Origin of the sequence: Polaribacter cellanae, assembly GCF_017569185.1 — a bacterium.
Classification (GTDB): Bacteria; Bacteroidota; Bacteroidia; order Flavobacteriales; family Flavobacteriaceae; genus Polaribacter; species Polaribacter cellanae.
This window is the reverse complement of sequence record NZ_CP071869.1, coordinates 3,421,517-3,479,187: the sequence shown is the minus strand read 5'-3', so window position 1 is coordinate 3,479,187 and position 57,671 is coordinate 3,421,517. Positions and strand designations below refer to the sequence as shown.

The following is a 57,671-nucleotide window of genomic DNA, read 5'->3' as shown; positions in this document are numbered from 1 at the left end:
TGATAAAGCTACTTTTACAAATAATTCTTCATTACTCTTAGTATCAAAAAATAATTGTGTAGCTGTTTTTATGCCTTCTGAAGTGTTCTTTTCTACAAGGTTACCATCAGCATATATTTGATGTTTTGTTATTGGTTTCGAGAATTTAGCTACAAAAAATACTTTTTGGTTTCTTGCCCAACCTTTACTAAAACGAGTTCCACTTATGGTATATTTATCTTCAATATGTACAGATGTTTTTAAAGGAGTATCCCAATTTATTGCAAAACCTAAATCAATAACTACAGATTGCTTATCATCTTTTTGAAAAGTATATTTATGATATGCTGTTCTTTTTGTGGTTGTTAATTCAACATTTACATTGTGATCTTCTAAGAAAACCTGATAATAACCTGGTTTTGCTGTTTCGTTATTGTGACTATAAGAAGATTTATAAGCAATACTATCTCTCGATTTTGGGTTGATAGATAAATCGACCTTTTTATTAATTGGCATAAAAAGAATATCTACCAAATCTCCAATTCCTGTTCCACTTAAAGCTAAATGACTAAAACCAACTGCTACAGAATCTGAATAATGATACCCAGAACACCAATCCCATTTAGAAATTCCATTTACAGGAGTCACTTGCAACATTCCAAAAGGAACGGTTGCTCCAGGATATGTATGTCCATGACCTCCTGTTCCAATAAAAGGATCTACAAACTCTGTTAACGATTGTATTTCTGGTTCTTTGCTATTTTTATCACAGGAAACAACTGTTAGCAGGGTTAATAAAATGTAAAATATCTTTATATTGGGGTTTTTAAAAAATATCATTTATTTCTGTTTTTAGTGAAGTAAATTAAAAAAAGAACAGCTGTATAAAGAATAATATTAGACAGATAGCTTACGAATGTCGACAGACATCAAAAAGTACAATTATGAAACCTAGAAAATTATTTAACATAACACTAAGACATCATATAATCTTTTGGTTAATTTATTTTCTATTTAATACTTTTCGCTGGAGTAGATATTTTAACGATTTTATGTATTCTTTTAAAACCAATCTTATTGGTTTTCCAATACATATTTTCTTAACCTATCTTAATATTTATTATTTAATGCCAAAATTTGTTTTTAAACGTAAATATAAGACCTATATACTCTTAGTTATAGCTTCGTTATTAACAATGGTTTTTTTGAAGTTTAACCTAACTTATTACCTTGTTAGCAATGATGTTTGGCCAGAAGGACCAAAACAAATTCATGAATTTACAATGGATTACGCTATAGATATGATGATTGGAGAATTGTACGTTGTAACCTTTGTAACTGCCATAAAGATTACAATGGATTGGATTAAAGAGCACAAAAGGTTAATAGATTTAGAAAAAGTGCAATTAGAAACTGAATTGTTATTTTTAAGATCTCAGGTTTCTCCTCATTTCTTTTTTAATACCTTAAATAACATTTATTCTTTAGCTATTGAAAAATCGGAAAAGACGCCGAAAATAATCTTAAAACTGTCAGAATTAATGCGATATATTCTTTATGAAACTGGTAACAAAAGACAAAGTCTAGAAAAAGAAATTCTATGCATTCAAAATTATATCGAATTAGAAAGAATGAGACATGGAGAATTACTGGAAGTAAATATGGATATGGCTGGAAATATCATAGGAAAAAAAATAGCTCCTATATTATTGTTATCTTTCGTAGAAAATGCTTTTAAACACGGAATAGACAAAAATATTAATAAAGTGAAGTTAGATATTAGTTTTAAAGTTAAAGAAAACTTCCTTTATTTTAAAATAACAAACCCTACTCCTGCAGTTTCAATTTATAAAAAGAATAAAATTATACCTAATTTTGGGGGAATTGGATTAACGAACGTTAAAAAAAGATTAGAACTTGGGTATCGTAAAGAAGACTACGATTTATCTATTGAAACCATAAATAATTTATTTATTGTAAATTTAAAAATAAAAGTATAAAAATGGAGATAAGAAGTTTGATTATTGATGATGAACCATTAGCTATTAATTTGATTAATAACTACTTAGATAAAATTGAAGATATTAAGGTCGTTTCTACTTTCGGAAACGCCATTGACGCATTAAATTTTCTAAAAAAAGAAAAAGTTGATTTAATTTTCTTAGACATAAATATGCCTCTTTTAGATGGTTTAAGCTTTATTAAAAGCCTAGAAAACAAACCTCTAATTATTATAACAAGCGCCCACAAAGAATACGCTGTGGAAACCTATGAGTTGGAAGTGTTAGATTATTTAATTAAACCGATTCCTTTTCCGAGATTTATTTTAGCTATTAATAAGGTGCATAAAATCTTTAATACCAATAAATTACCTCAAAAAAAAACAAACTCTAGACCTTTTATCTTTATTAAAATAGAAAAAAAGAAAAATATTAAAATTTATTTAGATGAAATTTTAGTGATTGAAAGTCTAAGAGATTATTTAAAAATTAGTACCTCTACAGAGCGATACATAATCCATCAAACACACAATAGTTTTACAGAAATGTTACCTTCGGAAAGTTTTATACGAATCCATAGATCTTATACAGTTGCACTCGATAAAATAGAAGTTTTAGAAGGAAATAGTGTGGAAGTTGGAGGAATGAGATATGTAATTGGTCGAAGTTATATTGATGATGTTAAAGCTAGAATATTAAATTCTTCGATTAACTAATTTTGAGAAACTTTTCTATAAGTTTTTAAACCTGAAAAGCTTTAAGTAAAACCGATTATCCTTCAATACTACATAAAGTAACTTCCTTAATTTTAATACTCTTAAAGCAGGTTTTAATTAAAAAACAAAGAGGCTATCTCAAAAGTAAGTTTAGCTGTCATCCTATGTTTGTTAATTATTAATATTTGTTTTAAAAAAGATCATTTTGAGCGAAGTCGAAAAACATAAAATACTAAAAATCAAAAAATAAGATTTCTCCATTACAGTTGAAATGATGACAAATTCTTATACTTTTAAGATGGTTTCTTCATTTTATTTCAATAAGCTTTTTACTTAATCATCCAAAAATAACATTAAAATATCAAATAATGTTATAAAAAAAATAGAGCCCTCTATCAAATAATCAAATAATTGACAAGAGCCCTATTAAAATTTGTTTTAGATAAAATTTATCTATTTATTTCTGAATCCATGTTTTAACTTTCTCTGAATCTGTTCCGCCTGTTGCAGCAGTCCAGTTTACACGATTCGTTTCTCTTTCTGAAGGTGGGTACACCAATCTATTAAAGTCTGTTACTAAACTAGTTGCTGGTAATTGAACTCCAGGTGTTGCATCTCCAGTTCTTCTTTTAAGCGTCCAAGCCTCTATTGGTTGATGAATTAAAGCAATCCAACTTTGTTTATAAATCTGAGTTAATGCATCTGAAGCATTTGAGCTGTAAGCTACTTCTGGGTTTGTTAACATTGCTGTTAATTCTGCAGATGTTGGTGCAGCAGCAGCAGGCTTATTTACATCCCAAATTGAATTAAAAGCGTGGTTATACCAAAAGTTAACAGATGCTGTAATACCTTCTTCATAAAAAGTTTTCGCTTTTGCTTGATCTGCCGCAATTCCTGCTAAACCTCTATTATAAATCTCTGCCTTTAAAAAGCTTACTTGAGACCCTGTAATTAAAAATTGTGGTATAGAATGATCTTGCACATAATACACGTTAAAAGTTGCAAAATTCGATCTATTTTTAGTCCAATCTTTTTTCACTCTTGCTTCTATATGTGGATCTCCAGTTACTGTTGGTGTACTCGCATCAGAAATTTGAGGATAAGGAATCCACTTATCGTCTTCATTAGGTTCGAACAAAATGCTTGTTCTTAAATCGTAAATTCCAGAACCATCTACAGCTGTTGTACTAGACATTTCATTAAACATCGTAGAACCCATTCTTAAATAAGAGTTTCCTCTAAAATACCATTCTCTATTATTTTGAAGTCCAGCTATTTTTCCCGGATCTAAAGAAACGTATTCTTCTGAAGTTAATAATGGAGCCTCTAAAGATGCAGTAATAATTGGAGCAGCAAAAGCTTCGTCCTTTTCTATCATAATCATTGCCGCATTTAAACGAACAGAGTTGGCGAATTTTTTCCACATATTAACATCATTCCCTAAAAGTGTTTCTGAACTTCCTAAAGAAAACTGAGAGGTGCTTGTAGACAAATCTCCAATTGCAGCAGTTAAGTTGCTAATCGCTGCTTTCATAATAGACTGTTGATCTTCGTAAACTGGTCTAAAACTATCTGTTGTTAAAAAACCTTTCCCAGCTTCTGAATATGGCATATTTCCATAAAGTAAAGTGTTAGACAAAGTTTTATACGCTATTATAATTTTTGCCATCGCTTCTACATTTTTATAGTTTTCAGGTACTTCTTCTTTAGCTATTAACCCTAACAAATCGTTATAATTCGCCAAAGTTGCATAGTAGTTTCTCCAAGCTGGAGTAACTGCATCATCTAAACGAAATCCTGTAGCACCATACATAGCTGCCTGTTGGTTCCACTGATATAACCAAGCCATAGGTACTTTATATCTTGTATCTTCAAATTTAAGTGATGCTACCATTCCATTAAACAATCCTGGAATGTTTGCTTTGTAAAGCTTTGCTTCATAGCCATCGTTAATATCTCCAAAATCATTATCACATGAATTAAAAGAAAGAAAGCCCATAAAAAGAAGCATTAAATACAACCCCTTGTTTCTATTTTTTTTATATATACTTTTCATATTGTCTTATTTTATTTGATTAAAGTCCTACTTTTAAATTAAATCCTACTGTTCGTATGCTAGGAAAAGCCGACCATTGTAATCCTTGACCATTACCAGTTCCGTTAATTGCTTCTGGATTTAATCTTTGTGGCAAAGTTGTATAAATGTAAAATAAATTTCTACCTATTAACGATACAGACAAGTCTTCTATAAAGTTAAATTTTTGCAGGAGATTTTTAGGCATACTATAGGTAAGAGATAATTCTCTTAATTTTACCCAAGAATTTTCGAAAACAGATAAACTTCTTGGTCTGTTTAAGTTAGACCAACCTGCGTAAGTAACTCCATAGAAATTGGTTGGAGTAATAACTCTATCATTTACTTTATTATCATCAACATTAAATCCATCCATTATCATACCAACGTTTGCAGTTGTTCCATCAGGAAAAGTATATGGTAAACCAGCTCCATCTCTTCTAGCTGCTGCTGTTTCTGGAGACAAACCACTTCCCATTGCTACTGCATGGTCTACAGAATAAATATCTCCACCTAATTTAAAGTCCATTAAAGCAGATAAACTAAAGTTTTTGTATCTAAAAACGTTACGTAAACCTCCTGTTAATTTTGGCGCTGCATTTCCTATTTTTTGCACATCACTAGAAACTTTATACTGAGTACCTACAACTTCCCCACTTCCGTCTTTATTATAAATATTCATAACTTGCCTTCTACCTTGGTCGTCAAGTTCGAAATCTGTTCCATAAATCGCTCCATAGTTCTCGCCTGGAGAAGCTTTCATAAAAGCACCTTTACTACCAAATACACTCGCAATTTCTTGCTCTTCTATACCATCCGCTAAAGAAACTACTTTATTCGTATTTTTAGCACCATTGAATGTAGCATTCCAAGAGAAATTATCGTTATTAATAATTTTCGCATTAATAATAAATTCGATACCTCTATTTGTTAATTCTCCAGAGTTAAAAGTCACTTTCGATGCTCCAGAAGCTAATGATACAGCAGATGTCATAATTTGGTTATCTGACTTGATATCATAATACGTAAAATCTACATTTAAATTATTATTAAAGAAACCTAAAGACAATCCTATCTCCTTAGACTCTGAAGTTTGGAACGTTAAGTCTGATGGAGGTATATTACTAGGTCTCGTTATTGTAGTTGAATTACCAAAAGTACTTGTATTATACGTATTATCTAATTGGTAAGGCTCCGCTGCATTTGCACTTCTACCCCAAGCAACTCTTAAAGAACCATAATTTAAAGTTTCTTTTATGCTTCCTAAATCAAATGCATCTGTAAATACCAAAGAAGAACTTACAGAAGGATAAAATGTAGAATTATTATTCTTAGGCAATGTAGATGTATAATCTTTTCTTCCAGTTGCTTCTAAGAATAAATAGTTTTTGTAAGATAAATTTAAAAGACCAATGTACGCGAAAGATTGTACAACGTATCTTGTTTCTCTTGCTCCTGTTTTAAAATCATCTGCATTACTTCTATCTGGAGTAAAGTCGTCAATTCTAGGAACAAAATTATATAAAGAGTACACATTAGGTACTTTAAAAGTACTTCCATTTCTTCCTTCTACACCAGAATTGTTTATCGAATAGTTATTTAAACCTAAAGTAATACTTGCATTAAAACCTTCTGTTAATAAGTTTTCCTTGTGGAAAGTAGCCATAATATCTGTATTGAATGTTTTAGATTTACTAACAGTTTTATTGAAACCACCTTCGCTAATACCATCAGGTTTAATTGTGTTTTTAGTTTCTTCGAATCTTGTTCCTATTAAATCTACAGAAGTTCTAACAAAAGCATTAAACCATGGAGTAATCTCCGCATTTAGCTTAATTGTAGATAAGAATTCGTCTCTCCATAAGCGATCGTTATTTTCATAAAAATCCCAAAATAAATTTTTACTATACTCTGCATGTGGATAGGCCCCTCCAAAATCAACTCTAAAACCATCATATAAATCTTTGCCGAAATATAAATCTTTTTCTAAACCTCTATACTCCCTAGACATTCCATAGATATTAAACTTAGTCCAAGAATTATTGTTTCCAATTTCTGGAGTATTTAATCTAAAATTTTGGTTATATCCTGCATTAATATCTGCACTTAAAACTTTAGAAATATTTACATGAGAACCTAAAGAAAAGCTAGTGCTTTTAGAGTTTGTATTTTCGATAATTGCATCTGCCTCTCTATGAGTAAAACCAACACGAATGCTTCCTAAATCGTTTGCTGAAGAAAATGATAGACTATGTGTTTTTTCAATACCTTGTTTAAACATATATTTTCTATTGTTTGGTTGTGGAGAGTAAGTTCTTGTTTTACCATCCCACCAAAGTGCTTGTGTTCCATCTAATTTTGGGCCCCAAGAGGCACCTCCACCAAACCAACTATAAATGTCCCAAGTATTGTACCCTCCAGGTATCGCTCCATGAGAAGAATCTATACCTGTAGCTCCTGGATATGGGTTTCCACTCCAAGATTGTGGATAAAGTATAGAAGGAAAACTTTGTCCTGAAGCCGTTTTTGGCAACTTAGGGTTTGCAGTAAATAAAGATGCTCTAAAACCTCCACCATATTCATTTTGTACATCTGTATATCTATAGGTGTCTGAAAAATTGGTAGACACATTGTAACGAACACCAATACCTGGTCTCTCTCCTCCTTTTTTCGAAGTAATTAAAATAACACCATTTGCACCTCTTGCACCATATAATGCAGCTGCATTTGGTCCTTTTAACACTGTAATATCTTCTACAGTAGACATGTCTAAGTAACTTAAATAGTTACCCCAATCTTTGTAAGTTTCTTGTTTTTCTCCAACATTACCTTGCTCCAATTCGCTATTATCTACAATAGCTCCATCTACAACAATTAAAGGTGTATTTCTACCAAATAAACTATTATTACCTCTAATAACAACTCTAGAAGAAGCATTTCCAATACCATTAGAAGTCGTAATGTTTAAACCAGCTACTTTACCTTGTAAACCTTGAGCAATATCTACAGGATCTGCTAACGTTACCTCAGTTGCTTTAACTGTTTGGGCTGCATAACCAACAGATCTTTGCTGCCTTTTAATACCTAAAGCTGTTACCACAATCTCATTTAAACTATCTGCTGCTTCAGACAAAGCCACATTTAATACGTTAGATCCTTTGTAAGTAACTTCTTTTGTTTTGTAACCAACATAAGAAACAACAAAGGTTGCAGATGTTCCTGAGAAAGTAATACTATACTTTCCATCGAAATCGGACGACACTCCATTGCTTGTACCTTTAATTAAAATGCTTGCTCCTGGAAGTACCTCTCCACTTGAAGCTTCTGTAATTGTTCCTGTTACTGTTGTTTGCGCTTTTACATTCTGAAAAGCGAACAAACAAAACATAAACAATAGTTTTAAAAAGTTTTGATTCATAAAATTTGATTTTTGAGTTAAAAAATAATTTTAAGTTAATTATGTGTTAAATTAACTAATCCTTTATGTTACAATTATTATAATTTCGACCAGTAACAAACCTGAGGACATGTGCGTTAAAAAATTATAAATATTTAAGGAAGTCCATAAATAAATGTCAAATTATATGAATGTTATATTGCCAATACCTCAATAAACAAAATTTAGTATTACAAAATCTACTTTAGCTATTGTAAATGACTTATAAAAATACTGCTCTTAAAAATATTTATAAGCCTAGATCTAATTTGAAAGTTTTCTATTCTTTTAATTATATGTTTTATATTGCAGTAAATAAATATTCATTGAAAAAAATTATTGTTTCTGTAACAAACGACCTCACAACAGACCAAAGAGTAGAAAAAGTATGTAATTCGTTGCATACAGACGGATATGACGTGTATTTAGTGGGGAGATTGCTAAAAAATTCAGAAGATATCAACAGAGATTATACTACCAAAAGATTCAAGTTATTTTTTAATTCTGGAGTTCTTTTTTATGCTGAATATAATATTCGATTGTTCTTTTTTTTACTATTTAAAAAAAAAGACATTTTACTTTCTAACGATGTAGATACCTTATTGCCCAATTATTTTATTAGTAAAATTCAACATAAAAAATTGGTTTTTGATAGTCACGAACTTTTCTCTGAAATTCCTGAGCTGGTAAACCGCCCAAAAGTTAAAAAAATATGGACTTCCATTGAAAATTGGATAATTCCAAAACTTAAAAATAATTACACGGTTTGCAATAGTATTGCCAATTATTATCAAAATAAATACAACGTTCAGTTTAAAACTATTTTAAATGTTCCGAATAAAAAAAATATAGAAAATGGCATTTTTCCGTTTGAAACTTATCAAAAAAAAATAATTATATACCAAGGTGCTGTAAATATGGGGCGTGGTTTGGAATTGATGATAGAAACCATGCAACACTTAGAAAATCATCTTCTTATAATTATTGGAAATGGCGATATTTATAAAGATTTAAAAGAAAAAACTTCAACATTAAAATTGAATGAAAAGGTATTTTTCTTAGGCAGAAAAAAACCTGAAGATCTAAAAAAACTAACTCCTTTGGCAGATATAGGCTTTAGCTTAGAAGAAGATTTAGGGTTGAATTATCGATTTGCTTTGCCTAACAAAATTTTCGATTATATACAAGCAGAAATTCCAATAATTGTCTCTAATTTCCCAGAAATGAAACAGATCGTAATCGACCATAAAATTGGAGAAATTATTGAACATCGAGATCCAAAATTTTTGGCACATCAAATTAAAAAACTTTTAGAAAAAGACTTTTCAAATGAACTAAAAGAAGCTAAAAAAATATTGATTTGGAAACATCAAGAAAAAAAATTATTAGCCATCTTTAAAAATGCAAAATAGTTACTTTTTATATTGATGTGGGTTTTCTCGAACGCCTTTTTTAAACAATTTTCGAACGGCACTTCTTAATTTATTATCTATTTGTAATATAAAATCCTTCGCTTTTTCTTCGGGTCTTGCTCGAAACGTAGTAATATGAAAATTGTCTGAAGCCAAGAAAGGTTTTTCCGAAAAATAATAATTAGAAACACAACATCGCATATCGTTCGCCAAAACTTTATTTACAGAATGCCAAGATTTTTGGTGTGTAGCCATAACCACCAACCTATTAAATTTACTGGTTATCGTTATTTGTTTCTCATTTAATCCTTTTGGCCAAAGTTCTAAATTCCCTCCATTTTCTAACTCCCAATTTGGTGTTACATAATACAATAGGTTTAAAACGCGCCAACGATTTCGGTCTTTATCATGAGAATTGTCTAAATGCGGATTCAAAAAATTGTCTTTTTGCATTAGCGACAATCCTCCTGCATATAAATTAGAATCTGGAAATACTTTTTCGATGCCACATATTTCGGAAACCAAACTTACAATTCTTTCGTCTTGGAAAGCAAAAATGGTTTCTTCCAACAAAATATTGTATTTGTTCATTTGAAAAGCTGTGAATTTGTATTCTCGAAGACTTTTTCTTTGCACAGCATCTGCTGTACTTGGGAAGTTTTTATGAATTTCTAAGGCTAATTCTTTGGGTAATAAATTGTCTAAATAAAAATAACCAATCTCATTTTTATGAGCATTAAACTGTTTTTTTAATTCTTTTTGATTGCTTTTTAAATTTTTAAAAATTAAGTCTGCTATTTCTCCTCTATTTTGTTTCATTTTCTTTTTCCTTTAAATAACACAAGTAACTTAATTTAAATAAATCGTAATAAAATAAAGAGGATGTTTTTATTGCTTTTCGAATAAAGAAATCCTTCATCTTAACCATATTTCTTTGCAACCCAAAACTATTTATTTTATGAAAGTAAGATAACAATTTTACATCATTTTTTTTCAATAATTTTTGCTTTTTTAAAAACAATAAATTATTTAAACCCTGTTTTGTTTTGTTGATAAACAAAGTATTATCTTCTATTTGCAAATGGTAAACAGGGTTATTTATATGAAATACTTTATGGTTTAGTTCTTTCATTTTATTCCCAAAAACTAAATCTTCATAACCATAACCAGTTAATTTTTCGTTAAACTGAATTTCATTAAAAACACTTTTCTTAAATACTATATTCGAAGTAAAAAAATATCGATAGGGATTCTTATTTCGTAAATCTTCAGAGACTTCTTCTCTTCCGATTCCGAATTTAATTCTAAGATTGTTTGTTGTACCTACTTTATGAATTCTTCCGCCAATAAAGCCAGAAAAATCGTTTTTCGAATCTTCAATCTTATTTAAATATAGCTTTATAAAATTATTATGCACAGGAAATCCATCTGAATCTAAAAATAACAACCAGTTGTAAGTTGCTTTTTTCGCTAATAAATTTCGAATTGCACTTCTACCAATATTTGTTGTAAGTTCTTCAAAATTAGAAAACGACAAAGTATTTATTTGTTGGTTTTCCTTATTTAAAACAGATTTAGAACCATCATCTAAGCAGATAATTTCAAAGTTAACTTCTGCTTCAAGTAATTGTTTATGAAGCTCTTTTACGAATGGAAAACAGTTGTAATTATATGTGGGTAGTAAAACAGAAAGCATTAAACTGTGGCTTGTTGGGCAACTTCAAACAGTTCTCCACCTTCGCATTTTAGCGTTTTTTGTTTAAACTTTACAATTAATTGGTAATCGTGTGTTGCCATTAAAATTGTTTTGCCGCTTTTGTGAATGGAGTTTAACAATTCCATCACTTCCAAAGAAGTTTTTGGGTCTAAATTTCCTGTTGGTTCGTCTGCTAAAATCAATTCTGGGTCGTTTAATAAAGCTCTTGCAATTGCCACTCTTTGTTGTTCTCCTCCAGAAAGTTCGTAGGTTTTTTTATAGTATTGAGATTTCATACCTACCTTATTTAAAACTTCGTGAATTTTATCTTTCATTAAGTTTTTGTCTTTCCAGCCAGTTGCTTTTAAAACAAATTTTAAGTTGTCGAAGACATTTCTATCACTTAAAAGTTTAAAATCCTGAAAAACAATTCCTATTTTTCTTCTTAAAAAGGGAATTTGTTTTTCTTTTAAAGTATTTAAATCGAAACCTACAATGGTTCCAGAACCTTCTTTAAGAGGTAAATCTCCATACAAAGTTTTCATCAAACTACTTTTTCCACTGCCAGTTTTTCCTATTAAATAGTAGAAATCGCCAGTATTAATTGTTAAATTCACTTTAGAGAGTACTAAATTATCTCTTTGATAAATAGCAGCGTCCTCTAATTGTAAAACAGAATTTTCCATAAATAAGTAGTTTCTACAAACTTAAAATTTTCTATTGATTTTTTAACTATGAAATCTAAACAATTCTTATTTTTGACCAAAATTGTTGCAATATTTTTTCTTCCCCTATCCAACAAATTAAAAAATTGTTCGTTATCCATTTTGAGTATCTAAAATAAGTATATGAAAAATCTTATTCGTAAAAAATACCTTCTTTCGGTTTTTGCTTTAATAATGTCTTTTACGACATTTTCGCAGCAAACAATTGCAAATACCAGTATTTTAAAAGATTATAACAATGCGTTAAATTTATACAATAACAAAGCATATGCTGCTGCACAAAAAACGTTCGACAAAGTTGTTAACGAAGCAAATGTTGGCTCGAATTTAAAAACAGATGCCACCTATTTCGAAGCTATGTGTGCTATAAAGTTAAACCAAACAGATGCAGATAAGAAAGTGCTTTCTTTTGTAGAGCAATACCCAAATAGTAATAAAAAAAATGTTGCTTTTTTTAATGTTGGAAACTATTACTTTGCAAATAAAAAGCCTGCTTATGCACTAAAGTGGTATTTAAAAGTAGACACAAAAATACTTTCGAGAGAAGATAAAAAAGAGCTTGACTTTAAAATGGGTTATGGGTTTTTAACCACAAACAACTTACAACTTTCTAAAGATCGTTTTTTATTATTAATAAATGACCCAAAATACGGAAACGATTCTCGTTATTATTATGGTTACATCGCTTATAAATTAGAAGATTATGGAATTGCAGAATCTACCCTTAAAAAAATGGCAGACAACGCAACTTATAAAGCAGAAATAACCTATTATTTATTAGATATTAGTTTTAAGGCCGGTAAATTTAAACGTTGTATTGAGGTTGGGAAAAGATTATTACCAGACGCAAAGAAAAATTTACAATCAGATATTTCTAAAATTATTGGAGAAAGTTATTTCAACTTAGAAAAATATGCAGCAGCTATTCCTTATTTAAAGAATTACAGAGGTAAAAAAGGAAAATGGAACAATACAGATTATTATCAACTTGGTTATGCTTATTACAAACAAAACGATTTTGAAAATGCCATTAATAGTTTCAATAAAATTATAGATCAAAAAAATAAAGTATCGCAAAATGCTTATGCTCATTTAGGTGAATGTTATTTAAAAGTCGGTCAGAAAAATGAAGCTCTAAATGCTTTTAAATCGGCTTCAGAAATGAGTTTCGACGTAAATATTCAACAAAACACCGCTTTAAATTATGCAAAACTAAGTTACGAAGCTGGCAACCCTTTTGAACCAGTTTCCGAAGTTCTACAAAACTATTTAAAGAAATATCCAAAATCGAAAGCTTATCAAGAAATAAATAAATTGGTAGTTTCTTCCTTTATAAACGACCAAAATTACCAAGGAGCTGTAGACTTTCTTTTAAAGAAAAAATCCGATGAAAATATAGCTTTAATTATAGAAGTTTCTTTGTATCGAGGAATTCAATTATTTAACGAAGGAAAATACAAAGAAGCATTACCATTTTTTTCTCAAGCTAAAAAATCTATAACTCCAGAAATTAAAGAAAGAGCGCAATTTTGGGAAGCAGAAACTGCATATCGTTTAGAAAATTACCAAGATGCTATTCTTAAATTAGAAGCTTTAAATAAATCTTTAACCTCTACTGATAATGAGCTTAAACTAACAGATTACACGATTGGTTATGGTTATTTTAAACTAAAAGAGTACAAAAAATCGATTGTTGCTTTTAAAAAGTTTTTAGCAAAAGATTCCATAGACTTAGATACGAAATACGATGCATTAATTCGTTTAGGAGATGGTTACTTTGCATCTAGAAATTATACTGAAGCTGTAAAATCTTACAAAATTGTTGCAGATGAATTTGGATTAAATTCCGATTATGCACAATATCAAATAGGTATGAGTTATGGTTTTATAGACGATGATGAAGCTAAAATCGAAGCTCTAAAAAAAGTAATTAATAATTACAAAAATTCTAATTTAAAAGACGATGCATTGTATCAAATTGCAAATACCTATATAAAAATTAAAGACCATAAAAATGCACACATTGCCTACGATCGTTTATTAGAAAAATACCCAAACAGTGTATTTCTTTCACGTGCGTTGTTAAGACAAGGTTTATTGTATTATAACGATAATATGAACCTACAAGCTCTAAAAAAATATAAAGAAGTTGTTGCTCGTTTTTCGAACTCTCCAGAAGCTCTTGAAGCTGTTGCAAATGCAAGAAATGTATATATAGACGAAGGAAATTTAGATGATTACATAAGTTGGACAAGAACCTTAAAATTTATAAATGTTAGCAATTCCGATATTGATAATGCATCTTTCGCTGTTGCTGAAAAGAAATATTTAGAGTCTAAAAACAACAACGAAATCATTAAAAGTTTAATAGATTATACTCGAAAATTTCCAGAAGGAATTCATAAAGTAAAAGCTAATTATTACTTAGCAGATGTCTATTTTAAAAATAAAGAATACCAAAGTGCCATTACTCCATTTAAAAATGTAATTAATGAAGATAGAAACGAATTTAGTGAAGAATCGCTAAGCAAATTAGCTCAAATTTATTTGCAGGATGGTAATTATAATGAAGCACTTCCTATTTTAGATAGATTAGAATTAGAGGCAAATAATACCGAGAATATTCTATTTGCACAAAGTAATTTAATGAAAGCCTATTTCGAAACCAAAGCCTACGATTTTGCAGAAGAATATGCACGAAAAATATTGCAACAAGATAAAATAGATGCTAATTTAGAAAACGATGCACGCATATTAATCGCAAGATCTGCCTTTAAAAATGAAGATTTTAGAACCGCAGAAGAATTTTATAGCGAAATAGAAAAAACGGCAAGTGGAAAGTTAAAAGCAGAAGCATTATACTACAATGCTTATTTTAAAAATCAGCAAAAAGAGTATGAAGCCTCTAATAAAATAGTTCAAAAATTAATTGCTGGTTACTCCAACTATAAATACTGGGGTGTTAAGAGTTATGTAATAATGGGTAAAAATTATTACGGTTTAAAAGATGTGTATCAAGCAACCTTTGTCTTAGAAAACGTAATTAAAAACTTCGAAAAATACGAAGATATCATTCAAGAAGCACACGAAGAACTAAATACCATTAGAGAAAACGAAGCCAAAACAAATAACTCCGTAAATCCAGAAAAACAATAATAATGAAAAAAGGTTTTCTAACATTACTTATTTTATTAAGTTTCTGGGCAACAAATGGTCAGAAACAAAAGAAAGACACTGTTAAAACAGAAGTTGTAAATGTGGTTACAAAGTTTAACCCAGAAATTGCAGACGGTAAAAAAATAAATAAAAACCCTAAAATTAAATTATTAGGAAAGAGCAAAAAGAAAAAATTAGAGTACCGTATTTATGCTGCACCAGTAGCCTCTACTTTTATTCCAAAAACTGGCGCAATTAAAGGAATTAGTGTTGGTGTAAAAGAAAGAATCTATAACAATTATTTAGCAACAGGATATGGAAATTATGGAAGCCCTTATGTAGAAGCTTTTTTATATAAAAACACCCGTTTTAATAATGAATATGGGGTATCTGCAAAATATGCAGCATCGCAAGAAAATATTAGAAACTCTAAATTAAATAGTAATTTTTCAAATTTTAAAGGAGCTGTTTTTTACAAACAAGTAGATCGTTATTTCGATTGGAAAGTGAGCTTACATGCCGAATTAAATAAATACAATTGGTATGGTTTGCCAGATTTAGTTTTTAATACGTCTGTTCTAAACACCATCGAAGAAGAACAAAAATACAATTATTTTAAAGTAGCTGGAGATTTTAAATTCCACGATTCTTATATAGATTATGGAAAAGTTTCGTTTTCTTACTTTACAGATTTGTTTGAAAGCAAAGAAATGCTCGCAAATTTCGATGCCAAGTTAAACCTTCCATTAAGATTTTTAAGTAACAATTTAAACGACATTTCAGTAGAAACTGGATTAGAATATTTAAGCGGAAGTTTCGATAGAAATTACGAAAACACAAGCAACATAAATTACACAACTTTAACCGTAAAAATTTTTCCAGAATACAAGCTAAACTACGCTGGTTTTGCCATAAAAGCAGGTTTAAAAATGTATGGCTCTATAGATACAGAAAACGAAGCGAACAATGTCTTTTTATTTCCAGATGTGTTTGCACAAAGATCAATACTTAAAAATTATGTAAATATTTATGGAGGAATTACTGGAAACTTACATACAAATACTTACAAACAGTTTACAGAAGAAAACCAATATGTTTCGCCAACATTATTTATCACTCAAACTGCAGAAACCTCTAACTTATTTATTGGCTTACAAGGAAAAATTACAAACGACATTAGCTACAATTTAAAAGCAAGTAGTATAAAGGAAGAAGACAAACCGTTATTTTTAAGAAACAACTCAAAATCAAATGGAACAAATGCTTCTATAAATGGACAAACTTTAGCGGGTTACGAATATGGAAATTCTTTTTCTATCTATTATGACGATGTAAAAACAACATCATTTTTTGGCGAAATTGAATATGATTTTTCAAAAAAGTTATCTTTTAGCACACAAGTTCAACTAGATAATTATAGCATAACAAATGCCATCGGAAAATGGAATTTACCCTCTTTACAAGCCTCTTTTTTAGGGAAATATAAAGAAGAGAAATGGTTTGTAACTACCAATATTTTTTATGTTAGCGAACGAAAAGATGCTCTTTACAATGGTTTGTTTCCATCCAGTTTTAAAGGTATACAAACCATTAATTCTTTTATAGATGTAAATTTAAATGGCGGTTACCACTTTAACGATAAATTTTCTGCATTTATAAGAGCTAACAACATTTTAAATACAAAATACCAACGTTTTGCCAATTTCGACACACAAGGTTTTCAAATTTTAGGAGGTGTTACGTATAAGTTCGATTTTTAACAAAAACAGCTTTCTTACATCTAACTAAAATACCTTTTTTAGTATATTTACTTTTATGTACTATTATATAATTATTGCGCTTCAAATCTTTTGCTTTTACCATTGTTACAAAAATGGAAAAGAATATTATTGGTACTTTATCATCTTTTTTATTCCTTTAATTGGCTGTGTTATTTATTTGGCAACTCAGGTTGTAAATAAAAGAGAGGTTTCTATTATTTCTGAAGAAATCACTACAATTATCAATCCCACAAAAAAGATTAAAGACTTAGAAAAGAAAGTAGAATTCTCGGAAACTTTTCAAAATAAAATCAATTTGGCAGATGCATATTCGGAAATTAAAGATTTTAACAATGCTATTTTATACTACGAAAAAGCACTAGACAGTGGTTTTAAAAACGACCCTTACACTTTAAATAAATTGATAAAATGTTATTTTAAAGTCGGTAATTTTGATAAAGTAATTACCTATTCACAAAAAATAAATTTAGAAAAAGACTTCAAAGAATCTATTTATTTTTATGGTTTGGCACTCGAACAAAAAGGAAATTTTGAAGAAGCAGAAACACAACTAAAAAAATTAGATATTCGTTATTCGAATTACAACGAACGTTTAGAACTCTCCAATTTTTTAATTCGAAGAAATAAAAAAACTGATGCCAAAGAAGTTTTAGAGGAAATGCTTCAAGAAATAAAATCTATGTCTAAACAAAACGCCAAAAAATATAGAGGTGTTTATATTGAAGCTGAAAAAATAGCAAATGGTCTTTAAAAAGCTTTTAAAAATACTATTTCATTTTTTTATTTTTTTGTTGTTAACCGTTGTTGTAAACAATTTGAGAAGGAAAATCGAACTCAATATTAATCATTAAAACCAATGTAAATTATGAAAAAAAAACTAATTTTAATCGGATTATTAATATGGAATTTCAATTCTGTATTTGGACAAAACTTTTGTTTTACTCCTCCAACATCAAGCAACTTGAGTTTAAAATCAAACCATCAAATGAAAAGTTCTAATAATGATTCTTTTTGCTTAAAAATATACTTTCATGTTATTAGAAAAGATGATGGGACAGGCGGACAGACTAAAGAAAGCGTAAAGGAAGCTTTTAATATTTTAAATCAAGATTTTACCCCCCCAAAACATCTCTTTCAACTGGGATAGTCAAATAGATTATATTGATAACACTACTTATTATGATAACCCTAATTATGGTTTAACATCGACTAACCCTCCAACTATTTTTAGAGTTAATAATCATAAAGATGGTATTGACATTTATCTTTATGATGATTCTGTAGGAGGAGGAGGTCTTGCTAATGGAGTTGGAGAATCGTCTGAATTTTATGTCTCAGGGAGTTATTGGAAAGCCCCAAACAATTCTTTAACAAGGTCTCATGTAATATCTCATGAAATGGGACATGTGCTTTTTCTTTGGCATACTCATCATGGAACATATGATGAAGGAGGTAATGACAATCCTTGTCCTGAATTAGTTAATGGTTCTAACTCTACTACTTGTGGAGATTATGTAACTGATACACCAGCAGATCCATATTTAGATTTTGATGTTAATCAGTCAACCTGTGAATGGAATAGTTCAGGAGCAGATGCTAATGGAGATTCATATAACCCTGATGAAAAAAACGTAATGTCTTATACCGATGTAAATTGTATGGAATATTTCACTGAAGGTCAAGGGGAAAGAATGAGAAATGCAATAAATACTTTACCTTATTTAAAACAAACAGTAACTGACAATTGTTTAGTCCAAAAGTTAAGCTCTATCGAACAATTATGTTATGCTAATAGTCAAACCTTAACTATAAGCAATATTCCTACTACTGTTACTACTACTTGGCAAGTGTCCTCAAATGTAACAATTTTATCAAGTAATAATAATTCAATTACTATTAGAGCGTCTTCATCAAATTCTACAGGAAATAGTTGGGTTAAAGCTACTTTAAGTAATGGTACTATTTTACGAGAAAATTTTGAGATTCAAAGAACTTTTAACGACATAAGTAAAATAAGTATTAAAAATAAAAGTAACTTTATGAATCCAAATATTTTGTATACTAATGGTTATTTAGATAGTAGAAGTTATTGGAATTGGATATCTCTTGAATATGATAATAATTCAATGATTTATCAAAACCACTATTGGGAATTGAGAGTTTTGAATAACTATGGAATATCAATGATGAGAAACGGAATTTCTGAGGCTATAAAGTTAATTGCAGCTAGAGGTTCTGGACTAATAAGATTGCAAGCCCGTTTATGTAATTCTTGTGGATGCAGTGATTGGAAAGAACAAGTGTTTAATCTGCAATGGACTTCTAACTCGAGTGGAAGTTTTGATATATTTGGCAATTAACTAACTTTTTTTAAATTTAACATGAAAAGCAAATATTATGAAGAATATGTATTTAATTTTATCAATCTTCTTATTTACTACAGGGTGTAGTGAAAAAGATACAAAACAACAAGAAAATTCTATATACAATAAATGGAGTTTAATAAAATTTGAACCTGGTTTCTCACCAACAAAAAGCTTTAGTGAAAATCAAATTATTTGGACTTTTAATTCTAACAGTAGCTTAAATGTTTTAATCTCAAATGGCACAGAAGTAAGTGATAGACTTCCTCTAAATTCAAATGGAGAATATATTTACACTACAAATAACAATGAATTAGTAATAAACAATAATCAAAGTTTTAAATACGAAATAACCAACAATAAATTGATTCTGTCTACTTTCATCGGACTTGAAGCTGGTGGAATGAGAATTACTTTTAAAAAACGAACAGAGGAATAAACTGTTTACAAACTGTTATATAAAAAATAGTAGTTAAGTGCAAAATACAAAGTTTGTACTTTTCTACTATTTTTGTTTTTAAACCGTAAAGTAATTATCTTCTTGCTCTGCTACTTTTAACCAAACGTTACGCAAATTGGCGGGTTAATTTATAGTATATCAATATTATTAATCTCATCTAGAAGAAAAAAATCTTTCATAAAACGTTTTTCTATATTCATTTTACTTTATTTAACATCTACATTTCTAATTATTCCTAATATTTCTGCGTTTTTTGGAAGAGTAAAAATTAATGATAATTATAGACTTAAAGCTCATAATTTTATTACAAAACTTTGTAATAGAGATTATGTTACACCAGAGTTGCAAAATGTTTTAACTGATGTTTCTCTGAGAGTAAATAAAGAATATCCCAAATTAAAAGTGATTTATCTAGATGCTAATTTTCCATTCTTTGATGGTTTTCCACTACTCCCTCATTTGAGCCATAATGATGGTAAGAAAATAGACCTTTCTTTTATTTATAAAGACAATCAAGGAAATTTAACCAATTCTAAACCAACTAACAGTGGTTATGGTATTTTTGAAGAACCAAAAAAACACGAAATAAGTAAAACTAAAAAATGTAAAGAAAATGGAAATTGGCAATATGATTTTACAAAATATTTTACGTTTGATAATTCTCATAAAAATTTAAAACTATCAGAAAAAGCAACAAAAACGCTTATTCAGAAAATTTTAATGAACAATAACGTAAGTAAACTTTTTATAGAACCCCATTTAAAAACAAGGATGGGTTTAAAAGATCGTAGAATTCGATTTCATGGTTGCCAAGCTGTAAGACATGATGATCATATTCATTTCCAAATAAAGTAATTTATCATTTCATTTTTGTAGATTTATAACTTTAAAATAAATACCTCCAAATGAAAAAAATACTACTCTTCACTTCTTTCTGCTTTTTAATGCTTGCCTGCAATAAAAAACAAGAAAAAATTGTTGATTCTACCCAATTATCAATCGAAGAAAAAAAAGATTCTACAAATATTAAAAAATTATTTAACAGTGCTTTAATGGATGGAAAATCTTACGAATGGTTGCGAGATTTAACAACAAACGTTGGCGGAAGATTATCTGGTTCTCCAGAAGCTGCAAAAGCGGTTGTTTGGGGAGAACAGTTAATGAAAGAAGTAGGTTTAGATTCTGTATGGCTACAACCAGTTATGGTACCACATTGGGTTCGTGGAGAAAAAGAAATTGCAACCTACACCACAAACGGAACGCAAAAAAATGTACCTATTTGTGCTTTAGGTTTTTCTGTGGCAACTCCAAAATCTGGGGTTTTAGCAGAAGTAATTGAGGTTAAAAGTTTAGAAGAAGCTGAAGCCTTGGGCGATAAAATGGAAGGTAAAATTGTATTTTTCAATCGTCCTTTCGATAATACATTAATAAATACTTTTAAAGCGTATGGAGGTTGCGTAGACCAAAGAGTTCAAGGAGCCACTGTTTGTGGAAAATATGGTGCAAAAGGAGTTATTGTGCGTTCTATGACCAATGCTGTGGACGATTATCCACACACAGGAACTATGAGTTATGGCGATTTACCTAAAGAAAAACACATACCAACTGCCGCTATTAGTAGCAGAGCTGCTAATATTTTAAGTGACGATTTAAAGAGAAACCCGAATTTGAAATTCTATTTTAAACAAAGTTGTAAAACTTTACCAGATACACCTTCTTTTAATGTTGTTGGAGAAATTAGAGGAACAGAAACTCCAGAAAATATTTTTGTAGTTGGCGGCCATTTAGATTCTTGGGATTTGGGTGATGGTGCACATGATGATGGCACTGGAATTGTACAATCTTTAGAGGTTGCATATTTGTTTAAAAAGAACAACATTAAACCTAAAAATACGATAAGAGTTGTCTTTTTTATGAATGAAGAAAATGGTACAAGAGGTGCTAAAAAATATGCTGAATTGGCAAAACTGAATAAAGAAAATCATATTGGTGGTTTAGAATCGGATGCTGGTGGGCATACACCAAGAGGTTTTTCTATTGATGCAAACGATTCGAACACTGGTTTATTAAAAAGTTGGAAAAAATTATTGGCTCCTTATGGTTTGCACGATATCGAAAAAGGTGGAAGTGGTGCAGATATTGGCCCTCTGAAAGGAGAAAATGTAACTTTGGTTGGTTACAGACCAGATTCGCAGAGATATTTCGATTATCATCATACAAGCACAGATACTTTCGACAAAGTAAACAAACGAGAATTAGAATTAGGAAGTGCTTCTATGGCCAGTATCGTTTATTTAATGGATAAATATTTATACAACCACACACCTGTTAAACAGTAATAATTTTGGAAACTTTACTTCTTATTTTAAAAATTGTTTTTGGTGCTTTTTTCTGCTTTGCAGGAATTATGCACATTATAAAACCGAGAATATTCAAAAATTTTATTCCAGATTTTTTTCCTAAGAAATTAGTAAATTATAGTGTTGGTGTTATTGAATTTTTATTAGGTTTCGGACTTTTTTTCTCTGAAACAGCAAAATATACTGCCTATGGTGTTTTTATTTTAATGATTCTTTTTCTTCCAATTCACATTTGGGATGTTACAAGAATTAGCCCTGCAATTGGTTCTAAAAAAATTGCAATTATTCGAATTCCGCTTCAATTTTTATTAATGTATTGCGCTTATTTAATTTATATAAATTCATAAAAAAAGAAACAGCTCTACTGCTTTATTGAATGATGAAAAGGTTTATTCAGAATAATCCTTTTATCTTTGTAACTAATTTATCAATATTTTAAAATATGAAATCCTATATACCCTTATTTTTAAGCATCTTTTTATTTGTTTCTTGTTCAAGTAAAGAAACATTTGAGGCACAAACCGAAGCAGATATTATTGCTTATGTAAAAGCTAATAATTTAAATGCAAAAAAAACAAATTCTGGTTTGTATTACGTAATTAATAAAGAAGGTTCTGGAAAAAGACCACAAAGCAGTCGCTCTAATGTTACTGTTGCTTACAAAGGTTATTTTTTAGACGGAAAAGTTTTTGATGAAAACGCAGCTGGTTATAAAACAGATCTAAATCGAGTTATTCTTGGTTGGACAGAAGGCATTCAACTTTTTAGAGAAGGTGGAGAAGGTGTTTTAATTGTTCCTTATCAATTAGGCTATGGAGCCAATGGAAGAGGATCTGTTCCTGGAGGAGCTGTATTAGTATTTGATATAAAGTTAATTAGTGTAAACTAAAGCAATCTTATGTAAAAATAAGAAAGGCGAAACTTAATTGTTTCGCCTTTTTGCTTTTAAGAAATAATCGGTTTTATAAAATCGTCTATTTTATCAATGCCATTTTTACCTAAATTTTTAATAAATGCAGAACCAATAATTGCTCCATTTGCATAATTACAAGCTGTATTAAAAGTAGATTTATCTGAAATTCCAAAACCAACAATTAACTTATTTTTTAAATTCATTGCTTTAATTCTTTCAAAATAAGCAATTTGCTGACTAGAAATTTCTCCTTTCGCTCCCGTAATTGAAGATGATGCAACTACGTAAATAAATGCCTTTGTGTAAGCATCTATTTTTCTAATTCTTTCTTCTTCTGTATTTGGTGTAATTAAAAACACGTTTGTCAATCCATATTTTTTAAATAATTGTTGATAGTGATTTTCAAATTCTACCATTGGTAAATCAGGAATAATTAATGTGTCAATTCCACATTCCACCACTTTTTTACAGAATTTATCCTCACCATATTTTAGCATTTGATTTAAATATCCCATTAAAACCAAAGGTGTTTTATTGGTTTTTTTAATCGTAATTAACTGCTCAAAAACAACATCTAAATTAATACCGTTTTCTAAAGCTTTTTGGCTGCTATCTTGTATGGTTGGTCCATCTGCCAAAGGATCTGAATAAGGCAAACCGACCTCAATAAAATCGACACCACTTTTTTCTAAAGATGCAATTACCTTTGTAGTATCCTCCAATTTAGGAAAACCACAAGTAAAATATATCGACAATAAATTGTTTTTCTCTGCTAATAATAAATTTAACTTTTTCATCTTAAACAAATTCTTTTGTATAACTTTTTAGCTGTTTTTCAATTCCACTCCAAAGATTTATTCTAACTTCTAACGATTGTTTAGCCACTTCTAAAACTTCATTCCATTTTTGTTGGTTATTGCCACATAATTCCGTAATCATTTGTAAAGATAATGGTCCATGTTCGTCTCCATCCAATTCTATGTGTCTATTTAAATAATAAATAAAACGATTGTAATTTTTATTGTTTTTTAACGATGCTTCTTTAATAATTTTTAAAAACATATCTGGTATAATATCTTCTCTACCGAAAGTAAATGCGGCTGCAATTTTATGAACTTCTTCTGTTTTAATAATAGTAAAAGTAAAATAAAGAAACTTTTTTACTTCTGGTAAAATTTGCGTGTTTTCAATTATATTATTTATTGAATTTGTTGTCGATATTTTAGACAGAAATAAATTTACCTCGGAAGTATTTGCCCCCATTTCTTGCATAGCATCTAAATACATTTCGAAATGACTTTTAATATTGCCATCTTTATCTAAATCGCTTTCTTCTGCTAAAGTAATTTCGTTAATAAATCGCACCAAGTTTCCATTTTTTTTTGGAACCCAAGGAATGGAAATACTTGTTAAATTAATTTGTAAAGCTTTTAAAAGAGACATAAAGTCCCAAACAGCAAAAATATGGCTTTCCATAAACACCTTAACATCTTCTATAGATTGAAGGTTTTTGTATAGAGAGTGTTCTTTTAAAGCATTTCTTAAACCTGTTAATTCAGCCTCAATAAATTCTATTTTTGAGTTCATTATTTTTTTAAATTTTTTATGTACGTTTCCAAATCCTTGTCTCCTCTTCCCGATAAATTCACTACCACAACTTGGTCTTTTTTTAAATCCATTTTTGGCAAAACAGCCAAAGCATGTGCAGTTTCCAAAGCAGGAATAATTCCTTCAATTTTTGTTAATTCATAAGCTGCGGCCAACGCTTCTTTATCTGTAGCATTCATAAATTTTGCTCTCTTACTTTCGTATAAATAGGCGTGTAAAGGACCAACTCCAGGGTAATCTAACCCTGCAGAAATTGAATATGGCTCAACAATTTGCCCATATTCATCTTGCATTAAAATAGTTTTACTTCCGTGAATAATTCCTACTTCACCTAGTTGAGAGGTTGCAGCACTTTCGCCAGAATTAACTCCTAAACCAGCAGCTTCCACTGCAATTAGCTCTACTTCTTCATCGTCCATATAATGATAAAAAGCACCAGCAGCATTAGAACCTCCACCAACACAAGCAATAATGGTATCTGGATTTTCCTTTCCTGTTTTTTCTTTCAATTGCCATTTCATTTCTTCAGAAATAATTGCTTGTAAACGTGCAACCATATCTGGGTGTGGATGTGGCCCAACCACAGAACCAATTAAATAAAATGTTTCTGGGTTTTGAATCCAATAACGAATCGCTTCATTTGTAGCGTCTTTTAATGTTTTAGAGCCTGAAGTTGCTGGCACAACTTTTGCTCCTAACATTTTCATTCTGGCAACATTGGGTGCTTGACGCTCAATATCTTTTTCGCCCATAAAAACGGTACAATCTAAACCCATTAAAGCACAAACTGTTGCTGTTGCAACTCCATGTTGTCCTGCACCAGTTTCTGCAATAATTTTGGTTTTCCCCAGTTTTTTTGCAATTAAAATTTGCCCAACAGTGTTATTTACTTTGTGTGCTCCTGTATGGTTTAAATCTTCTCGTTTCAAATAAATATGTGCTCCATATTTTTCTGATAAACTTTTTGCTAAATATAACGGAGTTGGACGCCCCACATAATCTTTTAACAACGATTTGTATTCGGTTTGAAATTCTTCAGATTCTATAATTTGAATGTAATTATCTTCTAATTCTTTTACATTTGGATATAGCAATTCTGGAATAAATGCACCTCCAAATTGACCGAAATATCCGTTTTTGTCTGGGTGAAATTTTGATTTCATATTTTTTTAAATGTGTAACTGTTTAATCGTGTAATTGTTAAACTGTGCAGACTTTTACACATTTCAACAATTACACAATTACACAGAAATTTTATTTTTAAATTTCTCTAACTCTTCTATTTTCTTAACTCCGGGTTTACTTTCAAATTTACTATTTACATCTAACGCATAAATTGGTAAATCTGATTTCAATATTTTTTTTACTTCCTCTACATCTTCTAAGCCAATGCCTCCACTTAAAAAGAACGGTTTTTCAAAAGGATATTTTTCTAAAACTTTCCAATCAAATTTTGTCCCATTTCCTCCTCTTTCTTTTCCTTTAGTGTCGAATAAAAAATAATCTACAATTTCTAAATACGGCTTTAAAAGATTAAAATTAAATTCATCTTTTATACTGAATACTTTTATGATTTCTACTTCGTTTTTAGAAATTTTATGTTGATTTTTTTTCTTTTTAATCTGCTTATTTTCTTCAATGAATAAAGCACGCCTTTCGGCTAATTGGTTTTTTACATCCGTAACATATTCCACAGATTCATCGCCATGTAATTGAATTGCATCTAAACCATATTCTTCAACCAAAGAAATTACAATTTCCTTGTATTCATTTACAAAAACCCCCGTTTTTTTGATTGAATTTGGTAAATCTGGAATAATTCCCTCAAAATTTCTTTTCGATTTTTCGTAGAAAATAAAACCCAAATAATCAGGTTGCAAATGGGCAACTTGTTGGATGTTTTCTGTGAATTTCATTCCGCAAACTTTCAGCTTCATTATTCTTATGGTTTAATCGTGTAATTGTACTTACTCAAAATCTAAATTTATTGATTTGGAATTTCACAATTCAATAATTACACTTTTACACATTTTTTTTATCTAATTTGACTTATAAATTCTTGACAAGCCTCTCCAGGGTTTTCTTCTTTCATAAAGTTTTCTCCAATTAAAAAACCGTGAAAACCAAATTCTTTCAGTCCAGTAATAATTTTTGGGTCAGAAATGCCGCTTTCTGAAACTTTTAAACAAGTATCAGGAATTTGATTTGCCAATTTTATAGAATGCTCTAAATCAACTTCAAAAGTTTTTAAATTTCGGTTATTGATTCCGATTATTTTCTTGTCTAAATCATTAATTTTATCTAAATCTTCTTGTGTATGTACTTCATACAAAACCTCTAAACCTAAGTCTGTTGCCAAATTTCCATAGTTTATTAATTCTTTGGATGTCAAACAAGAAGCAATTAATAAAATAACATCTGCTCCAATTGCTTTTGCCTCTACAATCTGAAATCCATCCACAATAAAATCTTTTCTTAAGATTGGTTTTTGTTGATTGATAACTCTTGCTTCCATTAAATCTGCCATGGTTCCTCCAAAAAAAGAAGTATCTGTTAAAATTGATTGTGCAGCCACATTTGCATCTAAATATCCGTTGGTAACTTCTGCAATCGTTGCTTTGTCGTTAATAATTCCTTTAGAGGGCGATTGTCTTTTATATTCGGCAATAATTCCTGTAGAACCCACTTCTAGCAACGATTTTTTTAAGGAAAAAGTAGTTCTTCCAAAACTGGGGCTTTCTACTAATTTTTTTACAGGAACTTCTGCTTTTATTTTTGCAACTTCCTTCTTTTTAAATGCGATTATTTTATCAAGTATCGTCATTCTATAATTTTGTTTTATTTATTTTGTTATTTCTGTATTTTAAGAAAAAGTAAACAATAATTCCAACAATTAAACCAACAATTGTATGCTTAAATAATTCTTTAGTTTGTATTCCAATTGCCATTCCCATTAATAAAAATGCTGGAATAATTAAAATTAAATTGTTCTTCTTTTTTGTCATATTATTTTTGACTTACCAGACCTCACAGGTTTTAAAAACCTGTGAGGTCTTCAATTTCTATAAACTTACTAATTTTTCTAATGTTTGTTTTGCTTTCAACCCGAAAAGTGAGCTTTTTGCTTCTTCAAAAGCAGTTTCAAAACTTTTATTTTCATCAACAATTGTTAATGCGAAAGCAGCGTTTGTTAACACCACATTATTTTGAGCATCTGTTCCTTTTCCTTCTAAAATCGTTTTGAAAATTTTCGCTGCATCCGTAACATTATTCCCTCCGAATATTTCTGATTGCTGAATTCTTTTTTGACCTAAATCTTCTGGATTTATAATTTGTTCTCCGTTTTTAGTAAACAGTTTAAAACCGCTTGTTAATGAAATTTCATCATAGCCATCTAACGCATGAATAATTCCGTAATTATTGCTTTCTTCTTGTAAAATATAATTATACAAACGTGCAATTTCTAAGTTAAAAGTACCTAATAGGTGGTTTTTGGGCGAACTCGGGTTCACCAAAGGTCCTAACATATTAAAAAATGTTTTTAATGCCAAGGCTTTTCTGGTTGGGCCAACAGCTTTCATTGCTGGATGAAATTTTGGAGCATGTAAAAAACAAATATTTGCTTTTTCTAAATGCTCTTTCAAAATGTTTTCATCATTGGTAAAGTTATAGCCAAAACTTTCTAACATATCTGATGACCCCGATTTTGAGGATACAGAATAATTACCATGTTTTGCTACTTTTTGACCAGTTCCTGCAACTATAAAAGAGGTTAAAGTAGATATGTTAAACGTATCTTTTCCATCGCCACCAGTTCCAACAATGTCGATGGTGTTATATTCTGAAAAATCTACTTTTATTGCCAATTCTATTAACGCATTTCTGAAACCAGAAAGTTCATCTGCTGTAATTGGACGCATCATAAAAACAGTCATAAATGATGCTAAATGTGCATCATTGTATTTCTCTGAAGCAATATCTATTAAGATTTGTTTTGCTTCTGGTTTCGACAGTTTTTCGTGGCTGTATAATTTGTTTAAAATTTGTTTCATTATCCCCTTTTTATTTCCCCAAAGGGGAAAAACACTCTTGTGTTAATATCTGTGTTTATTCTCTCTTTTCCCACAAACTTGCTACTTCTTCCCTTTGGGAAGATTGAGATGGGAATTAATAAAATTCCTTACCAATTGCTCACCAACATCTGTTAAAATAGATTCTGGATGAAACTGAACTGCAGAAATTGGAAAAATCTGATGTTCAATTGCTTGAATTAAGCCATCTTCATCTCTTGCTGTTACTTGTAATTCTTCTGGAAAACCTTCGTCTGTTGCTGCCCAAGAATGATAACGTGCTGCTAAAAATGTTTCTGGAACGTCTTTAAAAATAGTCGCGTTTTTATCTGTGACTCTCATTTCTGTGGCAACTCCGTGAAAAACTTCGTCTAAATTGATGATTTTTCCTCCAAAAACTTCGGTAATGGCTTGCAAACCTAAACAAACTCCGAATATTGGTTTTACACCAGCGTAGGTTTTAATTACCTCTTTTAAAATTCCTGCTTCATCTGGTATTCCTGGTCCTGGAGACAACATAATGATGTCGAAATTTCCAACATCTGCAATACTGATTTCATCGTTTCTGAAAACTGTAGGAAAATTTCCTGTAATTTTTTCTACCATGTGAACCAAATTGTAGGTAAACGAATCGTAATTATCTAATATTAATATTTTCATAATTCAAGCCCACCCTAACCCTCCCAAAGGGAGGGAACTGTTTGTGGATAATTTATGTGTTTATAATTCTATTTATTTTTTTTGAAACTCACAATAACTCCTTCCCTTTGGGAAGGCTGGGATGGGCTTCTTTTTATATATTTTCCGCTAATATCAACGCTTTTTTTAACGCTGCTAACTTGTTATTTACTTCTTGTAATTCCTTTTTTTCGTCGGAATGAATTACGATTCCTGCGCCTGCTTGCGAATACAAAATGTTGTTTTTACTGACAAAAGAACGAATGGCAATCGCTAAATTCACGGAACCATCCAATCCAATAATTCCAACTGCGCCACCGTAAAATCCACGTGTTTGATTCTCATATTTGTCAATCAATTCCATCGCTTTATATTTTGGTGCACCACTTAAGGTTCCTGCTGGAAACGTATCGCCGACAATTTCAATCGGGTTTCCTTTAATTTTCCCTCTAACGGTTGAAACTAAATGAATTACGTGACTAAAATACTGCACTTCTTTAAAAACTTCAACAGTCACATTATCAGCGTGTTTGCTTAAATCGTTTCGAGCCAAATCTACCAACATAACGTGTTCTGCAGTTTCCTTTTTATCTTCGGATAATTTTTTACCCAACTTCATATCTTCTGCCATATCGCCAGTTCTTCGAAAAGTTCCAGCAATCGGATTAATAGTCGCTTTTCCTGCGGAAATCTTAATCTGCGCTTCTGGTGAAGATCCCATTAATTTAAACGAACCATAATCGAAATAAAATAAATAAGGTGATGGATTTATAGAGCGTAAAGCTCTATAAACATTGAATTCGTCTCCTTTAAATTTTTGTTGAAATTGGCGTGATAAAACCAATTGAAAAACATCGCCTCTTTTACAGTGCGATTTTGCTTTTCTTACATAATCGATAAATTCATCGCCAGTTACATTTGAAGTTTCTTCGCCAACTATTTCAAATTTTTGAGTGTTAAATGCTTGTGCATCTATAATTGTCTGAATTTCTTTAATGCGAGATTGGGTGCCTTCTTCGATATTTTCTATCAAAATCATTTCATCATTAAAATGATTGATAGCAATAATAAATCGATAAAAACTGTATTGCATTTCTGGAATTGCAGAAGGTGCTTTTTGGTTTTTAAATTGAATATTCTCGAAATACTGAACAGAATCAAACGTAGAATAGCCATACAAACCATTGAATGATTTTAATTCAGCAGGACAATCTAAATCTATAGAATTGGTGAATTTATCGAATAATTCATAGAAATTTTTATCTATTTTTTGCGAATTAATTTGTGTTCCTTTCTGGGAAACAGAAAACTGATAATCGTCTACTTTCATAGAAACAATCGGCTCAATCGCAATAAAAGAAAAGCTTTCTTCTTTACTGTGGTAATCTGAACTTTCTAATAAAAGCGTGTTTGCAAATTTATCTCTAAAACGCAAATACAAACCAACAGGTGTAACTGTGTCTGCTATTTTTGTTTTATGGATTGTTTTAAATCTCCTTTTAATTTCCCCAAAGGGGAAAAACTCTTGTGGCTCTTCTGTATGTTTATTTTTACTCATAATTCTGTTTTCGTCCAAAATCCCTTCCTGAAGCCTGTGTTGAGCGAAGCCGAAACAGGAAGATTAAGATGGGCCAATAAAAAAGGCTTATCGTGAGATAAGCCTTTTTTGTATATTTATAATATAGGTTTTCTTCTCACTTATTTATTAAGAGAGTTCCACCACCATATATTTTTTGTAATTGATTTCATTATTCTACAAAAATAAGACGGATTTTTAAATTGAGCAACCTTTATTTTGAATTTATTTTAGGGTTGAGTTAACCGCAAAAGCGCAAAGAAAAAACGCAAAGGTCGCAAAGCATTAAAAAAACTTTGCGTCTTTGCGTTTTAACCTTTATTTGAAAAGCTCTGAATGTGAACCGATTCTAACCAACTTAATTGTAAAATTTTCTTCAATTTCAAACCAAATGATTAATAAATCTGGTTTTATATGACATTCCCAATTATTTTTATAGTTTCCTTTTAGTTTATGAGGTTTCATTTCTGAAGGAATTCCTTTTACGCCACTAATTTGTAAAATCTCTAAAACATCAAAAGTTAATTCTAAATCGAATTTACTTTTCTTTACTAACTTTTTTAAATCTTTTTTGAATTGTGTAGATTCTTTTAAAGAATACATTAACTTTTAGACTTTAATAATTCTTCTTTATAAGCTTTCAGGTCTGTAATTGAGGGTAACTCTTTATTACTATTCACTTCTTCTAAAGCCTCAATTGTAGTTTCATTAGGAATATTGCCAACATCTTTATATAACAAGTATTCTATATAGTTATTTAAACTTCTGTTAGAACTTTTTGCTTTTTCCTTTATCATTTCTAACAATGTTTTATCGATTCTAAAGGCTGTTTGAGTTTTCATAATCCAGTAATTTTAAGTAAATATATAAAATAACAGTGTGTTATACAAATGCTATAGTTTTCAATCACAGAAATTCCCAAAAAAAATGCAGAGGTCTCAAAGTATTAATAATAAACTTTGCGGTTAAACTTTACTTCTTAATAATCTTCACATTCATTTCTTCTACCTTTTTGTTAGATAAAATAGAAGGTGCATTAAATAACAAATCTTCAGAAGAACCTGTTTTAGGAAACGCCATCACTTCTCTAATAGACGCTTTTTTCTCTAAAATCATCATTAAACGATCTATTCCCCAAGCAATTCCTCCATGTGGTGGCGCTCCATATTGGAATGCTTTGTACATGGTTCCTACACTTTTTAGCATTTCTTCTTTAGTATAACCCATATTTTTATAGGTTGCTTCTAAAATTTCTGCTTTGTGCGCACGAACGGAACCTCCACCAATTTCGTAACCATTTAAAATTAAATCGTATTGTTGTGCGATTATTGTTCCGATTTCTTCTCCTTCTCCAATCATGTGTTTTTCTAAATCATATACTGCTGGCATCGAAAACGGATTGTGGGTAAACGTCCATCTTCCTTCATCTGTTTTTTCAAACATTGGAAAATCTACCACCCAAGCTGGTTTTAATTCTTTTGGGTTTATTAACTTTAAAATACGTCCCATTTCTTGACGAACAGCATCTAACGCTTTGTTTGCAGTTGCATAATCTGATGCAGAGAAAAATACAATGTCACCAACTTTTGCATCGGTAACTTTTATAATATTTTCTGCAATTTCTTCGCCTAAAAACTTAATAATTGGCGATTGTAAATCGTTTTCATTTACAATAATGTAAGCCAAACCACCTAAACCATTTTGTTGTGCAATGGCTGTCAAATTTTCAATCTGACCTTTAGACATTCTTTTGTTTCCTTGTTCTTTCGCAGAAACCTTAATACATTTTACAATTCCACCTTCTTCAATTGGTTTGCTAAAAACCTGAAAAGTAGTATCTTTTACAATATCTGTAATGTCTTGCATTTGCAAACCATAACGTAAATCGGGTCTATCACAACCATATTTATCCATGGCGTCTTTGTACGTAATAACTTCAAAAGGATGTAAAATCCATTTTTTACCATAAATTTTACGCACCACTTCATTAAACATTTTGGTGTTTAAATCTATGATTTGTTGCATACTTGCGTACGCTATTTCGATATCTAATTGTGTAAATTCTGGTTGTCTGTCTCCACGTGAATCTTCATCTCTAAAACAACGCGCAATTTGAAAATATTTTTCAAATCCACCCACCATTAACATTTGCTTAAATTGCTGAGGTGCTTGTGGTAACGTGTAAAAAGAACCAGATTGTTTTCTTGTTGGCACAATAAATTCTCTTGCACCTTCATCTGTTCCTGCAGTTAAAATAGGCGTTTCAATTTCTAAAAACTCTTCTTCATCTAAAATATCACGTAATAATTTTATTACTTTATGACGATTTACAATGGCTCTACGAACCTCATCATTTCTGTGATCTAAAAATTTATATTGAAAACGAACTTTTTCGTTACTTTTTGTTGCTCTTTTTATTTCGAAAGGAAGTGTTTTAGAAAGGTTTAAAATTTCTAAATCAGAAGTTTCTAATTCTAATTTACCTGTTCTTAAACCTGCATTGTAATCGTCTTCATTTCTTTGAACGACAACCCCAGTCACAGAAATTACTGATTCTGGTTTCAGCCTCACCAATTCATCTAAATTAGGGAAAGACTCTCTACTCAAACGCACTTGAAAAACCTGATTGCTTGAATCTCTTAAATCGATAAACATTAATTCTCCATGATCTCTTACACTCGAAACCCAACCAGATAATGTTACTTTTTCTGTTATAGATTCTTCAGATAATTGAGATATTTTATGTGTTCTGTATTCTTCTTTTATAACAATAGGTATTTCTGGTAATTTCTCTTCTTTTTCAAATTTAGATTCACTTCCAGTTTCTAACTTCCCACTTCCACCTTCAGATTTATCACTTCCAACTTCCATCTTACCACTTCCAGCTTTTTCTCCAGCAAGTTGGTCCAGTATTCCAGTACGAATCACTTTTCCAGAAGCTCCTTTTCCAATAATTGCGATTACTTTTCCAACAAGAATTCCTGCTTTTCCTTGGTTTCCTGCTTTAATATCTTTAGCAATTGCTTCGTTTTCTGAAATTACTTTTTCGATAGCTTCAAAAATTTGAGCTTCAGAAATTGTATTGTCATCAAAATACTTTTTAAAGTCAAAAGTTCTGTCTTTTAAATAGGATGTAATTCCGTTTTGAACTAAAACAGACGTGATTTTATCGGCCTTAAAAAGTTCAAAAATTTCAATTAAATGATTGATGTCGTGAATATTTTCATATTCTTCTGCTCCCAGATTATTTACCAACGTTTTTGCCACAAAAGACGGGTCTTGAATCGCATTATTTATGGTCATAAATGTTTTAGAACGAATGGCATCTGCAGTAAAAAATTTGGCATCTTGTGGTAAAACTCCACCTTTTATTAAGATAGATTCTACTGCATGAGGCAAAGCACTTGCATCAATTTTTATAGAATTTACAACATCTTTTATTGATACAAAAGGAATGTCTGGTTCAGAAATAAAACGATAATCTGCTTCAAATTCCTTTTTACGCATTGTTTTGGTTTGCTTTAAATCTGCATCCCACAAAACCGTAGTTTGGTCTGGCCTGAATTCTTTATGTTCTGTATAATAATTTAGTTGTTTTTCAATTTCTTCCTTTAAAGCATCCACCATAAACTTGAAAGAATTCAGGTTTTTGATTTCCGTTCTTGGGTTTAAATTATAGGTATGTTTTTTTCGAAGTGACACAGAAACATCCGATTTGAACTCCCCTTTTTCTAAATTTGCTTCAGAAATCCCTAAATTTTGAACAATTCGCTGAATATATTGTGCATACGTAGAAGCATCTTCAATATTTCTGATACAAGGTTCTGTAACAATTTCAATTAAAGGAACTCCAGCTTTGTTAAAATCGACTAACGAAATTTTCTTTTCATGCATCAATTTTGCGGCATCTTCTTCAATATGAACCTGCGTTAAATTCACTGTAAATTGCGACCCATCATTTCTATAACAAGAAACTTCGCCATCCGGAATTACAGGATTGTGAAATTGTGTAATTTGTATGTTTTTCGGATTATCGGGATATTCGTAATGTTTTCTATCCCACGAGATAATCTCGTTTTTAAAGGAAGAGCGAACTGCCTTACCAAAAACAATCGCCTTTGTAACTGCTTCTTTGTTAATTGCTGGCAAAACTCCTATTTGTCCTGTACAAACCGAACAAATATTTGTATTCGGAATTTCAGTTTCTTCATTGGGGCAAGAACAAAATAATTTTGAGTTCGTATTTAAACGAACGTGCGTTTCTAAACCGATAATTAATTCTAAATCGTGAGCTTTTAAAGCATCTTGTATTTGATCTAATTCCATTATAAAATATCGTTTAAGAAGTTCGCAAATTGTAAGGCTTGTACATCTTTTTTCTTATCTGCTGTAATTTGTAAACCTGTTTCTGTTCCTTTAGGTATTGTTAATGTTGGTAATTCTCCCAAACTAAATCCAACTGTATAAGCATCAGATAAATACATCGCTAAAGGATCATTTAAGCTCTCGCCAATTTTAGGCGGATTAGCAGGAGTTACTGGAGATAAAATAATATCAACTTCATTAAAATCGTCACTAAATCTTGCTGAAATTTGGTTTCTTAAATTTTGTGCTTTTAAGTAAATTTCATCAGAAAAACCTTGCGATAAAACTTGATTTCCACCAACAATTCTTCTTTTAGATTCTTCAGAAAAATTTTCTGAACGTGTAATTGAATAGGTATCTTTTAAATTCTCACCTTCAATTCTTGCTCCGTAATTTGTACCATCTAAACGCGATAAATTTGAAGCTGTTTCTGCCATTGCCAACGTATAATAAGTTGAAACTAAAATATCCGCATTAAAGAAATCTAATTCTTTTACTTCAATTCCTTTGGCTTTTATTTTATCAATAGTTGCTAAAAAATCTTGCTTTATTTCTGGTGAAATTGCTTCACTTTCAATAAAATTTTTAAAGTAACCAATTGTTTTTATTGTTGATGAGTTTGAGACAGTATCTTCCAAAATTTCTTCCGAAGAAAAAGTAGTTTGGTCTCGAACATCTTTTCCACTCATTATATTTAATACAATTCTAATGTCTTCAATAGATTTTGCAATCGGCCCAACACAATCTGTAGAAGATGCGTATGCCATTAATCCGTAACGAGAAATTCGTCCGTAAGTTGGTTTTAAACCATATACTTTATTGTAACCTGCTGGCTGACGAATGGAACCTCCAGTATCTCCACCAATTGAAAATGTTGTAAAATCTTTTGCAACATTTACAGCAGAACCTCCAGAAGAACCACCACCAACTAAATCGGGATTTGTTGCGTTTTTTACAGCACCAAAAATGGTGTTTTCAGAAGAAGAACCATGTCCAAAACTATCGCAATTTTCTTTTACTAAAGGAATGGCACCAGCATCTAATAATTTCTGAATGGAAGTTGCTGTATAGGAAGATTTGTAGTTTTTTAACAAATCCGAACTTGCAGTTGTGTATGTTCCTTGAACCATATACACATCTTTAATTCCGAATGGAATTCCTTCTAAAAGACCGATTTCTTCACCATTTGCAATTTTTGTATCTACTTTAGAAGCCAATTCCAAAGCCATAGAATCCAACAAAGAATTGACAGTATTATGTGTATTTTGTTTTAATAAATTTAATTTTTCTTGCACCAAATCTGTACACGAAATTTCTTTAGACACCAATTGTTGATGTAGCTTTTTTATCTGCGACTCCATATTAATCTTCTATCACTTTAGCAACCACTAAAAATCCGTTTTTCTCTCTTGGAAAGTTTTCTTTTATAATTTCTTTCTCGATTTTTGAGCTTTCAATTACCACATCTTCTCTTAAATCATTTAAAGAAACCACATTATTTTTGACAGTATTATTAGCATTATTATTCTGATTCGCATTTTTAATTACGTCAAATAATTTTTTCACAGATTCCGATGGTTCTGCCCCTTTAATACTCGACAAAATGTCGACAGTCATTATTTTACTCATTTCTTTAAATTTTTAATTAAAATCCTGAAACATACTGAAACCAGTTCAACATAAAAGTTCAAGACAAGAAAAAGCCTTCCAAATCGGAAGGCTTTATATATTTTTAAACAACAACCTTCCTGTCCTATAAATTAGGAGTATTGAAATTACGATTGTTATTATTATTTGTCATTTATGATGAATTTTTATGCTGAATTTATTTCAGTATATTTTAGAATCTATTCTTATGCGAGCAAATATATGTAGAATAAATGGTTCAAAAACCTCTTTTTTACGATTTTATGCAGTCATTATAGTATCATCAAAAATTCGAAGTATAATTATTAATTTCATAAATTATCGCATTAATTACATTAAAAAGTTTCTAATAATTATTTGGGCGTTCCTTTATCCTGAAGACGTTCAGGACCAAGGTCGGGCTTGGAATTTATCTTGAGCGCTGTCGAAAGACTACAATCTTTTGCCTAAAAAAAGGCAAAAGGATTTCCACTGCAATCCCTAACGCGAGTTCGTTACTTCAAAAAAAAAGTAAACAGAACAAGAAATAAAAAATACTATATAAAAAGAAAAACCACATTTTATAAAATTTTAACAAAAATAAAGACAATAAGTTGGTTAAGTTTTTCAAAAAAACTATTTTTGAAATTGGCACTATTTAGCAGTTAACCAAACCAATAGCGCTACAAAAATTAAATATCATGAAAAAAATAATTTATTTGCTGCTTCTCTTGATAGTTTCAGGAGTAGCACAAGCACAGTCTTTTGTCCTAGACAACAAAGACAACCAATCTCATATCGGTGATTTAACTGGTGGAGATAGATTAAATATTGCAACAACATCTTTCACAGACCCAAATACCAAACAAGTTCGTGAATGGTTGTTTATGTCAAGTACGAAAGGTGTATTTGAACTAGGAACCTTAGAAACATTTACATATATTTTTGAGAAAAAAAATAACACTTTTATTAAAAGGACAACAGATAATTTAAGGTTTCTGACTTTTGGTTCTGCGACCTTCATGAATCTTGATAATGATGGATATCCTGATTTTGCAAATACTGGGGTGGATAAATTTAACGCCTCTCGTACTTATGTATATAGGTACAAAAAAGATTCTTTAAAACTTTCACAAGAGTTAGATGGTGTAATTAAAAGTGCTATTGCTGTCATTCCTCATTCAAATGGAGATGGTCTTATTTTCTCTGGTCTGATGCACGAAGAAAACATTTATAAAACAAAAATTGTAAAAAATGATCCACAAAATCCAGGTGATTTGGTTGAGGTTTTTGATGGTTCTGGTGGAGTAAGTGGCGGCGCACATGTTATTGATCTTATGAATACAGGTAAATTAATACCGAACGTTCATGGAACAAAAAATGGTAATAGTTTTAATCATAAATTTGAACTTCAATCAGATGGGACATATATTGTTTCTGATGTTGGATTGCCTACATTAGAAGATGGAGTTAGTGTCTATTATGATATTAATAGGGATGGATATTTAGATTGGATTGCAGCTGGCATCGTGACAACATTTTCAAATAATCCAAGACTTATTTTGGTTTATTTGAATGATGGAAACGGTAATTTTTCTCAGCATCAAATAATACCGTGTGGTGACTCCATGAGAATTAAGTTAATAGATACTGATGCTGACGGATATAAAGAAAGTCTTATTACAATGGGAAAAAATTGGAATGGGTATAGATATGATCTTGTTCCATTTAAAATAGTCGATGGTAAATTTCAAAAATGGGAACACAATCCCTTTGATTCTGAGTCTACTATTACAGATTTTGGTAGAGGTTTTAATAATGGTAAAATAATTGTAACCGACATGAACAGCGATGGAAAAGACGATGTTATTCTATTGGGTAGAACAACTGACTCAAGTGCCAGTTGGGGTAACTACAAGGCGCAGTTGTATTTAAATACAACAACCTCTTTATCGGTTACAGATAACTTTTTATCGAAAGAAACAAAAATTTACCCAAACCCAACTTCTGGCAATATTACCATAGAAGTTCCTGCTGGTAGCGAAATAGAAAACATTACAGTGTACGATGTTGGAGGAAGACTTATTACTACTGCATTAAATACGAAACATTTAGATATGTCTGCATTTACAAATGGTTTTTACCTATTAAAGTTCCAAACAACAGATGGTACTATTGGTAACAAAAAATTTATGAAGCATTAAAGAAGTACAGCCAAATTTAACATTTTACAAAATAATAAATCCCTCAATTGAGGGATTTTTATTTGCTTCTATTTAGAATTATATTTATTTATTATTCCACCCTTTTCGATAAGCTTTCGATCTTTCATCTGTATTTTTCAACCTTTCGTTTGATGGATCTAAATAATCTAAAAATGAACTACGATTGTTGTACTTTTTTCCTTCAGCTCTGTCTTTTTGACCTTGGTTGTGTGCATCACTTTTTCCATTTCCCATAATAATAGTTTTAAGATTTACATTTTAAAAATAACAAAAATTAGCGTAAAACCATTATTTACCTTATAAACCCTAAACATATTTTTTTATTTTCTCTTTTAAACAACAAGCGTAACACGATTTTTAAAGTGAATTTTATTAATAGCACCCAGCTTTAGCTAAATATTATTAAAGCATTGCTTAGCCAAAAAAAAATATATTTAAAAACTGTTCGGCTAAAGCCAACATTCTTCAAAACATATTTACAATGGGTTAAAACCCATTGCTATTGAATTTTTAAAAAATTATCATTTTTTTAATCTGCAATTATATCTTTGAAACAAAAATACTAAAGGCTCATTGCTTTTTATCAATTGGATAATTTAGAAATTAAATGCAATAAAAGCGCAAATAATCTTATACTTTTCTCTTATTCGGATTTTGTCGGTTTGAAAAAAAGGAAAGAATTTCAACACAATTATTACGCTCACTATAGTAAATTGTATTAATTTTTTTAACGACAGTTCTTCAGTTTCTTTAAATTCGGAAGGTGGAAATAAGTAAGGATTATGTGAAATTAACTTTAGGGTTCTATCAAGTTCAATAGAAAGTTTGTTAAGTTCTCGTTCTGAAAAATGTAATTCTAAATATTCATAGGTGTCAGCTAATTCTTTTAGAGCGTGTTCTGTCCAAAGAATTTTATAACCACTTTTCATATATTTTTCTTGCTTTAGAATGTGGTTTTAATTTTCCTTTATCAGCATCAGAAATACCTAATTCTATTGATTCTTTTTCAGCATCAGAAATGGTATTCCACCAATCTTGTTTCTCAGTATACGTTTCCATATTTTAAATTTAATCTATTTTTTGTTCAAAAACAAATGTGTTTTTCCAACTCTTTTTTGAAACAACAAGAATAAAATATTCTTTTCAAGGAAACCCTATCAATTGCATCCAGCTTTAGCTGGATGTTATTAATGCATTGCATAGATGGCTTTAGCCAAAAAAAAAGCACCCTTGAAAACAGTTCGGCTAAAACTAACATTATTGAAAACATATTTACAATGGGTAAAAAACCATTGCTATTGAATTTAAAAGCAAAAAAAATACTAAAAAAATCTTCATTTCGTTTTACAGAAATTTCAAAGAAGTATTATTGTCATTCCAAAAATGCTACATTTTCAAAATTCACAATCCCAAAAATTAAAGATTTAAGCCATTTTATATTTTTACAATTTAAAAGATCAATAAAAAAATTCAAAAATCAAAAATAAAATCATTTTTAAGCGATTTAAGACACTTTTTCGTTTTTAACAAATGTTGATAATTTTAGAACTAAAACGCTTAAAACATTTGAAAAATAGCTTGAAAATCGTAAATTTGAGTATACAAAATTCGTTTTTCAAGACGAGTTTTATCAACCTTAAAATAAAAAAATCACTTTTATAATGAGCGAAGACAAAAAGAAAGAATATGATGCATCCAGTATTCAGGCATTAGAAGGAATGGAACACGTAAGAATGCGCCCATCTATGTATATTGGAGACGTTGGCGTGCGTGGTTTACATCATTTAGTATATGAAGTTGTAGACAACTCTATTGATGAAGCAATGGGCGGTTATTGTGATGCAATTGATGTTATTATTAACGAAGACAATTCTATTACAACCAAAGATAATGGTCGTGGAATTCCTGTGGGAATTCACAAAAAAGAAGGTGTTTCTGCTTTACAAGTAGTAATGACTAAAATTGGTGCTGGTGGTAAATTCGACAAAGATTCTTATAAAGTTTCTGGGGGTTTGCATGGTGTTGGTGTAAGTTGTGTAAACGCATTATCGGACCATTTAACAGCAACCGTTCATATAGAGGGAAAAATTTGGCAACAAGAATACGAAAAAGGTAAAACCTTATACCCTGTTAAAACAATAGGAGAAACAGATTTTACGGGTACCATTGTTACTTTTTTACCCGACAAATCTATCTTCACACAAACTACGGAATATAATTACGAAACCTTAGCAACTCGTATGCGTGAGTTGTCTTTCTTAAACAAAGGAATTACAATTACGTTAACAGATAAAAGAAGAACAGATGATGAAGGAAACTTTATTTCAGAAACGTTTCATTCTGATGAAGGTTTGCCAGAATTTATTAAATATTTAGATTCTACACGTGAGCAATTAATTGGTTCTGTAATTGCTATGGAAGGTGAGAAAAATGGAATTCCTGTAGAAGTTGCCATGGTTTACAACACTTCTTATGCAGAGAATTTACATTCTTATGTAAACAATATTAATACACACGAAGGTGGTACACATTTATCTGGTTTTAGACGTGGTTTAACAAGTACGTTAAAAAAATATGCAGACGAATCTGGTTTATTGAAAAACGTAAAATTCGAAATTGCTGGAGACGATTTTCGTGAAGGTTTAACTGCAATTGTTTCTGTAAAAGTGCAAGAACCACAATTTGAAGGGCAAACCAAAACAAAATTAGGTAACAGAGAAGTTACTTCTGCTGTATCGCAGGCAGTTTCAGAAATGTTAACGGATTATTTAGAGGAAAACCCGAATGATGCAAAAACAATTGTTCAAAAAGTAATTTTAGCAGCAACTGCAAGACATGCAGCACGTAAAGCCAGAGAAATGGTGCAACGTAAAACGGTAATGTCTATTGGTGGTTTGCCTGGAAAATTATCTGACTGTTCCGAAACAGACCCAGCACAGTGTGAAATATTCTTGGTTGAGGGAGATTCTGCAGGTGGAACCGCAAAACAAGGTCGTGATCGTAATTTTCAAGCAATTTTACCACTTCGTGGAAAAATTTTAAATGTTGAAAAAGCGATGCAACACAAAGTTTTCGAAAACGAAGAAATAAAAAATATGTTTACGGCTTTAGGTGTTTCTATAGGAACAGAAGAAGACCCAAGAGCCTTAAACTTATCTAAAATAAGATACCACAAAGTAGTAATTATGTGTGATGCCGATGTTGATGGTTCGCATATTGCTACCTTAATATTAACGTTCTTCTTTAGATATATGAGAGAAATGGTAGAACAAGGGTATATTTACATTGCAACACCACCTTTATATTTAGTAAAAAAAGGTCAGAAAAAAGAATATGCATGGGATGACAACCAGCGTGATTTAATTGCACAACAAATGGGCGGTTCTGTAGCAATCCAAAGATATAAAGGTCTTGGAGAGATGAACGCAGAACAACTTTGGGACACAACCATGAATCCTGAATTTAGAACCTTACGTAAAGTAGTTATAGACAACCAAACAGAAGCTGATAGAGTTTTTTCTATGCTTATGGGAGACGATGTTCCACCAAGAAGAGATTTTATTGAAAGAAACGCAAAATATGCAAATATCGATGTGTAATTCATCTTTTACAAATATCTAAAACACTAAAAACCTTCAATATATTATTGAAGGTTTTTTTCTACCTACAATTAGGTATTTTTCCTTATTTTTAAGTTTAAGAAGCAGCAAACCTTATATTTATTAGTATAATTTTATATATTCGCTATAAATACCTCTAGTCAATTAAAAAATATTAACCAAACTTACTTACAAATGAAAAAATCTATTTTAATTTTTATAGGTGTATTTACCTTAGTCTTTAATTCAAATGCACAAGAAGGTTTAGAAAACATCTTATTTGCTGATCTCTCTGACGCTAACAAACTTACAAAAGGATACTTAACACCTGTTGCAGAAGGATTAATATTTGGAATGAGTAATAGCTGGTATCATACTGCTAAGGTTCACAAGCCTTTTGGTTTCGATATTTCAATTGGAGGTAATTTTTCTTTCGCAGGTGATAATCAAAATAATTTTGACATCAATTCTTTAAAACTTTCTAATAAAATAACTAAAAATCCTTCTACCTCTCCAACTATCCTTAGCAAAGGTTTAGCTGAAGTTAATGCGTTTGAGGTAACTATACCAGCTAATTCAGACCCCAATATTAATGGAGGTGTTCATCCTGAATTAAGAAGAAATTTTACAATGCCTGACGGTTTTGGAGATGAGCTACCTTTTAATAGTATTCCTACACCTGCAGTTCAACTAAGCCTTGGGCTTCCAGCTAAATTCGAAGCAACACTTAGATTTGTTCCTAAGGTTGGTGGTAGCGAAACTAAAGCTAATTTATTTGGTTTAGGGCTAAAAAAAGAAATTACAGATTGGTTTGGCCCAATGGATAAAACCCCTCTTCATATTTCTTTGTTGGGAGCTTTTACCAATATGACTGTTGCCCACAACATTAAAGACCCTAATGGAAATGATATTAATATTTCAAATGGTTTAGCTGAATTAAAATTAAATTCTTATACTTTTCAAGCTTTAGCATCTTTAAATTTTCCAATTATTAATTTATATGGTGGTGTTGGGTATATTTCAGGTTCTTCCACATTACGTTTAGGAGGAGAGTATAAACTACAATATAGTGATGGTATTAATAATTTTACGAGAACTTTAAACGACCCATTAAATTTAGACTATGACACTAGCGGTTTTACAACTACACTTGGAGCTAGACTAAGTTTGGGGTTTTTTAAAATTTATGGCTCTTATACTTTACAAAAATACAACACAGCAAATTTAGGTATTGCATTTAGCTTCAGATAAAAAGCATAAAAAATTAAGTTACCTGTTTTTTTAAAAGCGGAGTCGAAAAATATATACAATTAACAGTTTGTAAATTACGATTGCTCCATTACAGTCGAAAATAACATTTAAACTAACTATTTAGGCAACCTTTTTTTTGCTTTAAATTAACTAAAACATTCCTTAAAAATCGTATTTTAGCAGTCGATTATTCAACATAAATTAAAATTAAAAAATATGAAAGTTACAGTTGTTGGTGCAGGTGCAGTAGGTGCAAGTTGTGCAGAGTATATTGCTATTAAAGATTTTGCTGCAGAAGTTGTTTTATTAGATATTAAAGAAGGCTATGCTGAAGGAAAAGCGATGGACTTAATGCAAACTGCTTCTTTAAACGGTTTTGATACGAAGATTACCGGAAGTACAAACGATTATTCTAAAACTGCAGATTCTAACATTTGTGTAATTACTTCTGGGATTCCAAGAAAGCCAGGTATGACTCGTGAAGAGTTAATTGGAATTAACGCAGGTATTGTAAAAACAGTTTCTTCTAACTTAATAGAACATTCTCCAAATACAATTATAATCGTAGTTTCTAATCCTATGGATACTATGACATATTTAGTTCATAAAACTACAGGTTTACCAAAAAGTAGAATTATTGGAATGGGTGGAGCATTGGATTCTGCTCGTTTTAAATATAGATTGGCAGAAGCTTTAGGTGCACCTATTTCGGATGTTGATGGAATGGTAATTGGTGGTCATTCAGATAAAGGAATGGTTCCTTTAACAAGATTGGCAACACGTAATTCTGTACCAGTTTCAGAATTTATTTCCAAAGAAAGATTAGAAAAAGTAGCTGCTGACACTAAAGTTGGTGGAGCTACATTAACTGGTTTGTTAGGAACTTCTGCTTGGTATGCTCCTGGTGCAGCAGTATCTGGAATGGTACAAGCAATTGCTTGCGATACTAAAAAAATATTTCCTTGTTCTACTTTATTAAGTGGTGAATTTGGTTTGAATGATTTATGTATTGGAGTTCCTGTTGTTTTAGGAAAAGACGGTATTGAAAGCATTGTAGAAATTAATTTATCTGATGCAGAAAAAGCACATTTACAAGAATCTGCAGCAGGTGTTTCTAAAACAAATGGATTGTTAGAGTTATAATAATAACTAATATTTAGTTTTTAGATATTAGTAAACAGCATAAATCCAACGCTTTCAAAATTTTGAAGGAGTTGGATTTTTTTTGTTCGTGTTTTTATAAATATTTGAGTAATTTTAAGATTCAATCTTTATGTTTGTAGTTAAATTGTCCATAAATTGAAAAATCAAACTCATACTCTTTTAAAAAATATTTTCGGTTACGATAACTTTCGTCCTTTGCAGGAAGAAATTATCAACAGAACTATAGAAGGAAAAGACAGTTTCATTCTAATGCCTACTGGGGGTGGAAAATCGATGTGTTTTCAGATTCCTGCATTACTTTTCGATGGAATTACAGTGGTGGTTTCCCCTTTGATTTCTTTAATGAAAGACCAAGTACAAGCATTAAAAGCAAACGGAATAAAAGCCGATTTTTTCAACAGCTCCATTTCTGTACAAGAAGAAAACGAAGTTATTACAAAAGCCATAAATGGCGACTTGCAACTCTTGTATTTATCGCCCGAAAAATTAATATCTGTGAGTAATACTTGGCTAAAACAACTAAATATAAAATTGGTTGCTATTGATGAAGCGCATTGTGTAAGTATGTGGGGTCATGATTTTAGACCAGAATATACACAATTAAAAGTATTTAGAAATTCACTTCCAAATGTGCCTTTTATGGCATTAACTGCCACTGCCGATAAATCTGCCAGAAAAGATATCGAAGAACAATTAGGTTTGCAAAATTCCAAATTATTTATTTCTTCCTTTGATAGAAAGAACCTAAGTATCGAAGTTCGTGGGCAAGTTCAAAAAAGAAAAAAATTACAAGAAATTGTAAGCTTTATAAATCGAAGAAAAAACGAAAGTGGAATTATTTATTGTTTAAGTCGAAAAAATACTGAAGAAGTTGCTAATCATTTAAAAGAAATTGGCCATTCTGTTGCTTTTTATCACGCAGGAATGAGTAATGAAGAAAGAGAAAAAACACAAACCGATTTTATAAATGATGACACCAAAATAATTGTTGCCACAATTGCTTTTGGAATGGGAATCGACAAATCGAATGTTCGTTTTGTAATTCATTATAATTTACCAAAAAACCTCGAAGGTTATTATCAAGAAATAGGAAGAGCTGGAAGAGATGGTTTGCCATCAGAAACTCTTTTGTATTATAATATGAGAGATTTTGTTTTGTATAGTCAGTTTGCAGAAGATGGTGCAAATTCAGCAATGCAGAAAGAAAAGCTGAATAGAATGTTACAATTTGCAGAAGCAAAATCGTGTAGAAGAAAAATATTATTGTCTTATTTTGGAGAACATCTTACAGAAAATTGTGGTAATTGCGATGTTTGTGCAAATCCACCCAAAGATTTTGATGGCACTATTATCACTCAAAAAGCACTTTCTGGAATTGCAAGAATGGGAGAAAAAGACGGAATTACAATGTTAATTAACGTCTTAAGAGGAAGTAACAATGCAGACGTTCATGAGAAACAATATTTCAACCTAAAAACATACGGAGTAGGAAAAGATATTTCTTTTTTTAATTGGCGAGATTACATCATTCAAATGGCAAACCAAGGTTTCATAGAAATCATGTATGCAGAAAGTTCCGCCTTAAAAATAACACCTATTGGTTGGAAAGTTTTAAAAGGAGAGAAAACAGTCCGATTAACAACACCAATAAGTATAGATGATAAAAAGAAAATTAAAAAAACAGCAAAAACTGTAATTGAAGGCGAAACAAATAAAGACTTATTTACGGAACTCAAAAAATTAAGATATACTATTTCTAAAGAAGAAAAAATGCCTGCCTACATTGTTTTTAGTGATAAAACCTTAAAATTAATGGCAAGCGAACTTCCAACAACCGAAAACGAATTTTTAGCCATTTCTGGAGTAGGAACGAACAAAATGGAAAAGTATGGAGATGAGTTTATGAGCGTTATTCGAAAATTTAAAAATGTTGCAAAACCTAGAAAAACACCTACCACATTAAAAACATTCAATTTATATAAAGAAGGATTAACTCCCAAAGAAATTGCAGAAGAAAGAGATGTATCGATTACTACTATTTTCTCGCATTTATCTCAATTATATTCCGAAGGAAAAAAAGTTGATTTAGAACAATTTATTAGTAAAGAAACCATAGACAAAGTACGTATTGCTTTTAATGAATTCGGTCGAAAAATAGAATTAAAACCGATTTACGAAAAACTAAATGAAGAAGTTTCTTATTCCGAAATAAGAATAAGTATTACGCTTATTTTAAAAAATGAGTAATGTATGAAGACCTCACAGAATAAGTATTACGCTTATTTTAAAAAATGAGTAATGTATGAAGACCTCACAGATACTGTGTTAAAATCCTAATTTATTTATATTAATTTTCTATTTTTATATTTCATTTAGGAAATCAATTTTATGATTATCCTGTGGGCGATTCATTTCGCCCTTTTTTATTTCCATTGATATTCTGGATTATACTGTTGCTCATTTTTCCATAAGGTATAAATTACAATTAATAGTTTTCTCATCACAGCAATAACTCCTTGTTTTTTAGTATTTTGTTTTTCATTTAATCTTTTATAGAAAGTTTTCATTCTCTGATCAAATCTACAAGCACAAAGTGCTGGCATATACAACGCTTCTCTTATATGCGAGTTCCCTTTTTTTGAAATTCTAGTTCGCCCTGATTTAGTTCCAGATTGATTTTCTACAACATCTAAACCAGCATAACTGACTAATTTACGAATACTACTACATTTTCTAAAACCATCTGTTTCTGCTAATAATTTAACAACAGTAAGCATTTGAATGCCTTTAATTGCTGTTATTCTATTAATTTTTTCTTCTAAATCTTTGTCTTTTGAGACCCATAATTTTATTTCTTTTTCACACTCATTTATACTATCTTCTTGCTGAACCAATAGCTTATTCATAATTGTAAGCACTTCTTCCAAAACACCGTGTTTACTCTCAAACGCATGCAATTGAGATTGTGTTGCAGATTTAGATTTTTTTAATTGTGATAACATTCTACACAAGTCTTTTATGGCTTGAAAATGTTCACTAATTGGTTCCCATAATGCTACTGAAAATGAAAACCCAAAAAGAGCGATTAATTTAGCATCAGCTTTATCTGTTTTTGTTTTTTGATGTAAACTTTTTCCAAAATATTTTATCTTTTGTGCTAATTGTACACTTACTTTTTCTTGCTGTTCAAATAAGAAATAACATAAATTCTCATGATAAACACCTGTAGCCTCCATAATATGAACTAAATAAACTTCCTTTTTACGTTTAGAAAACCATATTAAATAGTCTTTAAAGCCTTTTAGATCATTACTAAAACTACGTGTGCCTTTAATACTTAAACTTCCTGTTTGTGTTTGCTCTTGAAAACATACATCAAATTTCTTACAAGAAACATCAATGCCTACTACTTGTTTAATTACTTTGTCCATTTTGTTAGATTTACAAAGAATTCTTCCCACAGCCTAACCTCGTAATAATACTGGATATAATTATTGAAATTATTCCTAAAATACTGTTCAGGTTCTAAAGAAAGAAAGCTAGGTAAGAGGATATTCTGAAAGACGATATATGCAAATGCATTATCAAGGTTTGTTTCTTGCACTTACCTAGTTCTTTGTTTGTTTAAGTATCAAAACAAAACATTTTTATCCTTTTTTCAATGAACTTTATGTATTTTTATTCTTCAATTTAATCAAACACAAACATACGAGGTTTTTAAAACCTGTGAGGTCTGATAAATTTTAAGACAATCCAGAAATAACTCCATTATTATCAATACTCATATTTTCTGATGCAGGAATTGCTGGTAAACCTGGCATTCGCATCATTTTTCCCAAAATAGGAATTAAAAATTGTGCGCCAGCTGCAATTTCAATTTCACGAACTGTAACTGTAAAACCAGTGGGTCTTCCTATTAAACGCTCGTCATCTGAAAAAGATTTTTGTGTTTTTGCCATACAAATTGCAAAATCATTAAACCCAAGTCGATCAATTCTTCTTAAATTTAAAATCGCTTTTTTATCATACACTACTTCTTTAGCTCCATAGATTTCTTTGGCAATTATTGAAATTTTATCTTTTACAGGGCTTTTCCAATCGTACAAGGGTTTATATTGTGTGGCTTTATTTTCAACAACATCTACAACAGCTTCTGCTATTTTTTTAGTTCCTTCACCTCCATTTGCCCAACCTTCAGACAAAACAGCTTGCACTCCTAAACTTGCACATTTTTCAATCACAAAATCTACCTCTTCTTTAGAATCTGAAACGAAAGAATTAATTGCCACAACTGGCTCAATATTAAATTTTCGAATATTTTCGATATGTTTTTCAAGATTGCTAAAACCTGCTGTTACTTTTTCTAAATCTGGTGTATTATATTCATCTTTTTTTGCTCCTCCATGATGACGTAAAGCTCTAATTGTAGCCACTAAAACCACACATTTAGGATTTAGTTTTGCAAATTGAGACTTTATATTCAAGAATTTTTCTGCACCTAAGTCTGCTCCAAAACCTGCTTCTGTAACTACGTAATTAGATAAGGAAAGTCCCATTTTTGTAGCAATAATGGTATTGGTTCCTTGTGCAATATTTGCAAAAGGTCCTCCATGAATAATTGCAGGATTTTCTTCCAAAGTTTGTACTAAATTTGGCTTAATTGCATCTTTCAACAAAATTGCCATTGCGTTTTCTGCTTTTAAATCTCGTGCAAAAATAGGTTCATTTTTATAGGTAAAACCAATAAAAATATCTCCCAAACGTTTTTTTAAATTCTCGATATCAGATGCCATACAAAGAATCGCCATTACTTCGGAAGCTGGAGTAATATTAAAACCATCTTGCCTTGGAACGCCATTTGCAGTTCCTCCTAAACCGATTGTAATATCACGCAACGCACGATCGTTCATATCAATTACGCGTTTCCAAAACACGGTTCTTGGGTCTATATTTAGATTGTTTGATTTGCTCTGAATATTATTGTCGATCAAAGCAGATAATAAATTATTTGCTTTTTCAACTGCGTTAAAATCACCTGTAAAATGTAAATTAATATCTTCCATTGGCACAACTTGCGAATATCCTCCACCTGCAGCTCCACCTTTTATTCCAAAAACAGGCCCTAAAGAAGGTTCTCTTAAAACCACAGTTGCTTGTTTTCCTATTTTATTTAACCCTTCAGTTAAACCAATGGAAACTGTTGTTTTTCCTTCTCCTGCAGGAGTTGGCGTTAATGCAGTTACTAAAACTAAATTGTTTTTAGTTATTTTGTCATCATCAATTAAAGACAAAGGGAGTTTTGCTTTGTACTTTCCATACATTTCCAAATCATCTTCAACAACATTTATTTTTTTTGCAATTTCTTTAATATGTTGGAGTTTTTTCGCTTGTGCAATTTCAATATCCGATAAATGCGCCATATTTTTTTTGATTAAGAGGCATAAATATAGTCAATTTTAAAACTCAACTATTATTTAATTTAAGATATTTAAAATTCGAATTTTTAAGTTGATTAAGATTCCAATTTCAAGAGGCTAAAACCCATCTTTTTTTATATATTTGGGGCATGAATTCTAAATGGTACATTGGTACTTTTCTTTTGTTGTTTATCTGTTTTGGAGTATTCCAAGAACAGGTTTACGAACCTAATCAAGAAATTGTTCTTGAATTCAAAGACACTTCTTCACATAACAATAGTATCGAAAACACCATAAACGAAGTTCAAGAAAAATTGGTAGAAATTGGTGTTACAAACATCGTTATTCACAAAACAAAAAAAGGGATCTTAAAAATTTCTTATTATAGTGTTGTAAATGTTGATGCTATTAAAAAAGCCCTTTCAAAAAAGCACCAATTAGTTCTAAATAAAAATTCCGAAGACAAAAAAGAAGAAAAAGAATCTTCTCTTTATAATATTGATGTTTACGAATTAACAAGCAAGGTAGATGTCTCTAAGTTAAATAACAAAATTATATTTGAAATCGAACATCGTTCAGATAGGTTTATCACAAATAATAGTTTAGGATTATCTAAAACAATAGAAAGCAAAGAAAATAAGCTTTTTAGAACTGCTTATAAAGCGAACAAAAACAACCTGTATATTAAGGATTATACTTCTTACAAAGAACCAGAAGTTAGGGCTGGCCCAAAAATTACTTCATTTAAAATGTAAATTTTACATTTTTCTAAAACTATTTAAATGGATGTAAATCAATTACATCAAAAAAAAACAAACCATTAAAATAATTGTTAAATTTTACGAGAAGGCATATATTTGCACGTTTTTTAAAAAATTTGACTAAATAAATATAAAATGCAAAACAAAGGACTCATTAAATTATTCGCTATTCTTTTTGGATTAGTGAGTTTATACCAATTATCGTTTACATTTCTAGCCAACAAAGTAGAAGATAATGCAAAAGTATATGCTGAAAAAAAAGCACCAGATAATGCAAGACTAAAAGCAACTTTCGAAAACAGATATTTAGACAGTGTTGCCAACAAAGATGTTATCGATTTAGGTATTGCAAAATATACTTACGACGATGTTAGAGACAAGGAAATGAACCTTGGTCTAGATTTAAAAGGTGGTGTAAACGCTATTTTGCAAGTCTCTGTAAAAGAAATTTTAAAAAGTTTATCAAACGACTCTAGCAACGAAGCATTTAACACTGCTTTAAAAAATGCAGATGCGAGACTAAAAAGTAGTAATGATACTTACTTGAATCTGTTTTTCGAAGAATTCGAAAAAATCGCTGGAGATACAAAATTAAGCGATCCTACTATTTTTGGAACAAAAGCTTTAAGCAGTAAAATATCTTTTAATGAAGCAAATGCAACTGTTAAAGAAACCTTAGAAGAACAAATTAGTGGTTCTATTAATACTGCTTTTGAAGTATTAAGAAGTAGAATTGATAAATTTGGGGTATCTTCTCCTAATATCCAAAGAATTGGAACCTCAGGTAGAATTCAAATTGAATTACCAGGTGCTAAAGACATTGAGCGAGTTACAAAATTAATTACAAGTAAAGCTGAATTACAGTTTTGGGAAGTATACACAAATGCAGAAGTACAAAACTTTTTCTTTGCTGCAAATGCTAAAGTTGCTGAACTATTAAAAGACGATACTGAAGTTGAAAAAGTAAAAGATTCAGTTAAAAAAGACGATATAGACGATCTTTTAGGAGAAACAGTAGATTCAACAAAAGTTCAAAAAAACCTATTTACTTATTTATTTCCTAGAGTTGCACAGTCTCAAAATCAAATAAGCTCTGTTGTTGCACAAGCACGAGTGGCAGATACAGCAAGAGTAAATAGTTTATTAAGAAACAAAGAAGTTAGAAATTTATTGCCCAACGAATTAAGATACGTAAAGTTTTTATGGGATTACAAATCTATAAAAACTGAAAAGCCAGAAAATGCTGATGATGATTTTGAGGTAGAAGAATTCATATCTTTATATGCTGTAAAATCAAATAGAAACGACAGACCTACAATTGAAGGTGATGTTATTTTAGATGCTGCGCAGGTTTTTGATCAATTAAACAAACCAGAAGTAAGCATGACTATGAATAGCTCAGGAACTAAGCAATGGGCAAAAATGACTGCAGATAATGTAGGGAATTTTATTGCTGTTGTTTTAGATAACTATGTGTACTCGGCACCATCCGTAAACCAAACTATCGAAGGAGGTAGAACTCAAATTTCTGGTGGAACTATGACTGTGGAAGAAGCTAAAGATATTGCTATTGCTTTAAAAGCAGGGAAATTACCTGCCAAAGCAAGTATCGTACAAATAGAAGTTGTAGGTCCGTCTTTAGGGCAAGAAGCAATAGACGCTAGTTTTCTTTCTTTTGGTCTGGCTATTTTCTTAGTATTTATTTGGATGATTCTATACTATGGAAAAGCTGGAATTTATGCAGATATTGCATTAATTGTAAATATTTTATTCATATTTGGAATTTTATCGTCCTTTAGTGCCGTTTTAACGTTACCTGGTATTGCTGGTATTATTTTAACAATTGGTATGTCTGTAGATGCCAATGTAATTATTTTTGAGAGGATAAAAGAAGGTTTAAACTTCAAAAAAGGACTCAAACAATCTGTATCTGAAGGTTTTTCTATTAAAGGAGCACTTTCTGCAATTATCGATGCAAATATTACCACTTTATTAACAGGAGTTATTTTATATGTTTTCGGTACAGGACCTATTAAAGGTTTCGCATTAACCTTAATGATAGGTATTGCTACCTCTTTATTTACAGCCGTATTTATTACCCGCTTGTTAATCGATGGTGCTTTAGATAGAAATTCTAAATTAACCTTTAACACATCTATTTCTAAAGGATGGTTCCAACGTATAGATGTTAAGTTTTTAAGAAAACGTAAAATTGCTTATTTTATTTCTGGAGCCGTAATTATTGCTGGTCTTATTTCAATTTTTACACTTGGTTTAAAACAAGGAGTTGACTTTAAAGGAGGGCGTTCTTACGAAGTTCGTTTCGATAAAGATATGAACGCAACAGAAGTAGCATCTTCATTAAAAGATGTTTTTGGATCAGCTCCAGAAGTTAAAACTTATGGATCTAGTAATAAATTAAAAATAACAACAGCCTACAGAATAGACGAAGAAGGTACTGAGGTAGATGAAGAAGTTGAAAATACTTTATATAAAGGTTTAAAACCTTATTTAGGAAACACTTCTTACGAAAACTTTAAACCTGGCTTTGAAAAAAGTGAAGCTCAAATGGGAGTTTTAAGTTATATTAAAGTTGCACCAACCATTGCAGACGATATTAAAACCTCTGCTTTATATGCTGTACTTGGTTCGTTATTAGTAGTTTTCCTATACATTTTATTACGTTTTAGAAAAATTGCTTTCTCTATTGGAGCAGTAGTTGCTGTTTTTCACGATGTATTAATTGTATTAGGTGTCTTTTCTTTAACATACAGCTTTATGCCATTCGACATGGAAATTGGGCAATCTTTTATCGCAGCAATCTTAACAGTCGTCGGTTACTCTTTAAACGATACTGTAATTGTATTTGATAGAATTAGAGAATTTACAGGAACACATACAAGTTGGAAATACCATGATATTGTAGACAAAGCACTAAGCTCTACACTAGGAAGAACCATAAACACCTCTTTAACCACATTATTAGTAATGTTGGCCATCTTTTTCTTTGGTGGAGATTCTATTAAAGGTTTCATGTTTGCATTAATCGTTGGTGTAGTTGTAGGTACCTATTCATCATTATTTATTGCAACTCCAATTGTATACGATACCGCTAAAAAAGAACAAAAAAACAAATAATTCTAATTAAAATAAATAAAAACCGTTTTCTTTAGGCTAAACTTGTTTTAGTTTTAAAAAGAAAACGGTTTTTCTATTTAATCAATAGCAATTATATTTGCATCCTATGAGTATAATAAAACTTCACGATTTATATTTTAAACCATTTATTTCTGAAAACGAAATTAAAAGTATCGTAAAATATTTAGCAAATAAAGTAAAAAGAGACCTTCCTAAAGATGAAGTTCCTATTTTTGTGGGAATTTTAAATGGATGCTTTTTATTTGCGGCAGATTTTATTAGAGAATTTGAAGGAAATTGCGAAGTCTCTTTTGTAAAATTAGCTTCTTACCAAGGAACTTCTTCTACCGAAAATGTAAAACAATTAGTAGGTATTAATGAAGATTTAACAGGAAGAACAGTTATCATTTTAGAAGATATTATAGATACTGGAACAACACTCCAAGAAATTTACAATATCTTTAGAAATAAAAATGTAAAACAATTAAAAGTGGCTTCTTTATTCTTTAAACCAGACGTTTTTAGAAAAGAGCTACCTATAAATTATATTGGAAAAAGTATTGAAGATAAATTTATTGTAGGTTATGGATTAGACTACAATGGTTTAGGAAGAAATTATTCAGAAATATATCAACTATCAACAACACCAAAAATGAAAAACATCGTATTATTTGGCCCTCCAGGAGCAGGAAAAGGAACACAAGCAACATTTTTAAAAGACATGTACAATTTGGTACATATTTCTACTGGAGATGTATTCCGTTTTAATATTAAAAATGAAACAGAATTAGGTTTACTAGCCAAAAAATATATGGATGAAGGCGATTTAGTACCAGATGAAGTTACCATAAATATGCTGAAAGCAGAAGTAGAAAAAAATGCAGATGCCAATGGTTTTATTTTTGATGGTTTTCCAAGAACACAATCGCAAGCAGAAGCTCTAGACGCTTTTTTAGCCGATAAAGGAGAACAAATAAATGGAATGGTTGCTTTAGAAGTACCAGAAGATTTATTGGTAGAGCGTTTGTTAGAAAGAGGAAAAACAAGTGGAAGAACAGATGATACTGATGAAACTAAAATTAGAAATCGTTTTAACGAATACAACACAAAAACGGCGATTCTAAAAGATTATTTCGAAGCTCAAAATAAATATTATGGAATTAATGGTGTAGGTTCTATCGAAGAAATTACACAACGTATCGCAAAAGTATTTGATACATTATAAAAATGTGTAATTGTTTAAGCAACGAGTACGATTACACGTTTTAACAATTACACAATTACACAAAAACTATGACTGAGGGAAATTTTGTTGACTACATAAAAATATATGCATCTTCTGGAAAAGGAGGGCAAGGTTCTGTGCATTTACATAGAGAAAAGTACATTACCAAAGGTGGTCCTGATGGTGGAGATGGAGGACGTGGAGGACACATTATTTTACGTGGAGATAAAAATATGTGGACGTTATTTCACCTAAAATTTAAACGCCATTTTAGAGCCGAAGGTGGTGGTGCTGGAAGTGCAAGTAGAAGTACAGGGCACGATGCCAAAGATATTTATATAGATGTTCCTTTAGGTACCATTGTTAGAGATGCAGATACAGACGAAATTTTACACGAAATTACCGATCACGAAAAAGAAGTAATTTTATTACCAGGTGGAAAAGGCGGACTTGGAAACTGGCATTTTAAATCTTCTACAAACCAAACACCAAGATATGCACAACCTGGAATTGACGGACAAGATGGTTGGTTTAGAATAGAATTAAAATTATTAGCAGATGTTGGTTTGGTTGGTTTTCCAAATGCTGGAAAATCGACATTATTATCTGTTTTAACTTCCGCAAAACCTAAAATTGCAGATTATGCTTTTACAACTCTGAAACCCAATTTAGGAATTGTAGAACATAGAGATCATCAAACATTTGTAATTGCAGATATTCCTGGAATTATTGAAGGTGCTGCAGAAGGAAAAGGATTAGGACACCGTTTTTTACGTCATATAGAGCGTAATTCTGCTTTGTTATTTTTAATTCCTGCAGATAGTGACGATATTAATAAAGAATACGATATTCTTTTAAATGAGCTTAAACAGCACAATCCAGAATTATTAGACAAAGACAAGCTGTTAGCGATTTCTAAAACAGATATGTTAGATGATGAATTGATTACCGAAATAAAACAAGATTTGCCAAAAGGTATAGAAACCATCTTTATTTCTTCGGTTGCAGAAATTGGCTTACAAGAATTAAAAGATAAACTCTGGAAAATGTTAAACTCATAGAATATTTACATTTTACAACTTTGTAATTCCAATACTTTTCTAAAGTAAATTTAGAAAAGTATTGGAATTATTCTTTTAATTGAATTTGTATTGGCAATCTGTATTTAGTAGTTACAGGAATTCCTCTTTTAATTGCTGGGTAAATTGTTGGAATTTGTTGGATACTTATTTTTAGAATACTATCCAATTTTGGTAATTCTTGTTTTATAATTTCTGAAGATTCAATCGTTTCCAGTTCTATATTTCCATTGGAATTTATCAGTAAATTTACAATTACAACTTCGAAAATGGAATCCTTTATTGCGAATTCGTACTTTTGTAACTCCTCTCCTATTTTTTTGTGGATGGTGTTTCTAAAACAATCTTCCTGTTGAGCTTTTTCAATTAGTGAATCACAAACTTTAAAAGACGGATACGTATCTACAGAAGAAAAATTGACAACGGTATCTAAAACCTGTTTATTCGCCTTTTTTTTAAATGAAAGCTTGTCGCAAGAAATGCAAAAGAGAATTAAAATTAAAAAAGAAAAATTACGTAAAAACATCATTCTATATATTATGTGAAATTACTAAATTTTAATGATATTATCTATCTAACTTTTTGCCTCTTATAAAATACTCTTTTTTAATTTCTGTAATTCTTCTTTTTATATAATTTGTCATATCTGCATCTCTACCTTCGAAATTATTCATATATTTTATATAATGCCTATAAGCTATTTTCTTATCCTTATAATAATCGTCTGAAATTTTTGCTAATTGGAATAATGCTCTGTAATTTCTTGCATTCTCTTTGTAAGCTTTTTCGAAATTTACAAGTGCTTCTTTTGGCTTTTT

49 protein-coding genes (2 of these 49 running past the window's edge) are annotated in these 57,671 nt (G+C 30.5%); 23 read left to right on the top strand and 26 right to left on the bottom strand.

The features are described from left to right. Positions 1 to 819: the 5' end (the start) of a GH92 family glycosyl hydrolase gene (locus tag J3359_RS15540; protein ID WP_208077907.1), read on the bottom strand. Its footprint begins 1,434 nt before the window's first position; 819 of the gene's 2,253 nt are visible here — the first part of the coding sequence; its start codon is at positions 817 to 819; its stop codon lies beyond the left edge, outside the window. 104 nt (positions 820 to 923) lie between these two features. Between J3359_RS15540 and J3359_RS15535 the strand changes: the two genes are divergently transcribed. Both J3359_RS15535 and J3359_RS15530 read left to right on the top strand, forming a co-directional pair. Then, a complete protein-coding gene (locus J3359_RS15535; protein WP_208077905.1) occupies positions 924 to 1,979 on the top strand; it encodes a sensor histidine kinase in 1,056 nt (351 codons plus the stop codon). Between the two features lie 2 nt (positions 1,980 to 1,981). Next, entirely contained in the window at positions 1,982 to 2,695 is a 714-nt protein-coding gene (locus tag J3359_RS15530) for a LytR/AlgR family response regulator transcription factor (RefSeq protein ID WP_208077904.1), read from the top strand. Positions 2,696 to 3,152: 457 nt separating this feature from the next. Here J3359_RS15530 and J3359_RS15525 read toward each other — a convergent pair whose 3' ends face one another. Beyond that, entirely contained in the window at positions 3,153 to 4,751 is a 1,599-nt protein-coding gene (locus J3359_RS15525) for a SusD/RagB family nutrient-binding outer membrane lipoprotein (protein ID WP_208077902.1), read from the bottom strand. A gap of 19 nt (positions 4,752 to 4,770) precedes the next feature. Next, entirely contained in the window at positions 4,771 to 8,157 is a 3,387-nt protein-coding gene (locus J3359_RS15520; protein WP_208077900.1) for a SusC/RagA family TonB-linked outer membrane protein, read from the bottom strand. Between the two features lie 374 nt (positions 8,158 to 8,531). Between J3359_RS15520 and J3359_RS15515 the strand changes: the two genes are divergently transcribed. Continuing rightward, positions 8,532 to 9,617 (top strand): glycosyltransferase, encoded by a 1,086-nt coding sequence (locus tag J3359_RS15515; RefSeq protein WP_208077899.1) that lies wholly within the window; start codon positions 8,532 to 8,534, stop codon positions 9,615 to 9,617. On the opposite strand, the gene J3359_RS15510 is transcribed toward J3359_RS15515, so the two are convergent. From J3359_RS15510 to J3359_RS15500, 3 genes are read right to left on the bottom strand one after another with little or no spacing between them, the layout of a single operon-like run. Next, on the bottom strand, positions 9,618 to 10,436 hold the full coding sequence (locus J3359_RS15510) for a 2OG-Fe(II) oxygenase (RefSeq protein WP_208077897.1): 819 nt from the start codon (positions 10,434 to 10,436) through the stop codon (positions 9,618 to 9,620). After that, positions 10,423 to 11,313, bottom strand: coding sequence for a glycosyltransferase family 2 protein (locus tag J3359_RS15505; protein ID WP_208077895.1), 891 nt, complete (start codon positions 11,311 to 11,313; stop codon positions 10,423 to 10,425). The genes J3359_RS15510 and J3359_RS15505 overlap by 14 nt, the downstream gene beginning before the upstream one ends. Further along, positions 11,313 to 11,999, bottom strand: coding sequence for a cell division ATP-binding protein FtsE (locus J3359_RS15500; protein WP_208077894.1), 687 nt, complete (start codon positions 11,997 to 11,999; stop codon positions 11,313 to 11,315). Before J3359_RS15500 ends, J3359_RS15505 begins: the two co-directional genes overlap by 1 nt. 162 nt (positions 12,000 to 12,161) lie before the next feature. On the opposite strand from J3359_RS15500, the gene J3359_RS15495 reads away from it, so the two are divergent. The 10 genes from J3359_RS15495 (at position 12,162) to J3359_RS15450 (ending at position 23,047) form a co-directional block, all read left to right on the top strand. Beyond that, entirely contained in the window at positions 12,162 to 15,194 is a 3,033-nt protein-coding gene (locus tag J3359_RS15495) for a tetratricopeptide repeat protein (protein WP_243765942.1), read from the top strand. A gap of 2 nt (positions 15,195 to 15,196) precedes the next feature. Then, positions 15,197 to 16,954: a TonB-dependent receptor gene (locus J3359_RS15490; RefSeq protein ID WP_208077893.1), complete on the top strand. Its 1,758-nt coding sequence runs from the start codon at positions 15,197 to 15,199 to the stop codon at positions 16,952 to 16,954. 55 nt (positions 16,955 to 17,009) lie between these two features. After that, entirely contained in the window at positions 17,010 to 17,726 is a 717-nt protein-coding gene (locus tag J3359_RS15485) for a CDC27 family protein (protein ID WP_208077892.1), read from the top strand. A gap of 114 nt (positions 17,727 to 17,840) precedes the next feature. Next, positions 17,841 to 18,122 (top strand): hypothetical protein, encoded by a 282-nt coding sequence (locus tag J3359_RS15480; RefSeq protein WP_208077891.1) that lies wholly within the window; start codon positions 17,841 to 17,843, stop codon positions 18,120 to 18,122. Further along, a complete protein-coding gene (locus J3359_RS15475) occupies positions 18,079 to 19,335 on the top strand; it encodes a M43 family zinc metalloprotease (protein WP_208080506.1) in 1,257 nt (418 codons plus the stop codon). Before J3359_RS15480 ends, J3359_RS15475 begins: the two co-directional genes overlap by 44 nt. Positions 19,336 to 19,372: 37 nt before the next feature. After that, complete coding sequence (locus tag J3359_RS15470; RefSeq protein WP_208077890.1) at positions 19,373 to 19,777, top strand: hypothetical protein; 405 nt, start codon at positions 19,373 to 19,375, stop codon at positions 19,775 to 19,777. A gap of 423 nt (positions 19,778 to 20,200) precedes the next feature. Beyond that, positions 20,201 to 20,653, top strand: coding sequence for a hypothetical protein (locus J3359_RS18350; RefSeq protein WP_243765941.1), 453 nt, complete (start codon positions 20,201 to 20,203; stop codon positions 20,651 to 20,653). Between the two features lie 50 nt (positions 20,654 to 20,703). Further along, positions 20,704 to 22,137, top strand: coding sequence for a M20/M25/M40 family metallo-hydrolase (locus J3359_RS15460; RefSeq protein WP_208077889.1), 1,434 nt, complete (start codon positions 20,704 to 20,706; stop codon positions 22,135 to 22,137). A gap of 5 nt (positions 22,138 to 22,142) precedes the next feature. Beyond that, a complete protein-coding gene (locus J3359_RS15455; RefSeq protein ID WP_208077888.1) occupies positions 22,143 to 22,505 on the top strand; it encodes a DoxX family protein in 363 nt (120 codons plus the stop codon). Positions 22,506 to 22,600: 95 nt separating this feature from the next. Beyond that, positions 22,601 to 23,047 (top strand): FKBP-type peptidyl-prolyl cis-trans isomerase, encoded by a 447-nt coding sequence (locus J3359_RS15450; RefSeq protein ID WP_208077887.1) that lies wholly within the window; start codon positions 22,601 to 22,603, stop codon positions 23,045 to 23,047. A 56-nt stretch (positions 23,048 to 23,103) separates the two neighbouring features. On the opposite strand, the gene trpA is transcribed toward J3359_RS15450, so the two are convergent. From trpA to J3359_RS15380, 14 genes are all read right to left on the bottom strand, one after another. Continuing rightward, positions 23,104 to 23,868, bottom strand: coding sequence for a tryptophan synthase subunit alpha (trpA, locus tag J3359_RS15445; RefSeq protein WP_208077886.1), 765 nt, complete (start codon positions 23,866 to 23,868; stop codon positions 23,104 to 23,106). Between the two features lies 1 nt (position 23,869). After that, entirely contained in the window at positions 23,870 to 24,658 is a 789-nt protein-coding gene (locus J3359_RS15440; RefSeq protein WP_208077884.1) for a DUF3050 domain-containing protein, read from the bottom strand. Continuing rightward, entirely contained in the window at positions 24,658 to 25,842 is a 1,185-nt protein-coding gene (trpB, locus tag J3359_RS15435) for a tryptophan synthase subunit beta (protein ID WP_208077883.1), read from the bottom strand. The genes J3359_RS15440 and trpB overlap by 1 nt, the downstream gene beginning before the upstream one ends. 78 nt (positions 25,843 to 25,920) lie before the next feature. Then, on the bottom strand, positions 25,921 to 26,616 hold the full coding sequence (locus J3359_RS15430; protein ID WP_208077882.1) for a phosphoribosylanthranilate isomerase: 696 nt from the start codon (positions 26,614 to 26,616) through the stop codon (positions 25,921 to 25,923). Between the two features lie 98 nt (positions 26,617 to 26,714). Beyond that, positions 26,715 to 27,503, bottom strand: coding sequence for an indole-3-glycerol phosphate synthase TrpC (gene trpC / locus J3359_RS15425; protein WP_208077881.1), 789 nt, complete (start codon positions 27,501 to 27,503; stop codon positions 26,715 to 26,717). A 1-nt stretch (position 27,504) separates the two neighbouring features. Beyond that, positions 27,505 to 27,684: a hypothetical protein gene (locus J3359_RS15420; RefSeq protein WP_208077880.1), complete on the bottom strand. Its 180-nt coding sequence runs from the start codon at positions 27,682 to 27,684 to the stop codon at positions 27,505 to 27,507. Between the two features lie 57 nt (positions 27,685 to 27,741). Further along, complete coding sequence (trpD, locus tag J3359_RS15415; protein ID WP_208077879.1) at positions 27,742 to 28,731, bottom strand: anthranilate phosphoribosyltransferase; 990 nt, start codon at positions 28,729 to 28,731, stop codon at positions 27,742 to 27,744. Between the two features lie 81 nt (positions 28,732 to 28,812). Beyond that, entirely contained in the window at positions 28,813 to 29,409 is a 597-nt protein-coding gene (locus J3359_RS15410) for an anthranilate synthase component II (RefSeq protein ID WP_208077878.1), read from the bottom strand. Positions 29,410 to 29,542: 133 nt separating this feature from the next. Continuing rightward, positions 29,543 to 30,985: an anthranilate synthase component I family protein gene (locus J3359_RS15405; RefSeq protein ID WP_243765939.1), complete on the bottom strand. Its 1,443-nt coding sequence runs from the start codon at positions 30,983 to 30,985 to the stop codon at positions 29,543 to 29,545. Between the two features lie 336 nt (positions 30,986 to 31,321). Then, positions 31,322 to 31,606 (bottom strand): type II toxin-antitoxin system YafQ family toxin, encoded by a 285-nt coding sequence (locus tag J3359_RS15400; RefSeq protein ID WP_208077877.1) that lies wholly within the window; start codon positions 31,604 to 31,606, stop codon positions 31,322 to 31,324. Continuing rightward, positions 31,606 to 31,845, bottom strand: a complete 240-nt coding sequence (locus J3359_RS15395; RefSeq protein ID WP_243765938.1) for a hypothetical protein — start codon at positions 31,843 to 31,845, stop codon at positions 31,606 to 31,608. The genes J3359_RS15400 and J3359_RS15395 overlap by 1 nt, the downstream gene beginning before the upstream one ends. 130 nt (positions 31,846 to 31,975) lie before the next feature. Further along, a complete protein-coding gene (gene gatB/aspS / locus J3359_RS15390; RefSeq protein WP_208077876.1) occupies positions 31,976 to 35,329 on the bottom strand; it encodes a bifunctional amidotransferase subunit GatB/aspartate--tRNA ligase AspS in 3,354 nt (1,117 codons plus the stop codon). Next, positions 35,329 to 36,729, bottom strand: coding sequence for an amidase family protein (locus J3359_RS15385; RefSeq protein WP_208077874.1), 1,401 nt, complete (start codon positions 36,727 to 36,729; stop codon positions 35,329 to 35,331). Before J3359_RS15385 ends, gatB/aspS begins: the two co-directional genes overlap by 1 nt. A 1-nt stretch (position 36,730) precedes the next feature. After that, positions 36,731 to 36,997, bottom strand: a complete 267-nt coding sequence (locus J3359_RS15380; RefSeq protein ID WP_208077872.1) for a hypothetical protein — start codon at positions 36,995 to 36,997, stop codon at positions 36,731 to 36,733. A gap of 716 nt (positions 36,998 to 37,713) precedes the next feature. On the opposite strand from J3359_RS15380, the gene J3359_RS15375 reads away from it, so the two are divergent. After that, positions 37,714 to 39,198, top strand: coding sequence for a T9SS type A sorting domain-containing protein (locus tag J3359_RS15375; protein ID WP_208077870.1), 1,485 nt, complete (start codon positions 37,714 to 37,716; stop codon positions 39,196 to 39,198). Positions 39,199 to 39,282: 84 nt separating this feature from the next. Here the strand turns inward: J3359_RS15375 and J3359_RS15370 are convergent, their stop codons facing one another. Together J3359_RS15370 and J3359_RS15365 are read right to left on the bottom strand one after the other, a co-directional pair. Further along, complete coding sequence (locus J3359_RS15370; RefSeq protein ID WP_208077868.1) at positions 39,283 to 39,453, bottom strand: hypothetical protein; 171 nt, start codon at positions 39,451 to 39,453, stop codon at positions 39,283 to 39,285. Positions 39,454 to 40,131: 678 nt separating this feature from the next. Then, the gene (locus J3359_RS15365; protein WP_208077866.1) at positions 40,132 to 40,278 is read right to left on the bottom strand and encodes a hypothetical protein; all 147 of its coding nucleotides are present in this window, start codon (positions 40,276 to 40,278) and stop codon (positions 40,132 to 40,134) included. A gap of 122 nt (positions 40,279 to 40,400) precedes the next feature. On the opposite strand from J3359_RS15365, the gene J3359_RS15360 reads away from it, so the two are divergent. The 5 genes from J3359_RS15360 to recQ all read left to right on the top strand — a co-directional run bounded on the left by J3359_RS15360 (position 40,401) and on the right by recQ (position 47,480). Further along, positions 40,401 to 40,706, top strand: coding sequence for a hypothetical protein (locus J3359_RS15360; RefSeq protein ID WP_208077864.1), 306 nt, complete (start codon positions 40,401 to 40,403; stop codon positions 40,704 to 40,706). 174 nt (positions 40,707 to 40,880) lie between these two features. Then, positions 40,881 to 42,818, top strand: a complete 1,938-nt coding sequence (gyrB, locus tag J3359_RS15355) for a DNA topoisomerase (ATP-hydrolyzing) subunit B (RefSeq protein ID WP_208077862.1) — start codon at positions 40,881 to 40,883, stop codon at positions 42,816 to 42,818. Between the two features lie 195 nt (positions 42,819 to 43,013). Next, positions 43,014 to 44,069 carry a DUF6588 family protein gene (locus tag J3359_RS15350; RefSeq protein WP_208077860.1) on the top strand — a complete coding sequence of 352 codons (1,056 nt, stop codon included), beginning with the start codon at positions 43,014 to 43,016 and terminating at the stop codon, positions 44,067 to 44,069. Positions 44,070 to 44,285: 216 nt separating this feature from the next. Beyond that, positions 44,286 to 45,212: a malate dehydrogenase gene (gene mdh / locus J3359_RS15345; RefSeq protein WP_208077858.1), complete on the top strand. Its 927-nt coding sequence runs from the start codon at positions 44,286 to 44,288 to the stop codon at positions 45,210 to 45,212. Between the two features lie 156 nt (positions 45,213 to 45,368). After that, on the top strand, positions 45,369 to 47,480 hold the full coding sequence (gene recQ, locus J3359_RS15340; protein ID WP_208077856.1) for a DNA helicase RecQ: 2,112 nt from the start codon (positions 45,369 to 45,371) through the stop codon (positions 47,478 to 47,480). A gap of 176 nt (positions 47,481 to 47,656) precedes the next feature. On the opposite strand, the gene J3359_RS15335 is transcribed toward recQ, so the two are convergent. Beyond that, positions 47,657 to 48,664, bottom strand: a complete 1,008-nt coding sequence (locus tag J3359_RS15335) for an IS110 family RNA-guided transposase (protein ID WP_208077854.1) — start codon at positions 48,662 to 48,664, stop codon at positions 47,657 to 47,659. A gap of 312 nt (positions 48,665 to 48,976) precedes the next feature. Further along, a complete protein-coding gene (locus tag J3359_RS15330) occupies positions 48,977 to 50,653 on the bottom strand; it encodes a formate--tetrahydrofolate ligase (protein WP_208077852.1) in 1,677 nt (558 codons plus the stop codon). Positions 50,654 to 50,799: 146 nt separating this feature from the next. On the opposite strand from J3359_RS15330, the gene J3359_RS15325 reads away from it, so the two are divergent. The 4 genes from J3359_RS15325 (at position 50,800) to obgE (ending at position 56,835) form a co-directional block, all read left to right on the top strand. Continuing rightward, complete coding sequence (locus J3359_RS15325) at positions 50,800 to 51,405, top strand: hypothetical protein (protein WP_208077850.1); 606 nt, start codon at positions 50,800 to 50,802, stop codon at positions 51,403 to 51,405. 141 nt (positions 51,406 to 51,546) lie between these two features. Beyond that, positions 51,547 to 54,549 carry a protein translocase subunit SecDF gene (gene secDF, locus J3359_RS15320; RefSeq protein ID WP_208077848.1) on the top strand — a complete coding sequence of 1,001 codons (3,003 nt, stop codon included), beginning with the start codon at positions 51,547 to 51,549 and terminating at the stop codon, positions 54,547 to 54,549. Between the two features lie 106 nt (positions 54,550 to 54,655). Continuing rightward, complete coding sequence (locus tag J3359_RS15315) at positions 54,656 to 55,774, top strand: adenylate kinase (RefSeq protein WP_208077846.1); 1,119 nt, start codon at positions 54,656 to 54,658, stop codon at positions 55,772 to 55,774. Positions 55,775 to 55,842: 68 nt separating this feature from the next. Beyond that, positions 55,843 to 56,835, top strand: a complete 993-nt coding sequence (gene obgE / locus J3359_RS15310) for a GTPase ObgE (protein WP_208077845.1) — start codon at positions 55,843 to 55,845, stop codon at positions 56,833 to 56,835. Between the two features lie 67 nt (positions 56,836 to 56,902). Here obgE and J3359_RS15305 read toward each other — a convergent pair whose 3' ends face one another. Together J3359_RS15305 and J3359_RS15300 are read right to left on the bottom strand one after the other, a co-directional pair. Further along, positions 56,903 to 57,382, bottom strand: coding sequence for an energy transducer TonB (locus J3359_RS15305; protein ID WP_243765937.1), 480 nt, complete (start codon positions 57,380 to 57,382; stop codon positions 56,903 to 56,905). 37 nt (positions 57,383 to 57,419) lie between these two features. Beyond that, on the bottom strand, positions 57,420 to 57,671 hold the end of the coding sequence (locus J3359_RS15300; RefSeq protein WP_208077844.1) for a tetratricopeptide repeat protein. It continues 1,005 nt past the right edge of the window; the window shows 252 of its 1,257 coding nt (coding positions 1,006–1,257); its start codon lies off the right edge, out of view; it ends in the stop codon at positions 57,420 to 57,422.

Coding starts and splice junctions, on each gene's coding strand:
- J3359_RS15500 (WP_208077894.1), bottom strand. CDS start 11,999: ATGGAAAATTCTGTTTTACAATTAGAGGACGCTGCTATTTATCAAAGA.
- trpB (WP_208077883.1), bottom strand. CDS start 25,842: ATGAAATCAAAATTTCACCCAGACAAAAACGGATATTTCGGTCAATTT.
- J3359_RS15490 (WP_208077893.1), top strand. CDS start 15,197: ATGAAAAAAGGTTTTCTAACATTACTTATTTTATTAAGTTTCTGGGCA.
- secDF (WP_208077848.1), top strand. CDS start 51,547: ATGCAAAACAAAGGACTCATTAAATTATTCGCTATTCTTTTTGGATTA.
- J3359_RS15335 (WP_208077854.1), bottom strand. CDS start 48,664: ATGGACAAAGTAATTAAACAAGTAGTAGGCATTGATGTTTCTTGTAAG.
- J3359_RS15440 (WP_208077884.1), bottom strand. CDS start 24,658: ATGAACTCAAAAATAGAATTTATTGAGGCTGAATTAACAGGTTTAAGA.
- gatB/aspS (WP_208077876.1), bottom strand. CDS start 35,329: ATGGAATTAGATCAAATACAAGATGCTTTAAAAGCTCACGATTTAGAA.
- J3359_RS15330 (WP_208077852.1), bottom strand. CDS start 50,653: ATGGCGCATTTATCGGATATTGAAATTGCACAAGCGAAAAAACTCCAA.
- J3359_RS15525 (WP_208077902.1), bottom strand. CDS start 4,751: ATGAAAAGTATATATAAAAAAAATAGAAACAAGGGGTTGTATTTAATG.
- J3359_RS15405 (WP_243765939.1), bottom strand. CDS start 30,985: ATGAGTAAAAATAAACATACAGAAGAGCCACAAGAGTTTTTCCCCTTT.
- trpC (WP_208077881.1), bottom strand. CDS start 27,503: ATGACGATACTTGATAAAATAATCGCATTTAAAAAGAAGGAAGTTGCA.
- J3359_RS15460 (WP_208077889.1), top strand. CDS start 20,704: ATGAAAAAAATACTACTCTTCACTTCTTTCTGCTTTTTAATGCTTGCC.
- J3359_RS15325 (WP_208077850.1), top strand. CDS start 50,800: ATGAATTCTAAATGGTACATTGGTACTTTTCTTTTGTTGTTTATCTGT.
- J3359_RS15430 (WP_208077882.1), bottom strand. CDS start 26,616: ATGAAGCTGAAAGTTTGCGGAATGAAATTCACAGAAAACATCCAACAA.
- J3359_RS15495 (WP_243765942.1), top strand. CDS start 12,162: ATGAAAAATCTTATTCGTAAAAAATACCTTCTTTCGGTTTTTGCTTTA.
- J3359_RS15420 (WP_208077880.1), bottom strand. CDS start 27,684: ATGACAAAAAAGAAGAACAATTTAATTTTAATTATTCCAGCATTTTTA.
- obgE (WP_208077845.1), top strand. CDS start 55,843: ATGACTGAGGGAAATTTTGTTGACTACATAAAAATATATGCATCTTCT.
- J3359_RS15370 (WP_208077868.1), bottom strand. CDS start 39,453: ATGGGAAATGGAAAAAGTGATGCACACAACCAAGGTCAAAAAGACAGA.
- J3359_RS15315 (WP_208077846.1), top strand. CDS start 54,656: ATGAGTATAATAAAACTTCACGATTTATATTTTAAACCATTTATTTCT.
- J3359_RS15400 (WP_208077877.1), bottom strand. CDS start 31,606: ATGTATTCTTTAAAAGAATCTACACAATTCAAAAAAGATTTAAAAAAG.
- mdh (WP_208077858.1), top strand. CDS start 44,286: ATGAAAGTTACAGTTGTTGGTGCAGGTGCAGTAGGTGCAAGTTGTGCA.
- J3359_RS15520 (WP_208077900.1), bottom strand. CDS start 8,157: ATGTTTTGTTTGTTCGCTTTTCAGAATGTAAAAGCGCAAACAACAGTA.
- J3359_RS15480 (WP_208077891.1), top strand. CDS start 17,841: ATGAAAAAAAAACTAATTTTAATCGGATTATTAATATGGAATTTCAAT.
- J3359_RS15450 (WP_208077887.1), top strand. CDS start 22,601: ATGAAATCCTATATACCCTTATTTTTAAGCATCTTTTTATTTGTTTCT.
- J3359_RS15470 (WP_208077890.1), top strand. CDS start 19,373: ATGAAGAATATGTATTTAATTTTATCAATCTTCTTATTTACTACAGGG.
- J3359_RS15350 (WP_208077860.1), top strand. CDS start 43,014: ATGAAAAAATCTATTTTAATTTTTATAGGTGTATTTACCTTAGTCTTT.
- J3359_RS15485 (WP_208077892.1), top strand. CDS start 17,010: ATGTACTATTATATAATTATTGCGCTTCAAATCTTTTGCTTTTACCAT.
- J3359_RS15395 (WP_243765938.1), bottom strand. CDS start 31,845: ATGAAAACTCAAACAGCCTTTAGAATCGATAAAACATTGTTAGAAATG.
- J3359_RS15505 (WP_208077895.1), bottom strand. CDS start 11,313: ATGCTTTCTGTTTTACTACCCACATATAATTACAACTGTTTTCCATTC.
- J3359_RS15530 (WP_208077904.1), top strand. CDS start 1,982: ATGGAGATAAGAAGTTTGATTATTGATGATGAACCATTAGCTATTAAT.
- J3359_RS15410 (WP_208077878.1), bottom strand. CDS start 29,409: ATGAAAATATTAATATTAGATAATTACGATTCGTTTACCTACAATTTG.
- J3359_RS15365 (WP_208077866.1), bottom strand. CDS start 40,278: ATGGAAACGTATACTGAGAAACAAGATTGGTGGAATACCATTTCTGAT.
- gyrB (WP_208077862.1), top strand. CDS start 40,881: ATGAGCGAAGACAAAAAGAAAGAATATGATGCATCCAGTATTCAGGCA.
- trpD (WP_208077879.1), bottom strand. CDS start 28,731: ATGAAACAAATTTTAAACAAATTATACAGCCACGAAAAACTGTCGAAA.
- J3359_RS15360 (WP_208077864.1), top strand. CDS start 40,401: ATGTTATTAATGCATTGCATAGATGGCTTTAGCCAAAAAAAAAGCACC.
- trpA (WP_208077886.1), bottom strand. CDS start 23,868: ATGAAAAAGTTAAATTTATTATTAGCAGAGAAAAACAATTTATTGTCG.
- J3359_RS15305 (WP_243765937.1), bottom strand. CDS start 57,382: ATGATGTTTTTACGTAATTTTTCTTTTTTAATTTTAATTCTCTTTTGC.
- J3359_RS15510 (WP_208077897.1), bottom strand. CDS start 10,436: ATGAAACAAAATAGAGGAGAAATAGCAGACTTAATTTTTAAAAATTTA.
- J3359_RS15380 (WP_208077872.1), bottom strand. CDS start 36,997: ATGAGTAAAATAATGACTGTCGACATTTTGTCGAGTATTAAAGGGGCA.
- J3359_RS15385 (WP_208077874.1), bottom strand. CDS start 36,729: ATGGAGTCGCAGATAAAAAAGCTACATCAACAATTGGTGTCTAAAGAA.
- J3359_RS15535 (WP_208077905.1), top strand. CDS start 924: ATGAAACCTAGAAAATTATTTAACATAACACTAAGACATCATATAATC.